25 protein-coding genes and 2 pseudogenes are annotated in these 50699 nt (G+C 73.5%); 17 read left to right on the top strand and 10 right to left on the bottom strand.

Annotation, left to right across the window (positions count from 1 at the left end; genetic code table 11):
- From AB0N76_RS25490 to AB0N76_RS25480, 3 genes are all read right to left on the bottom strand, one after another.
- Positions 1 to 2153, bottom strand: a 2153-nt coding sequence (locus AB0N76_RS25490) for a type I polyketide synthase (RefSeq protein ID WP_363560670.1), incomplete at its 3' end; no start/stop codon positions are given.
- Between the two features lie 53 nt (positions 2154 to 2206).
- Positions 2207 to 15979, bottom strand: a complete 13773-nt coding sequence (locus AB0N76_RS25485) for a type I polyketide synthase (RefSeq protein ID WP_363560668.1) — start codon at positions 15977 to 15979, stop codon at positions 2207 to 2209.
- 334 nt (positions 15980 to 16313) lie between these two features.
- On the bottom strand, positions 16314 to 17066 hold the full coding sequence (locus AB0N76_RS25480) for an alpha/beta fold hydrolase (protein ID WP_363560666.1): 753 nt from the start codon (positions 17064 to 17066) through the stop codon (positions 16314 to 16316).
- A gap of 867 nt (positions 17067 to 17933) precedes the next feature.
- Between AB0N76_RS25480 and AB0N76_RS25475 the strand changes: the two genes are divergently transcribed.
- The 5 genes and pseudogenes from AB0N76_RS25475 to AB0N76_RS25455 all read left to right on the top strand — a co-directional run bounded on the left by AB0N76_RS25475 (position 17934) and on the right by AB0N76_RS25455 (position 24038).
- The gene (locus AB0N76_RS25475) at positions 17934 to 19280 is read left to right on the top strand and encodes a DUF6271 family protein (RefSeq protein ID WP_363560664.1); all 1347 of its coding nucleotides are present in this window, start codon (positions 17934 to 17936) and stop codon (positions 19278 to 19280) included.
- Positions 19277 to 19780: a GNAT family N-acetyltransferase gene (locus AB0N76_RS25470; RefSeq protein WP_363560662.1), complete on the top strand. Its 504-nt coding sequence runs from the start codon at positions 19277 to 19279 to the stop codon at positions 19778 to 19780. The genes AB0N76_RS25475 and AB0N76_RS25470 overlap by 4 nt, the downstream gene beginning before the upstream one ends.
- A 423-nt stretch (positions 19781 to 20203) precedes the next feature.
- Positions 20204 to 20635: pseudogene (locus AB0N76_RS25465) on the top strand (MgtC/SapB family protein); the annotation flags it as partial.
- 208 nt (positions 20636 to 20843) lie between these two features.
- Entirely contained in the window at positions 20844 to 22610 is a 1767-nt protein-coding gene (locus tag AB0N76_RS25460) for an ABC transporter permease subunit (protein ID WP_363560660.1), read from the top strand.
- A 36-nt stretch (positions 22611 to 22646) separates the two neighbouring features.
- Positions 22647 to 24038: a nitrate/sulfonate/bicarbonate ABC transporter ATP-binding protein gene (locus AB0N76_RS25455; RefSeq protein WP_363560658.1), complete on the top strand. Its 1392-nt coding sequence runs from the start codon at positions 22647 to 22649 to the stop codon at positions 24036 to 24038.
- 226 nt (positions 24039 to 24264) lie between these two features.
- On the opposite strand, the gene AB0N76_RS25450 is transcribed toward AB0N76_RS25455, so the two are convergent.
- Complete coding sequence (locus AB0N76_RS25450; RefSeq protein WP_363560656.1) at positions 24265 to 24681, bottom strand: metalloregulator ArsR/SmtB family transcription factor; 417 nt, start codon at positions 24679 to 24681, stop codon at positions 24265 to 24267.
- A gap of 466 nt (positions 24682 to 25147) precedes the next feature.
- Here AB0N76_RS25450 and AB0N76_RS25445 point away from each other — a divergent pair, with 466 nt between their 5' ends.
- Positions 25148 to 25978 carry an IS5 family transposase gene (locus tag AB0N76_RS25445; protein WP_363560654.1) on the top strand — a complete coding sequence of 277 codons (831 nt, stop codon included), beginning with the start codon at positions 25148 to 25150 and terminating at the stop codon, positions 25976 to 25978.
- A gap of 23 nt (positions 25979 to 26001) precedes the next feature.
- On the opposite strand, the gene AB0N76_RS25440 is transcribed toward AB0N76_RS25445, so the two are convergent.
- Positions 26002 to 26289 carry a hypothetical protein gene (locus AB0N76_RS25440; protein WP_363560652.1) on the bottom strand — a complete coding sequence of 96 codons (288 nt, stop codon included), beginning with the start codon at positions 26287 to 26289 and terminating at the stop codon, positions 26002 to 26004.
- Positions 26290 to 26680: 391 nt separating this feature from the next.
- Between AB0N76_RS25440 and AB0N76_RS25435 the strand changes: the two genes are divergently transcribed.
- Positions 26681 to 26851 carry a hypothetical protein gene (locus tag AB0N76_RS25435; RefSeq protein ID WP_363560650.1) on the top strand — a complete coding sequence of 57 codons (171 nt, stop codon included), beginning with the start codon at positions 26681 to 26683 and terminating at the stop codon, positions 26849 to 26851.
- Between the two features lie 42 nt (positions 26852 to 26893).
- On the opposite strand, the gene AB0N76_RS25430 is transcribed toward AB0N76_RS25435, so the two are convergent.
- Positions 26894 to 27769 carry an NAD-dependent protein deacetylase gene (locus tag AB0N76_RS25430; RefSeq protein WP_363560648.1) on the bottom strand — a complete coding sequence of 292 codons (876 nt, stop codon included), beginning with the start codon at positions 27767 to 27769 and terminating at the stop codon, positions 26894 to 26896.
- A 43-nt stretch (positions 27770 to 27812) separates the two neighbouring features.
- Positions 27813 to 28373 (bottom strand): AAA family ATPase, encoded by a 561-nt coding sequence (locus tag AB0N76_RS25425; RefSeq protein WP_363560646.1) that lies wholly within the window; start codon positions 28371 to 28373, stop codon positions 27813 to 27815.
- 184 nt (positions 28374 to 28557) lie between these two features.
- Here AB0N76_RS25425 and AB0N76_RS25420 point away from each other — a divergent pair.
- Positions 28558 to 29310, top strand: a pseudogene (locus AB0N76_RS25420) (RNA-guided endonuclease TnpB family protein); the annotation flags it as partial.
- Positions 29311 to 29439: 129 nt separating this feature from the next.
- On the opposite strand, the gene AB0N76_RS25415 reads toward AB0N76_RS25420, so the two are convergent.
- Positions 29440 to 32535 (bottom strand): hypothetical protein, encoded by a 3096-nt coding sequence (locus AB0N76_RS25415; RefSeq protein WP_363560644.1) that lies wholly within the window; start codon positions 32533 to 32535, stop codon positions 29440 to 29442.
- A gap of 175 nt (positions 32536 to 32710) precedes the next feature.
- A complete protein-coding gene (locus tag AB0N76_RS25410; RefSeq protein ID WP_363560642.1) occupies positions 32711 to 33691 on the bottom strand; it encodes a helix-turn-helix transcriptional regulator in 981 nt (326 codons plus the stop codon).
- A 163-nt stretch (positions 33692 to 33854) separates the two neighbouring features.
- On the opposite strand from AB0N76_RS25410, the gene AB0N76_RS25405 reads away from it, so the two are divergent.
- Complete coding sequence (locus AB0N76_RS25405) at positions 33855 to 36230, top strand: tetratricopeptide repeat protein (protein ID WP_363560640.1); 2376 nt, start codon at positions 33855 to 33857, stop codon at positions 36228 to 36230.
- A 75-nt stretch (positions 36231 to 36305) separates the two neighbouring features.
- On the opposite strand, the gene AB0N76_RS25400 is transcribed toward AB0N76_RS25405, so the two are convergent.
- On the bottom strand, positions 36306 to 36677 hold the full coding sequence (locus AB0N76_RS25400) for a hypothetical protein (RefSeq protein ID WP_363560638.1): 372 nt from the start codon (positions 36675 to 36677) through the stop codon (positions 36306 to 36308).
- A 557-nt stretch (positions 36678 to 37234) separates the two neighbouring features.
- Between AB0N76_RS25400 and AB0N76_RS25395 the strand changes: the two genes are divergently transcribed.
- From AB0N76_RS25395 to AB0N76_RS25360, 8 genes are all read left to right on the top strand, one after another.
- On the top strand, positions 37235 to 38731 hold the full coding sequence (locus AB0N76_RS25395; protein ID WP_363560672.1) for a sugar transferase: 1497 nt from the start codon (positions 37235 to 37237) through the stop codon (positions 38729 to 38731).
- Between the two features lie 145 nt (positions 38732 to 38876).
- The gene (locus AB0N76_RS25390) at positions 38877 to 40193 is read left to right on the top strand and encodes a nucleotide sugar dehydrogenase (RefSeq protein WP_363560636.1); all 1317 of its coding nucleotides are present in this window, start codon (positions 38877 to 38879) and stop codon (positions 40191 to 40193) included.
- Positions 40183 to 41448: a glycosyltransferase family 4 protein gene (locus AB0N76_RS25385; RefSeq protein WP_363560634.1), complete on the top strand. Its 1266-nt coding sequence runs from the start codon at positions 40183 to 40185 to the stop codon at positions 41446 to 41448. The genes AB0N76_RS25390 and AB0N76_RS25385 overlap by 11 nt, the downstream gene beginning before the upstream one ends.
- Complete coding sequence (locus AB0N76_RS25380; RefSeq protein ID WP_363560632.1) at positions 41445 to 42809, top strand: Wzz/FepE/Etk N-terminal domain-containing protein; 1365 nt, start codon at positions 41445 to 41447, stop codon at positions 42807 to 42809. The genes AB0N76_RS25385 and AB0N76_RS25380 overlap by 4 nt, the downstream gene beginning before the upstream one ends.
- Positions 42806 to 44389, top strand: coding sequence for a Wzz/FepE/Etk N-terminal domain-containing protein (locus tag AB0N76_RS25375; protein ID WP_363560630.1), 1584 nt, complete (start codon positions 42806 to 42808; stop codon positions 44387 to 44389). The genes AB0N76_RS25380 and AB0N76_RS25375 overlap by 4 nt, the downstream gene beginning before the upstream one ends.
- A gap of 3 nt (positions 44390 to 44392) precedes the next feature.
- Positions 44393 to 46327, top strand: a complete 1935-nt coding sequence (asnB, locus tag AB0N76_RS25370; protein ID WP_363560628.1) for an asparagine synthase (glutamine-hydrolyzing) — start codon at positions 44393 to 44395, stop codon at positions 46325 to 46327.
- Positions 46328 to 46394: 67 nt separating this feature from the next.
- Positions 46395 to 48596, top strand: coding sequence for a bi-domain-containing oxidoreductase (locus AB0N76_RS25365; RefSeq protein WP_363560626.1), 2202 nt, complete (start codon positions 46395 to 46397; stop codon positions 48594 to 48596).
- Positions 48593 to 50545: an alginate lyase family protein gene (locus tag AB0N76_RS25360; protein ID WP_363560624.1), complete on the top strand. Its 1953-nt coding sequence runs from the start codon at positions 48593 to 48595 to the stop codon at positions 50543 to 50545. The genes AB0N76_RS25365 and AB0N76_RS25360 overlap by 4 nt, the downstream gene beginning before the upstream one ends.
- Positions 50546 to 50699 lie beyond the last annotated feature (154 nt).

Below are 50699 nucleotides of genomic sequence, written 5' to 3'. Positions count from 1 at the left end.
ACCGCAGCGACGGAGACACCGTCACCGGCCCACTCACCAAGCAGATCCCGCACACCGTCCACACCCACGGCAACGGAGACCATGCCGCCCGAACCCGCGAGCTCGCGCCCGATCGCCCGCGAACGCAGAACCACAACCCGGGCCCCGTCCTCCAGCGACAGACCACCGGCGACAACGGCAGCGGCGATCTCACCCTGCGAATGCCCCACCACAGCGGCCGGCTCAACGCCGAACGAACGCCACACCTCCGCCAGCGAGACCATCACCGCCCACAGCACCGGCTGCACGACATCGACCCGGCCCAGCCACCCCTCATCCTCCGACCGCACGACCTCGACGAGCGACCAGTCCACCAGACCCGCGAGCGCCCGCTCGCACTCCGCCATCCGCGACGCGAACACAGCCGACGAATCCAGCAGTTCGGCCGCCATCCCCAACCACTGCGACCCCTGCCCCGGGAACACGAACACCGCACCCTCGGCAGCACCAGCCGCAAGCCGACCGGACAGCACCCCACCCGAAGCCAACTCGGACAGGCCGTCGGCGAGTTCGCCCTCGCCACCCGCAACCACCACGGCCCGGTGCTCGAACACCGAACGCGACGTCGCCAGCGAGAACCCCGCGTCCAGCGCCCGGACCTCGCCGCCGCGCACCCGCTCCAGCAGGGCGGCGGCCTGCCCGCGCAGCGCCTCCTCCGACTTGCCCGACAGCACCACCGGCACCACCGGAAGCGTGACCGCAGCCTCCTCGACGACCGGCGCGGCCGCCTCCGGCTGCTCCAGGATCACGTGCGCGTTCGTCCCGCTCACACCGAACGACGACACCGCCGAACGGCGCGCCCGACCCGTCTCCGGCCACGCCCGCGCCTCGGTCAGCAGTTCCACCGCACCCGAGGCCCAGTCCACCTCACGCGACGGCTCGTCCACGTGCAGGGTCTGCGGCAGCACACCCTCCCGCATCGCCATCACCATCTTGATCACACCCGCCACACCCGCAGCCGCCTGCGCGTGGCCGATGTTGGACTTCAACGAGCCGAGCCACAGCGGCTGTTCGGCGTCCCGCTCGCGACCGTACGTCGCCAGCAGCGCCTGGGCCTCGATCGGGTCGCCCAGCCGGGTCCCCGTGCCGTGCGCCTCGACGACATCGACGTGCTGCGCGGGCAGCCCGGCGTCCACCAGGGCGTCGTGGATCAGCTGCTGCTGCGCCGGACCGTTCGGGGCGGTCAGACCGTTCGACGCACCGTCCTGGTTCACCGCCGAACCACGCACCACCGCAAGGACGTTGTGGCCCTTCGCCACCGCGTCCGACAGCCGCTCGACCAGCAGCATGCCCGCGCCCTCGGCCCAGCCGGTGCCGTCCGCCGCGTCCGCGAACGCCTTGCACCGGCCGTCGGCGGAGAGGCCGCGCTGACGGCTGAACTCGATGAACGTCCTGGGCGTGGACATCACCGTCACACCGCCGACCAGCGCCATCGCGCACTCGCCCCGGCGCAGGGCCTGGACCGCGAGGTGCAGTGCCACCAGCGAGGACGAGCACGCCGTGTCCACCGTCACCGCCGGCCCCTCCAGGCCGAACACGTACGACACCCGGCCCGACGCCACACTGCCCGCGCTGCCGCTGCTCAGGTAGGCCTCGATGTCCTCGGGCGAGGTCTCGAACCGGGACGCGTAGTCGTGGTACATCACACCGGCGAACACGCCCGTCCGGCTGCCTCGGACCGACGCCGGGTCGATGCCGGCGCGCTCGAAGGCCTCCCACGACGTCTCCAGCAGCAGTCGCTGCTGCGGGTCCATCGCCAGCGCCTCACGCGGCGAGATCCCGAAGAACGCCGGGTCGAACTCCGCGGCCTCGTGCAGGAACCCGCCCTCCCGGGCGTAGAAGGTGCCCGCGTGTCCGGGGTCCGCGTGGTACAGCCGTTCGAGGTCCCAGCCGCGGTCGGTGGGGAACCCGGAGATGGCGTCCACGCCGTTCGCGACGAGCTGCCAGAGGTCCTCGGGCGAGCGCACGCCGCCCGGATAGCGGCAGCTCATCCCCACGATCGCGATCGGCTCCCGCGCCCGCTCCTCCGTGACGCGCAGGCGGTGCTTGACCTCGCGCAGGTCGGTGGTGACCCGCTTGAGGTAGTCGCGGAGCTTCTCCTCGGTCGATTGCATGAAACTTCTCCAGCTCGCGGCGGTCAGTGGGGGTCGGTGGGCGGGCTACTGCGTCAGGAGAGCCCGAGCTCCTTGTCGATCAGCGCGAACATCTCGTCGTCCGTGGCCGTCGCCATCTCGATCTCGTCCTCGTCGTCGGCGCGGTTCGCCGCGGCCTTCCACTCGGCGAGCAGGGCTTCGAGGCGGGTGGTGATCTGCGCGCGCTCCGCCTCGCTCGCCTCCAGCGCGACGAGGTCGCCCTGGAGGCGGTCGAGCCGACCGAGGACGGGCGTCGACTCGGTCTCCTCGTCCAGCAGCTGCGCCCGCAGGTGGTCGGCGATCTCCCGAGGGGTCGGGTGGTCGAACACCAGCGTGGCCGGGAGGCGCAGCCCGGTCGCCCGGTTCAGCCGGTTGCGCAGTTCCACCGCCGTCAGGGAGTCGAAACCGAGGTCCTTGAACGCCTGGTCGGCCGCCACGGAGTCGGTCGGGGCGTACCCGAGGACGCCGGCGGCGTGGCGCCGGACCTCTTCCAGCACGATGCGCTCCTGCTCGTCGGCGGGGGCCGCGGCCAGGCGGTCCGCCAGCGACAGGCCGGCCGTCGTCTCCGCGGGCGCGCCCGTGGTCCGGGGCGCGGCGGGCGGTGCCAGGTCCCGGAGGACCGCCGGCAGCGCCTCCCGGTCCTCCGGGCGCAGCCGGAGCGCGGCGGTGTTCAGCCGCGCCGGGACCAGGACGGTCTCGTCCGCGGACAGCGCGGCGTCGAGGAGGGCGAGGCCCTCGTCGGCGGGCAGCGGGGCGACGCCGATCCGGCCGAGCCGCATCAGGTCGGACCGGTCCAGGTGGCCGGTCATGCCGCCCGGCTCCTCCCAGAGGCCCCAGGCCAGGGAGGTGGCGGCGAGGCCGCGGGCGCGCCGCTGCTGCGCCAGCGCGTCGAGGAAGGCGTTGGCGGCCGCGTAGTTGGCCTGGCCTGCCACCCCCGCGGTACCGACGAGGGAGGAGAACAGGACGAAGGCGGCGAGGTCGTGGTCCCGGGTCAGTTCGTCGAGGTGGAGCGCGGCGTCCACCTTGGGGCGGAACACCCGGTCGATCCGCTCGGGCGTCAGCGCGGCGATGATCCCGTCGTCCAGCAGCCCGGCGGCGTGCACGACGACGGTGAGCGGGTGCTCTGGGGGGATTCCCGCGAGCAGGTCCGCCACGGCCGTCCGGTCGGCCGCGTCGCAGGCGACCACGGCCACCGCCGCGCCCAGCCCTTCGAGTTCCTCGACCAGTTCGGCCGCTCCCGGGGTGTCCGGGCCACGGCGGCCGGTGAGCACGAGGTGGCGCGCGCCGTGCGCGGACACCAGGTGGCGGGCGACCAGGGCGCCGAGGGTGCCGACGCCACCGGTGACCAGCACCGTTCCGTCCCGGTCGAAGGCGAAGGGCCGGTTCTCGGCGGCGGGCTCGGACCGGACCAGGCGGGGAACGTGCGTTGCGCCGTGCCGGAGGGCGAGCTGGGGTTCGCCCGCGAGCAGCGCCGCCGAAAGGGCGTCGAGCGAGGCCGGGCTGTCGTCGAGGTCCAGCAGCGCGAACTGGCCCGGGTTCTCGCTCTGCGCGGAGCGGACCAGCCCCCAGACGGCGGCCCGGGTCGGGTCGGGTTCGGTGTCGTCGGGGCCGACCGTGACCGCTCCCCGGGTGACCAGGACCAGGGTGGAACCGGCCAGGCGCTCCTCGGCCGGCCAGGCCTGCACGAGGTCGAGGGCGCGGCGCACCGCGTCGCGGGTCTCGGCCGCCCGGTCCGCGCCGTTCGCGACCGTGCACAGCGCGAGGACGGTGGCGGGGACGGGTGCGCCCCGGTCGAGTCCGGCGCGCAGGTCCGCGAGGTCGGGGTGGCCCGTCACCGGGTGTCCGGCCGCGGCCAGCGCGGTCGCGATGCCGTGGTCGTCCGCGCCGAGCACCGCCCAGCCGCCGGACGCTCCCGGCCCGGCCTGCGGGTCGGCGACGACGGCCGTGGTGGGCCAGTCGAGTCGGAGGAGGGCGTCCCGGCCGTTCCGCCGGGCGCCGGCGAGCCGGGCTGCCGCGACCGGGCGGATCGCGAGCGACTCGGCCGCCGCCACCACCGTGCCGCTGCCGTCGGTCACCAGGACCGACACGTCCTCGGGGTGGTTCAGGCGCAGGCTGACGCGGAGTGCCGAGGCGCCGGCCGTTCCGAGCCGTACCCCGTTCCAGGAGAACGGCAGCCGGACGGAGGAGGCGTCCGCGATCAGGACGTCGGGCCCGAGGGCGTGCAGGGCCGCGTCCAGGAGCGCCGGGTGCAGGCCGTACGCGGGCGCGTCGGCCCGCAGCGCCTCGGGCAGCTCCACCTCGGCGAAGATCTCGTCGTCCCGGCGCCACACCGCGCGCAGCCCCCGGAACGACGGCCCGTACTCCAGGCCGTGGAGTCCCAGCCGGTGGTAGAGCTCGTCGACGTCGACGGGCGCGGCACCGGTCGGCGGCCACACCGCCGGGCCCTCGCCGAGCGTCCCGGCCCCGGCGGGAGCCAGCAGGCCGCTCGCGTGGCTGGTCCACGGTTCGGCGTCGCCCGCGCCGCCGTCCGGCCGGGAGTAGAGGCGGACGGTCCGCCGGCCGGTGTCGTCGGGCTCGCCGACCGACACCTGGAGGCGCGTTCCGTCGTTCTCCCCGAGGACGAGCGGCGCCGCGAGGGTGAGTTCGTCGAGCTCCGGGCAGCCGACCTGGCGCCCGGCGTGCATGGCGAGTTCCACGAGCGCGGTGCCCGGGACGATGCCGACGCCGAACACGGTGTGGTCCGCGAGCCAGGGCTGGGAGGACAGCGACAGCCGTCCGGTCAACAGCGCGCCGTCCCCGTCGGCCAGCTCGACCATGGCGCCGACCAGCGGGTGGTCGTCCGTGCGGAGGCCGAGGTCGGTCGCGTCGCTCGTCCGGCTGGGGGCGTCCAGCCAGTAGCGGCGGTGCTGGAAGGCGTAGGTGGGCAGGTCGACGCGACGGGCGCCGGTGCCTTCGAACAGGGTCGGCCAGGTGACGGGGGCGCCGTGGACGAAGGCCTGCCCGAGGGAGGCCGTCAGGCGGGCGAGGCCGCCCTCACCGCGGCGCAGGGTGCCGACGGCGGCGGCCTGGACGTCGGGGCCGTGTTCGCCGATGACCTCCTCGATCGCGGGGACGAGCACCGGGTGGGAGCTCACCTCCACGAACAGGCCGTGACCGGCCGTGAGGAGTCCTTCGACGCCGTCACGGAACTCCACCGTCTGGCGCAGGTTCGTGAACCAGTACCCGGCGTCGAGGGCGGAGGTGTCCAGGAAACCGCCCGTGACCGTCGACCAGAACGGGACGGTGCCCGTCACCGGCGTGATGCCGGCCAGGTCCTGGGCGAGGCCGTCGCGCAGGACCTCCACCATCGAGGAGTGGGAGGCGTAGTCCACCGGGATACGGCGGACCCGGACTTCGCGCGCCTCGCACCAGACGGTGAACGCCTCCAGCGGCTCCGCCGGACCCGACACGACGGTCGAGGCCGCGCCGTTCACCGCAGCGACGGAGACGCCCTCACCGGCCCACTCCAGGAGCAGATCCCGCACACCGTCCACGGAGACCGCGACGGACACCATCCCGCCCGAACCCGCGAGTTCACGTCCGATCGCCCGCGACCGCAGGACCACCACCCGGGCCCCGTCCTCCAGCGACAGACCACCCGCGACAACCGCAGCGGCGATCTCACCCTGCGAGTGGCCCAGCACGGCGGCCGGCTCGACGCCGAACGAGCGCCACACCTCCGCCAGGGAAACCATCACCGCCCACAGAACGGGCTGCACGACGTCGACCCGGCCCAGCCACGCCTCGTCCTCGGAACGCACGACCTCGGTCAGCGACCAGTCGACCAGACCCTCGAACGCCCGCTCGCACTCCCCCATCCGCGACGCGAACACCGCCGACGAATCCAGGAGTTCAGCCGCCATCCCCAGCCACTGCGACCCCTGCCCCGGGAACACGAACACCGCACCCGAACCCACCGAACCCGCGCCCGAGACAAGGCCGTTGGACGGCTCCTCACTCGAGGCCAGCCCGGTGAGACCGGCGAGGAGTCCGCCACGCTCCGCCGCCAGGACGACGGCCCGGTGCTCGAACACCGAACGCGAGGTCGCCAGCGAGAACCCGGCGTCCAGCAGGGCGAGTTCGTCGTCCGACCCGAGCCGCTCCAGCAGCGCGGCCGCCTGCGCTCGCACCGCTTCCCCGGACTTCCCGGAGACCACGACGGGGACGGTGGGGAGCCCGACGACCTCGCCGGGCGCCTCCTCGACCGGCTGGGCGGCCTGCTCCAGGATGACGTGCGCGTTGGTCCCGCTCACACCGAACGAGGACACCGCCGAACGACGCACCCGACCCGTCTCCGGCCACGCCCGCGCCGCGGTCAGCAGTTCCACCGCACCCGAGTCCCAGTCCACCTCATGCGACGGCTCCTCGACGTGCAGGGTCCGCGGCAGGACGCCCTCCCGCATCGCCATCACCATCTTGATCACGCCACCCACACCGGCGGCAGCCTGCGTGTGGCCGACGTTCGACTTCAACGAGCCGAGCCAGAGCGGCTGTTCGGCGTCCCGCTCGCGACCGTACGTCGCCAGCAGCGCCTGCGCCTCGATCGGGTCACCCAGCCGGGTCCCCGTCCCGTGCGCCTCGACCACGTCCACGTCCTCGGTCGTCAGCCGCGCGTTGGCCAGCGCCTGCCGGATCACCCGCTGCTGCGACGGACCGTTCGGCGCGGTCAGACCATTGGACGCGCCGTCCTGGTTCACCGCCGAACCACGCACCACGGCAAGGATGTTGTGCCCCTTCGCCACCGCGTCCGACAGCCGCTCGACCAGCAGCATGCCCGCGCCCTCGGCCCAGCCCGTGCCGTCCGCGGTGCTGGAGAAGGCCTTGCACCGGCCGTCCGCCGCCAGCGCGCGCTGCCGGGAGAACTCCACGAAGGTCGCCGGGGTCGACATCACCGTCACACCACCGGCCAGCGCCAGGTCGCACTCACCCGAGCGCAGCGCCTGCGCCGCCAGGTGCAGCGCCACCAGCGAGGACGAGCACGCCGTGTCCACCGTCACCGCCGGCCCCTCCAAGCCGAACACGTACGACACCCGGCCCGACGCCACACTGCCCGCGCTGCCGTTGCCGAGGTAGCCCTCGAAACCGTCCGGGATGTTCGCCAGCCGCGTCGCGTAGTCGTGGTACATCACGCCGGCGAACACGCCCGTCCGGCTGCCCCGCAGCGACTCCGGGTCGAGCCCGGCCCGCTCGAAGGCCTCCCACGACGTCTCCAGCAGCAGCCGCTGCTGCGGGTCCATCGCCAGCGCCTCACGCGGCGAGATCCCGAAGAACCCGGGGTCGAACTCCGCCGCCTCGTGCAGGAACCCACCCTCCCGCGCATACGACGTCCCCCGCGCATCCGGATCCGGGTCGTACAACGCCCCCAGATCCCACCCACGATCCACCGGGAACCCCGAAACCGCGTCCACACCCTCCGCAACCAGCCGCCACAACCCCTCCGGCGACCGCACCCCACCCGGGTAACGGCAACTCATCCCCACGATCGCGATCGGCTCCTCCACCCCACCCACGACCGAACCCACAACCGAGCCACCCACAACCACCGGCTCCACCGCGGGAGCGGCTTCGTCCAGGATCTCGCCGCACAGGAACGCGACCAGGTCACCGGGGGTCGGGTAGTCGAACAGCAGGGTGCTGGGCAGGCGCAGTTCGGTGGCCGCGCCGAGCCGGTTGCGCAGCTCGACGGCCGCCAGCGAATCGAACCCGAGGTCCTTGAACGCCCGGCCTTCGGTGACCGCGTTCTTGGACGCGTGGCCGAGGACCGCCGCGGCCTCCGTCCGGACCAGGTCCAGGACCAGGCGCTCGCGCTCGGCGGGGGCGGCGGCGTGCAGGCGCTCGGCCAGCGGAGCTGCTCCCCTCCGCCCGGCGGCGGGCGTCCGGCGGGCCGGGGCCGGCGCCAGGCCGCTGAGCAGGACGGGGACCGGGCTGCCGTCCGGTCGGGTGCGCAGGGCCGCGAGGTCGAGCCGGGCGGGCACCACCGCGGCGTCGGAGCCGCCGAGCGCCAGGTCGAACAGCGCCAGGCCCTCGGCGGCCTTCAGCGGGAGCAGGCCCGCACGGGCGAGCCGGTCGACGCCGGCCCGGTCGAGGCTGCCCGACATGCCGCCGTCCTGGTCCCAGAGGCCCCAGGCCAGCGAGGTGGCGGGGACGCCCCGGGCACGCAGCCGCTGGGCGAGCGCGTCCAGGCAGGCGTTGGCGGCGGCGTAGTTGCCCTGCCCCGCGTTCCCGATGACGCCCGCGATCGACGAGAAGAACACCACCGCCCGCAGGTCCAGGCCCGCGGTCAGCTCGTGCAGGTGCCAGGCCGCGTCGACCTTCGGGCGGAGGACCGCGTCGACGCGCTCGGGCGTGAGGGACTCCACCACCCCGTCGTCGAGGACACCGGCGGCGTGCACGACGCCCACGAGGGGGCGGTCGGCGGGGATCGCCGCGAGGACGGCGGCCAGCTCGGACCGGTCGGCCGCGTCGCAGGCCGCCACCTCCGCGGTCGCGCCGAGTGCGGCCAACTCGTCGACCAGCTCGGCCGCGCCCGGCGCGGCGGGCCCACGACGGCTGAGCAGGAGCAGGTGCCGCACCCCGTGCTCGGTGACCAGGTGGCGGGCCAGCAGCGCCCCGAGGGTTCCGGTCGCCCCGGTCAGCAGGACGGTGCCCGTCGGCCCGAAGGTCGCCGGGGCGCCGTCCCCGACGGGCACCCGGCCGAGCCGCGGTACGAGCAGCTCGCCCGCCCGGACGGCCAGTTGCGGTTCGCCGGAGGCCAGCGCGGCCGGAACCGCGGCGGCCGAGGAGTCCTCGTCGTCCAGGTCGAGCAGGACGATCCGGTTCGGGTGCTCGGTCTGGGCGGCCCGCACGAGCCCCCACACGGCGGCGTGCGGCAGGTCCGGCGTCTCGCCGCCGGTGGAGACCGCGTTCCGGGTCACCACGGCGATCGTGGCCGTGCCGAACCGCTCGTCGGCCAGGGCCTCCTGCAGCCCGGCCAGCAGGCTACGGACCGCACCGCGGACCGCCTCGGGGCTCTCACCCGCACCCGGTTCGGCACCCGCGTCGACGGTGAGCAGCAGCACCTCGGGGCCGGGCCGGCCGAGGTCGACGGCCCGCGCCAGGGCGGCGAGGTCGGTGAAGGCCTCGGCTCCGTCCGCCACGGGACGGCCGATCACGGCGTGCGCCGCCGCCGCGGGGGCGGGACTCGGCACCGCCGACCAGCCGACCCGGAAGAGCGACTCGTGGAAGGCCGTCCGGGCGGCCCGCAGGCGCTCGGCGCTGACCGGGCGCAGCACGAGGCCGTCGACCGAGGCGACGGGGTCGCCGGACTCGTCGGCGACGCGGAGGGAGACCGCCCCGCCGGCGGCGGGAGTGAACCGCACCCGCAGCGTGGAGGCGGAACCGGCGTGCAGGCGGACGCCGTTCCAGGAGAACGGCAGCGTGCCGTGGGACGGCAGGTCGGGCGAGCCGAACGCGACCGCGTGCAGGGCCGCGTCCAGCAGCGCGGGGTGCAGGCCGAAGACGGTGCCGGTGTGCTCGGTCGGCAGTTCGACCTCGGCGAAGGTGCGGTCGCCGTCCCGCCAGACCCGGCGGAGGCCCTGGAACGTCGGGCCATAGGTGAAGCCGAGTTCGGCGAGGCGGTCGTACAGCCCGTCGATCGCGACCTCGGTCGCGCCGACCGGGGGCCACTCGGTGAGGCCCTCCGGCGACTCGGCCTGCGGCCGGGCGAGCGTGCCCGCGGCGTTGAGCGTCCAGGGCAGCCCGTCGTCGCCGCGTTCGGGCCGGGAGTGGATCTCGACCGGGCGCAGACCGGCCCGGTCCGGCTTCCCGACGGAGACCTGGAGCAGCATGCCGCCGGTCGGGGGCAGCACCAGGGGGGTCTGGATGACGAGTTCCTCGACCGACGCGCAGTCGGCCTCCTCGCCCGCCCGGAGCGCCAGTTCCAGCAGGGCCGTGCCGGGAACGACGGCGTCGCCGAGCACGGTGTGGTCGGCCAGCCACGGGTGGGTGGCAAGGGAGAGGCGGCCGGTCAGCAGCACCTCACCGGAAGCGGCGAGCGTCACGGCGGCGCCCAGCAGCGGGTGGTCGGACGCCGCGAGACCCGCCGCACCCACCTCGCCTGCGGCTCCCGCCGCGTGCAGCCAGTAGCGGCGGCGCTGGAAGGCGTAGGTCGGCAGGTCGATCCGGCGAGCGCCGGTGCCCTGGAAGAGCGCGTCCCAGTCGACCGGGGTGCCGGCCGCATGCAAACGGGCCAGCGCCTCGACGGCGGAACGGGCCTGGTCACGGTCACGGCGCAGGGACGGGACCACGGCGCGCGCCGGGCCGTCCTGCGGAAGGCACTCGGCCACCATCCCGGACAGCACGGCGTCGGGGCCGACCTCCAGGAAGGTTCCGGTGCCCAGCTCCAGCATGGTGGTCACGGCGTCGGCGAAACGCACGCCCTCGCGGACCTGACGCACCCAGTAGGCGGGATCCGTCCACAGCTCCGTCTCCACCCGACCGGTCACGGTCGACACCAGGGGAACGGTCGGCTCCTCGAAGCGCAGGCCCGAGACGACGGTGTTGAACTCCTCCAGCATCGGATCCATCAGACCCGAGTGGAAGGCGTGGCTGACCGTCAGACGACGGGTCCGGAAGCCCCGCTCCGCCGCAGCGGCCGCCACGGCCAGGACCTGCTCCTCCTCGCCGGAGATGACCAGTGACGACGGGCCGTTCACGGCCGCCACCCACACACCCTCGGTGTCGGTGAGCAGTTCCCGAACGTCGGCCTCGGGAGCGCCGACGGCCACCATCGCGCCGCCCTCGGGCAGCGCCTGCATCAGCCGACCACGCGCCACCACCAGGGCGCACGCGTCCTTGAGCGAGAGCACACCGGCAACGTGCGCGGCCGCGATCTCACCCACCGAGTGACCCGCCAGAACACCGGCGGACACACCCCACGACTCGAACAACCGGAAGAGAGCGACCTCAAGCGCGAAGATCGCCGGCTGGGCGAACCCCGTGCGGTGGATGCCCTCATCCGACGGCAGCTCCACCCCCAGCTCCGCACACACCTCGGCATACGCCCGCGCGAAGACCGGGAAGCCGTTCAACTCCAGACCCATCCCCGGCCACTGCGAACCCTGACCCGAGAACACCATGCCAAGACGCCCGGCGCTCGGCGACGAAACAGCGACCGACCCCGAGACCAGCTCGCCAAGACGAGACAGCAGCTCCTCACGATCGGCCGCCACCACGGCCACCCGGTGCTCGAACGCCGAACGCGACGTCGCCAGCGAGAACGCCACGTCCAGCGCCCGCGCCTCACCCCCGCGCACCCGCTCCAACAGCGCCGCAGCCTGCTCCCGCACCGCCTCCTCGGACTTACCCGACAGCACCACCGGGACGACAGGGAGCCCGAAGGCCTCCTCGACGGTCTCCTCGACGGGCAGCGCGGCCTGCTCCAGGATCACGTGCGCGTTCGTCCCGCTGATCCCGAAGGACGACACCGCCGAACGCCGAGGACGGTCCACCTCCGGCCACGCCCGGCCCTCCGTCAGCAGCTCGACCGCACCCGCCGACCAGTCCACGTGCGGCGACGGCTCGTCCACGTGCAGCGTGCGCGGCAGCACACCCTCCCGCATCGCCATCACCATCTTGATCACACCGGCCACACCCGCGGCCGCCTGCGTGTGACCGACGTTCGACTTCAACGACCCCAGCCACAGCGGCTCGCCCGCCGAGCGGCCCCGGCCGTACGTCTCCAGCAGCGCCTGCGCCTCGATCGGGTCACCCAGCCGGGTTCCCGTCCCGTGGCCCTCGACCGCGTCCACGTCCGTCGCGGACAGCCCGGCACTCGCCAGCGCCTGGCCGATCACGCGCTGCTGCGACGGGCCGTTCGGCGCGGTCAGACCGTTGGACGCACCGTCCTGGTTGACCGCCGAACCGCGCACCACCGCCAGCACCTCGTGGCCGTTGGCCACCGCGTCCGACAGCCGCTCCACCAGCAGCACGCCGACGCCCTCGGCCCAGCCCGTGCCGTCCGCCGCGTCGGCGTACGCCTTGCACCGGCCGTCCGAGGAGAGCCCGCCCTGGCGGGAGAACTCGGCGAACATGCCCGGGTTGGCCATGACGGTCGCTCCGCCGGCGAGCGCCAGGTCGCACTCACCGGCGCGCAGCGCCTGCGCCGCCAGGTGCAGCGCGACCAGCGAGGACGAGCACGCCGTGTCCACCGTCACCGCCGGGCCTTCAAGCCCGAACACGTACGCCACGCGGCCGGAGAGGACGCTCGCGGTGTTGCCGGTCAGGACGTGGCCGGCGACCGCCTCGACCGGCTGGTTCAGCCGGGGGCCGTACTCCTGCGACATCGCTCCCACGAACACGCCGGTCCGGCTGCCGTGCAGGGTGTCCGGGTCGATGCCGGCCCGTTCGAAGGCCTCCCAGGAGGTCTCCAGCAGCAGGCGCTGCTGCGGGTCCATCGCCAGCGCCTCGCGCGGCGAGATCCCGAAGAAGTCCGCGTCGAACTCGCCGGCGTCGTGCAGGAAGCCGCCGCGCGGGGTGTAGTCGGTGTCCTGGCCGTCCTGCTCCCAGGCGCGGTCGCCCGGGAAGTCGGTGATGGCGTCCGTGCCGTCCGCCACCAGCCGCCAGAGGTCCTCGGGCGAGCGGACCCCACCGGGGAGGTGGCAGGCCATGCCCACGATGACGATCGCGTCGTCGGAGAGCCCCGTGGACACGTTCGGCGCGGTCGGCGCGGTCGGCGTGGTCGGCTCGACCACCGGGGCCGCCGCGTCGGCCAGCAGCCGCAGCAGGTGGCGGGCCAGGGCGGGGGGCGTCGGGTGGTCGAAGAGCAGGCCGGACGGGAGCCGGAGACCGGTGAGGGCCGTCAGCCGGGCCGTGAGGTCCATCGTCCCCAGGGAGTCCAGACCCAGTTCCTTGAAGGTGGTCCGGGCGTCCCGGCGGTCGGGGAGGGCCGTTCCCCGGATGGCCTCGATCTGCGCGAGGACCGCCGTGCTCAGCAGTTCCTCGTGCTCCGCCTCGGGCGCCTCGGAGAGCCGGCCGACGAGCGCGGGGACGCTCGTCCGCGCCTCGGTGCCGGGGGTCGCGGACTCGCCGATCCAGTGGCGCTCGCGCTGGAACGGGTACGGGGGGAGCGCGGTCCGTCGGGCGCCGCGGCCGGCGAGGACGGTGTGCCAGTCGACAGTGGTGCCGTTGGCGTGCGCCTCGGCGAGGGCGGTGAGGAAGCGGTCGTGGCCGCCCTCGTCGCGCCGCAGGGTGCCCGTGACCCGGACGTCCGCGCCCGCGGCCTCGGCGCTCTCTTGGATGCCGAGGGTGAGGACGGGGTGGGGGCTGATCTCGACGAGGGTGCGGTGGCCGGCGTCGAAGGCGGCGTCGAGCGCGTCCTGGAAGCGGACGACGTGCCGGAGCCCCTGGTACCAGTAGCCGGCGTCCAGCCGGGCGGTGTCCAGCGGTCCGCCGGTGAGGGTGGAGTAGAAGGGGATGTCGGTGCTGCGGGCGGTGATCGGTGCCAGCAGTTCGGCCAGCTGCTCCTCGATCTCCTCGACCTGGGCGGAGTGGGAGGCGTAGTCGACGGCGATGCGCTTGGCCCGGACGTCGTCGGCCAGGCAGACCGCGAGGAGGTGGTCGAGGGCGTCCGTGTCGCCCGCGACGACGGTCGAGCGGGGGCCGTTGACGGCCGCGACGGAGAGGCGGCCCGGGTAGGGGAGCAGCCGCTCGGCGACCTCGTCGGCCGGAAGCGGGACGGCCATCATGCCGCCCCGGCCGGCGAGGGCGACGAGGGCGCGGCTGCGGAGGGCGACGACGCGGGCGGCGTCGTCGAGGGAGAGCGCGCCGGCCACGCAGGCGGCGGCGATCTCGCCCTGGGAGTGGCCGATCAGTGCCGCCGGCCGCACGCCGTGGGAGCGCCAGAGTTCGGCGAGCGAGACCATCACGGCGAACAGGACCGGCTGGACGACGTCGGCGCGGTCGAGGGACGGGGCGTCCGGCTCGTCGCGCAGGACGGCGGTCAGGGAGTAGTCGACGTAGGGGGCGAGGGCTTCGGCGCACGCGTCGATCTGCCGGCGGAAGACGGGCGAGGTGTCGAGGAGCCGGGCGGCCATGCCGGTCCACTGGCTGCCCTGGCCGGGGAAGACGAAGACCGGCCCGTCGGTGCCGGCCGCGGTCGTGCCGGTGACCAGGTCCGGGGCGGGTTCGCCGGCGGCGAGCGCGTCGAGGCCGCGGCGGAACTGCTCGACGGTGGAGCCGAGCAGGACGGCCCGGTGCTCCAGGTGGGTCCGGGTGGTCGCCAGGGTGAGGGCGATGTCGGCCGGGTCGGCGTCGGGCCGGCCGTCGAGGTGGTCGGCGAGGCGTCGGGCCTGGGCGCGCAGGGCCGCCTGGTCGCGGCCGGACAGCGGCCAGGGCAGCGGTGCCGGGTGCGGTGCGGGCTGCCCGGGCTCCCCGGCCGTCGCGTCCCCGCCCGTCGCGTTCCCGGCCGTCGAGTCCTCGGCCGCGCCGGAGAGCACCAGGTGGCAGTTGGTGCCGCCGATGCCGAAGGAGCTGACGCCCGCCACCGGCGGCGTCCCGGTGCGCGGCAGCGGGGTGGCCGCCGTGTTGACCCGCAGGCCCAGTCGGTCGAGCGGGATCCGGGGGTTCGGCGTCTCGTGGTTCAGGCTGGGCGGGAGCTCCCGGTGGTGCAGGGCCAGCACCACCTTGATCAGACCGGCGATGCCGGCCGCGCCTTCGAGGTGTCCGATGTTGGTCTTCACCGAGCCGACCGGCAGTGCGTCGGCCGGCTCCCGGTCCGCGCCGAGGACGGCGCCGAGGGCGGCCGCCTCGACCGGGTCCCCGGTGGGGGTGCCGGTGCCGTGCAGTTCGACGTACCCGACCTCGGCCGGGGCGACGCCGGCGCGGGCGTAGGCGAGTCGCAGCACCTCTTCCTGGGCGCCGCCGTTCGGGGTGGTGAGGGTGTCGCCGCCGCCGTCGTTGTTGACCGCGCCGCCGCGGATGACCGCGTAGACGGTGTCGCCGTCGGCCTGCGCGCGGGAGAGGGTCTTGAGGAGGACCAGTCCCGCGCCTTCGCCGCGGACGTAGCCGTTGGCCCGGGCGTCGAAGGTGTAGCAGCGGCCGTCGGGGGACAGCGCGCCGGTGCGGGCGACGGTGGCGGTGGTGTCGGCGAGGAGGTTGAGGTTGACCCCGCCGGCGAGCGCGGTGTCGGTGTCGCCGCGCCAGAGGCTCTCGCAGGCGAGGTGGACGGCCACCAGGGCGGAGGACTGTCCGGTGTCCACGGCGATGCTGGGCCCGTTGAGGCCGAACCGGTAGGAGATCCGGTTGGCGATGATGCTGCGGTGCAGGCCCGTCAGGGCGTACGCGCCTGCCCGGTCGGGCTGACGTCGGGTCAGTGTGGCGTAGTCGTCGGCGATGGCGCCGACGAAGACCCCGGCGCCGGTGCCGTCGAGCCGTGCCGCCGGGATGCCGGCGTGCTCCAGCACCTCCCAGGCCAGCTCCAGCATCAGCCGCTGCTGCGGGTCCATGGCGGCGGCCTCGGCGGCGGGGATGCCGAAGAAGGCGGCGTCGAACCGGTCGACCTCGGCCAGGAAGCCGCCGCGCGGCCGGTCGGCGCCGCGGCCGGACGGCAGGCGCCCCTCGGGGGCTTCGGTGACGGCGTCCGTGCCGGTCCTGAGCAGCTGCCAGAACTCCTCCGGCGTACCGGCTCCCGGGAAGCGGCAGGCGATCCCGACGACGGCGACGGGTTCGCCCCGGTCGAGCGCGCGGGGGTCCACGCCGTTCGTCGGGTTCTTCGACAGCACGCTACCGGTCACCAGATCTCCATAGTTCAGGGAAAAACGCGCCCGTCTCGGGCACCGGTCGGCGCGGCGGCAGGGGCCGGCCCGGAATCGGCCGCCGGAGGGAGGCAGCCGGAATCGATTCCTCGGGCCGTTTCCGGGCACGCGAGGACAGCTCTGGCAGGAATCAGTTCAGCCTATTCCGCAATCGGGACAGGAATGTTTTCGGGATGGCGGCCTCATGAATTTCATCGAACAGCCGTCGGGAATCCGTCGCGAAAATGCCCCGGGGAACTCCGGAGTGGTGAATGGCGCGCGACCGGAGGGAATTCCGGCCGGTGCCGATGAAAGCGGTCGGGACCGCCGCGCGCTATCCGTTCAGATGCTCCGCGAGGACGTTCAGCACGTCGGCCGGGCGTTCGGTGAGGAAGAAGTGTCCGCCGGGGAACACCTCCAGCCGGAAGTCCCCCGAGGTGTGGTCCCGCCAGGCGCCGGCGTCGTCGACCGGGGTCCGGGGGTCGGCGTCGCCGGTCAGCGCGGTGATCGGGGAGGCCAGCGAGGCGCCGGGCTCGGCGCGGTACGTCTCGGCGGCGCGGTAGTCCGCCCGCAGGGCCGGGAGGACCATGCGCAGGATCTCCTCGCTGGCGAACACCGAGGGGTCGGTGCCGCTCAGCTCCTTCATCTCCGCCACGATGCCGTCGTCGTCGCGCAGGTGGACCTGCTCGTCGTGGCCGGGACGGGACGGCGCCCGCCGGCCGGAGACGAAGACCCGGTCCAGACGGTGCCCGTCCCGCTCCAGGCGGCGCGCGACCTCGAAGGCGACCGAGGCGCCCATGCTGTGGCCGAACAGGGTCAGCGGCAGGTCGGTCTGTTCACGCAGGACCTCGTGGAGGCGGTCGGCCAGCTCGTGGACGTCCTCGACGCACGGCTCGAGCCGCCGGTCCTGGCGGCCGGGGTACTGCACCGCCACCACGTCCGTGCGGCCGGCCAGCCTCGCCGACACCGGACGGAAGAAGGGAGCCGAGCCGCCCGCGTGCGGGAAACAGACCAGCCGCGAAACGGCCTGCGGTGCTGGATGGAAACGACGGCACCACAATCCGTCGTCGACTCGGACAGTACCCACGGCGCTCGGCTTCTTTCCGTTCGGCCGGCGGCCCCTCACGGAACCGTCGGCAGTCGTGGAAGCGACCGCGGGAGTACAGGAGTGCGGACACCCCTTTGACAGGGTCCGCCACCCCGAGCCCACACCACCGCACCCCCCGGCATTCCATCGGTCCGGCCGCTTCCTGGGCAGCGCGAACCGACCTCGCCGGCGAAAGGGTGCGACATTCGTGAGCTTCGATGTCGACACACCGATCGAGCACAACTACGTGCCCGATGAAGTCCTGATTTGATCCCCCGTGATCGTTTCTAACTTTCAGTCAGACCCTACCCCAAGGTAGTTGACCGGGCAACCCTCGACCGACCCCTCGATTCACCTCCATAAACACCGCTCCGACCTGGGCGAACGGTCTCCTCGTCCGATTTGTCCACCACATTCGGCCGCAGGCGATCGGTTCCGGCCAGTACGCCCAGGTCAGGGGCCGCCGCGAGGGTCCGTACCACCCCGGAGAGCCGGAAGTTCGCCGACGGTCGACCAATTCGGAAATCGCGACTCTCCGTAAAATCAACCGGAGATATGCCACCCTCCGTAGCCATGCCCATGGCAGGCAGGCCGACAGGTGACCGCGGTCCCGGCCGCCGCGCGAGGGCGGGGCAAGCGGCGCCTGCCCGTTCGGGCAGTGTCGGGGGGCGTCGGCCGTTCGCTCAAAGCATCTCGTTGACACCGAAGTTGGTCTAGTCCACCTTGGTGCCAACAAGGTCATCCCCACGAGTCCGGCGGTCCCCCGCGACCCGGTACCCGACACCGCCCGGGACTCATCGAAGCCCTCGACTCGACCACTTCACCGCGGCTTTGAGTGAGCCGTCCCAGACGGAGAACCCCACCACCATGCAACGAGTCTGCCTCGCCCTGCCCACCATGCGTCCCTGCCCCGGCACCATCGTGGACCTCGCCGAGGAGGCGGCCTACGCCGTCGCGACCTTCGGCGTCGAGGTGCACCTCCTCGTCCTCGACACCACCGACGACGCCGACTTCGCGAAGAACGCGGACGCCGTGGCCTCGCTGACCCCCACGCCCGGCGTGGTCGTGCACCACCTCGGCAACGCGCGGCAGCGGGAGTTCCTGCGCCGGGTGAGCGAGCGCGCCGGCGGCGCCGACCCCGAGCTGCTGCTGGAGCTGATGCTCCCGCCGGCCGTCGCGTACGGGTCCTGCGTCAACCGGCTGTTCCTGGGCGCGGCCGCGCTGGGCTGCACCTCGGCACACCTGCGCAACGACGACTTCGACTACCAGGTCGTCGACGGCGAGAAGATGTTCCCGATCCACCACGAGCTGCTCTCCATCGGCCGGCCCGCCGGCGAGGTGGCGGCCGACGTCTCCCGCTCCGAGCTCGACCCGGCCGACGCGGAGAAGCCGGTGATGCTGGTCAGCGGCTCCTTCATCGGCGAACTCAACGTGGACATCGGCGAGATCCTCGAACTGGACCCGGCCGTCTACCGCGAGATCGTGCGCCTGTGGACCCCGCCGGTGTGGCCGGACGAGGACCGGGACGCGATGGTGGACGTCTCCTTCAAGGGCGCCGGCCACGAGGCGTTCGACACCGACGACTCGGTGGTGGGCGTGCCCGACATCTGGGACGTCTACATGTGCAACATCGCCCTGGACCACCGGGCCTACGAGGTGCTGCCGCTGCTGCCCTCGACCGACACCATCGGCAGCGACTACGCCCTGCTGCACGCCCTGGTCCACTCCCGGCTGCCCGGCGTGATCCACAACCGCCACATCGTCAACTACTACACGCCCGAACGCCGCATCGGCGCCGGCTTCGTCAACTACCAGCTGCGGTTCGTGAAGTTCCTGCTCTCGATGCTGTACCTGTACCCCGTCTACGGCGGAATGATCGACCTCGGCCGCGGGATGCTGGACGAGAAGCACGGGCTGAAGGTCGAGCCGATCCTCGGCCTGGTGCGGGGCAGCGTCGACTGGGACCGGACCGGGAACGAGCACTGCCTGGACGTCCTGGACCGCTGCTACCGCCAACTGGGCGGCAAGTACACCGAGCTGGCGGACGTGGTGGCCGGGAAGCGCGAGCAGCTGCTGGACGAGGCGCGGGCGGACGCCGAGCGCTGGGCGGTGCTGGTGGGGGCCTGGGCGGGGATGGTGGCCGCCGCCCGCGCGGAGGGCCTGGACGGGGCCGCCGAGGACGGGGCGGCCGCGGTGGACGGGGCGGCCGAGTGAGCGAGGACGCCTTCCTGATCCGGCGGCTGACCGACGAGGACTGGGACGCCGTCGTCGCCCTGGAGCACGACGCCTACGCGGCCGACGGCCTCTCCGAGGGCCGGGAGGCGCTGCAGTCCCGCGCTCTCCACTCGCCGGGGACCTGCTTCGTGCTGGAGCAGCACGGCACCGTCCGCGGCTACCTGCTGAGCCTGCCGTACCCGCCGCTGCACTGCCCGGACCTCGACCGGGCGGAGGACGCCGCGTTCGAGTCGGGCAACCTGCACGTGCACGACCTGGTGATCGCCGAGGACCTGCGCGGCCGCAACGTCGCGCTGGAGTTCATGCGGTACTTCCGGGCGCGGGCGGAGGAGCTGGGCTTCGAGCGGATCTCGATGGTCGCGGTGCGCGGCGCGGACATCCTGCTGCGGATCATCGGCTACCGCGCACACAAGGAGGTGGCCGTCCCCGCCTCCTACGGGCGGCGCGCGGTGTACATGTCGATGCCGGTGCACGGCTGAGCACGTCCGCGACGCCCGCAGGGCCCGTCCGTCGAGGCCCGTCCGCCATCGTGCGGGCGGGCCTCTTGCCGCTCCAGAAGGTAAAGATTCTACCAAGTAGGCAAGTATGGCTCCGGCGGGGACCTATGCTGGTCGGAGTTCGAACGGACGCACCGCCGAGTGCGCAGGCCGGGAGGAGGCGAGAGACATGGATTGCAGCAGTCCGGGCCACAGTTGCCCCCACCCCTGCCCCCGCCTGCCCTCGTACGCCTCCGGCACGCGGTAACTCCCCTTCCTGAGAGCACACTTGCCGCTGCGGCGTGCCCTGGCGCGCCGTGCTGTGCCGTGTCGTGCGGGGGGGATCGCCGCCGGGTGTCCGAGGCCGGGCCCCACCCACTCCCGGCCGGATCGGCGCACCGATCCGGCCTCCGAGGAGGTGCCCTCGTGCACACCCTGACCACCGTCGAATTCCTGGTCCGGCTCGCCACCGGCGTCGCCTGCGGCGCGCTGATCGGCGTCGAGCGCCAATGGCGGGCCCGGCTGGCCGGCCTGCGCACCAACGCCCTGGTCGCCGCCGGTGCCACCCTGTTCGTCCTCTACAGCGAGGCCGTCGGCGACGCCGCCAGTCCCACCCGGGTCGCCTCGTACGTCGTCTCCGGCATCGGCTTCCTCGGCGGCGGCGTCATCCTGCGCGACGGCGCCGGCGTCCGCGGCCTCAACACCGCCGCCACGCTGTGGTGTTCGGCCGCCGTCGGGGTGCTGGCCGCGGCCGGCAAGCTGGAGTTCGCCGTCCTCGGCACCCTCATGGTGCTCGGCGTGCACCTGGTGCTGCGCCCGGCCGGACGGCTGCTCGACCGGGCGCCGCATCCCGGCGGCGAGCCGGACGCCGGCTGCCGCGCCGCCGCCCACCCGGAGTGCGGTCACGAGTCCGAGGCGTCCGCATCGCGCGTGTGACCCGCCGCGCGCCCCGTTCCGTCCTGTCCTGTCTTCGGGCCCGTGCCCGCTCACCCACGTGCGCCTCCCCCGCCCTTGGGCCGCCCTGTCGCGGCCCGGGCCGCCCGGCGCGCGCCGGAGGTACCTCGTCATGTCCTCGCTGAAGCCCACCCCGCCCGCCTCCCGGGCCTCGCTGCCCGCCCGGGTGGGCGACCGCCTGTCCCGCCTGTCCCGGCTGACCTGGGTGGACGCGGTCGTCGCCGCGGCCGTCCTGGTGCTGTTCTACCTCGCCCTGCGGGTCGGGCAGGGCACCACCGTCCGCTTCTCCACCGGACAGCACGCCGACGTCGACACCGATCCGCTGCGACTGCCGTACGACGCGGCGCGCTCGCTGCTGCGGATGTTCGCCGCGCTCGGCCTGTCGGTGGTCTTCACCTTCGGGTACGCCTACGCCGCGGCCAGGAGCCGCCGACTGGAACGCGTCCTGATCCCGGCCCTCGACATCCTCCAGTCCGTCCCGGTGCTGGCCTTCCTGACCGTCGCGGTGACCGGCTTCCTCGCCCTGTTCCCGGGCTCCGTGTTCGGCCTGGAGTGCGCGGCGGTCTTCGCCATCTTCACCTCCCAGGCCTGGAACATGACCTTCGGCTTCCACCAGTCGCTCACCTCGCTGCCGCGCGAACTCGACGAGCTCTCCCGCTCGTTCCGCTTCACCCGGTGGATGCGGTTCTGGAAGGTCGAGGTGCCCGCCGGCATGATCGGCCTGGTCTGGAACGGGATGATGAGCTTCGGCGGCGGCTGGTTCTTCCTGGTCGCCTCCGAGGCGATCAGCGTCAACAACGAGAAGTACGCGCTGCCCGGCGTCGGCTCCTACGCGGGCGCTGCCATCGCCGACGGCGACCTCGGCCGGGTCGGCTGGGCGATCGTCGCGATGGCCGTCATGGTGATCGCCGTCAACTTCCTGTTCTGGCGCCCGCTCACCGCGTGGGCGGAGCGGTTCAAGAACGAGCAGTCCGAGGCCACCGAGATCCAGCGCTCCGTCGTCCTGGACCTGCTGCGCCGCTCGCACTGGCCCGAGCTGCTCGGCCGCCTGCTGCGGCCGGCCGGGCGGGCGCTCTCCCGCGCCGGACGGCTGCTGGGCACCGACGACCGCCCGCTCACCGCGCACCCCGGCCGGCGGCGCGCCGGGGACCTCGCCTTCGGCCTGGTCGCGGGCGGCCTGATCCTCTGGGGCGTGGTCGACCTCGGCCGCTACCTGGACGACGAGACCGGCCTCGGCGTGCTCGGCGAACCGCTGCTGCTCGGCCTCGCCACCCTCGCCCGGGTCGTCGTCCTGGTGGCCGTGGCCACCCTGGTCTGGGTGCCGATCGGGGTGAAGATCGGCTTCTCCCCCGGGCTCACCCGCGTCGCCCAGCCGGTCGTCCAGGTCCTCGCCAGCTTCCCGGCCAACTTCCTGTTCCCGCTGGTCGTCTGGCTGCTGCTCAGGACCGGCCTGTCGATCGACGTCGGCGGCATCGTCCTGATGGCCCTCGGCGCCCAGTGGTACATCCTGTTCAACACCATCGCCGGGGCCATGGCCATCCCGACCGACCTGCGCGAGGCCATGGACGACCTCGGCGTACGAGGGTGGCAGCGCTGGCGCCGGCTGATCATCCCCGGCATCTTCCCCGCCTACGTCACCGGCGGCATCACCGCGTCCGGGGGCGCCTGGAACGCTTCGATCGTCTCCGAGGTGGTCACCTTCGGCGGCACCACGCTCACCGCGACCGGCCTCGGCGCGTACATCGCGGGGGCCACCGAGCGCGGGGACCACCCGCACCTGCTCGCCGGGGTCGCCGTGATGAGCCTGTACGTCGTCGTCCTCAACCGCCTGTTCTGGCGCCGCCTGCAGCGGCTGGCCGAGCGCCGCTACTCGCTCTGAACCCGCTCCTTCTCGAATCCGCCCGGAGGAACTCCCATGAGCTTCAAGACCCTGCTCGCCCGTCGCACTACCGCCGACGTCGCCCCTACCGCCGTACCCGCCGTGCCCGCCGGCCGTCCCGTCGACGGCGAGGTGCTGCTGGAGACCGTCGGCCTGACCAAGACCTACGCCGGTGCCGACGGTGAACTGCCCGTCCTGTCCGGCATCGACCTGGAGATCCGCGCCGGCGAGATCGTCGCCCTGCTCGGCAAGTCCGGCTCCGGCAAGTCCACCCTGCTGCGCTGCCTCGCCGGTCTCCTCCCGCCCAGCTCCGGCACCGTCTCCTACCGCGGCACCCCGCTGAACGGCGCCAACCCCGGCACCGCGATGGTCTTCCAGACCTTCGCCCTGCTGCCCTGGCTCACCGTCCGGCAGAACGTCGAACTCGGCCTGGAGGCCCGCGGTGTGAACCCCCGCGAACGCGCCGAGGCCGCCGGCCGGGCCATCGACCTGATCGGCCTCGACGGCTTCGAGTCCGCCTACCCCAAAGAGCTCTCCGGCGGCATGCGCCAGCGCGTCGGCTTCGCGCGTGCCCTCGTCGTCGAGCCGGACGTGCTGATGATGGACGAGCCGTTCTCCGCCCTCGACGTCCTCACCGCCGAGAACCTGCGCGGCGAGCTGATGGAGCTGTGGGAGTCCGGCCAGTTCCCCACCCGCGCCGTCGTCCTGGTCACCCACAACATCGAGGAGGCCGTCCTGATGGCGGACCGCATCGTCGTCCTCGGCTCCCGCCCGTACGGCACCATCCGCGAGACCGTCGAGGTCCGCCTCGACCGCCCGCGCGACCGCGACTCGCCCGCGTTCGACGAACTCGTCGACCGGGTCTACCGGATCATGACCGGCCGCCCCAAGGAGACCCGCCTGCCCGGCCGCGGCGAGGCCGTCCGGACGGACCGGCGGACCGTCGCCAACACCCCGCTGCCCACCGCCACCGTCGACGGCCTCTCCGGCCTCGCCGAGATGATCGCCCACCGCGGCGGCCGCTGCGACCTGGCCGACCTCACGGAGGAACTGGGCCTGGACATCGACGACATGCTCCCCCAGGTCGACGCCCTCGACCTGCTCGGCTTCGCCGGGATCAGCGGCGACGAACTGTTCCTCACCGACACCGGGACCGCCTTCGCCGACGCCGACGTCCAGCGGTCCAAGGCCATCTTCGCGACCGCCGCCCTGGAGGTGCCACTGGTCAGGCTGATCACCAACGGCCTGCGCGGCCGCGACGGCGCCGCCGTCCGGGCCGGCTTCTTCCGCGACCTGCTCGCCCACCACTACACGAGCGAGCAGGTCGACCGGCAGCTGGAGACCGCGACGGACTGGGGCCGCTACGCCGAGCTGTTCAGCTACGACGCCGGGCCCCAGGAGTACCGCCTCGACGAGGGCCCGCACTGAGGCGGCGGGTGCGGGGGGCGGCCCGCCCCGACAAGGGTCCGTACTGAGACCGCAAGCCCGACGACAGCCCTCCTCAACGGGACCGCGCCGAGATCGCGGGCGCGCGGACGATCCGCCCCGACGAGGGACCACACCGAGGCCGCCGGTGCGGCGACAGCCCGCCCCCACGAAGATCCACGCCGAGACCGCAGAGCCAGGCGACGCCCGGCCCCGGTCCCGGTCCGGGTCAGCCCGCCTGACCGGTGGCCGGGCGGCGGGCGCCCAGCCTGGCGGCGCGCGCCGGCTGCTCCTGGAGCGCGGCCGCCGGCGGCGTGCCGCCGCTGCCACCGCCCTCGCCGCGCTCCGGCAGGGCGTGTGCCATCAGCGCGGCCTCCGTCAGCAGCCCACGCACCTCGGCCGCCCGGTAGTAGATCCGCGTCCCCTCCCGGCGCGAGACCACCAGGCCCGCCGCCTTCAGCTTCGCCAGATGCTGCGAGGTCGCCGCCACGTGCGCGCCCAGCAGGGCGGCGAGGTCGCTGACCGGAAGCTCCCGCCCGCTCAGCGCCCACAGCAACCGGTACCGCGAGGGGTCGGCGACCGCCTTCAGCACCACGACCGCCCGCTCCGCCGCCTCCGCGTCCCACGGCTCTTGTTGCGCATCCATGCAAGAATCCTACCGACGCACCGCCCTCCCCCGTCAGCCGAATTCCGCCGCCCTGCCGCTCCCCTGCGGGACCCCCCAAGGGCCATCCAGCCGGGGCCGCGGCGTGGGCCTCAGCCCGCCCGGCACGACGGGCCACCCCAACGCCGCTCGGCCCGCCCTCGGGGGCGGACGACGCAGGGCTTTAAAAAAGGCCCTTGCAGATGTGATAGGGCTTCACCAACGGGAGAGGCCATGCCGGGGCTTCGGGCACCCCAGCGGACGGTGGCACGGTTCCATGTCCATGGTGCACGCCCGCTCCGGACGGCGCGGGCGGGTTCGCGCGATCGCCGGCGCGCCGAGGCCGGGGGCTCGGCGCGGGCCTCGGCTTGAACAGCACGACGGCCCCCACGGCGCCCAGCCAGCCCCGGGGCGGACGACGCCGAGTCCAAGAGGTCACCTCATTTGGGCGGCTGAGTAGCTTCCGGGCGTGTCGATTGTGGAGCATCCGATGCCGGACGAGTTGTGGGAGCTGTTCCAGCTGGTGGTGCCAGACGCTCCAATGCCTCCGCAGGATGGTGGTCGGCCGCGATACGGCGACCGGGAGGTGCTGGCGGCGATCGTGTTCGTCGTGACCTCCAGGTGTACCTGGGCCCAGTTGCCGCCCTGCTTCGGCCCCTCCGGGCCGACGGCAGATCGCCGCTTCACCGAGTGGAGCAAAGCCCCGGGTGTGGGCCAAGCTCCACCGCGTCGTCCTCGACGAACTCAGCTCGTGGGGCGAGCTGGACTGGTCGTGCTGCGCGGTCGACTCGGTGAACATGAGGGCCCTCGAAAGGGGGGAGCCGACAGGTCCGAATCCTGTCGATCGGGCAAGTACGGGCCGAAGATCCACCTACTCACCGAACACACCGGTTCACCCCTGTCGGTCGGGATCTCCAGAGCCAACGTCCACGACGGCCAGGCACTGATCCCGCTCGCCGACGGCATCCCGCCCATCAGCTCGCGGCGCGGCCCCCGACGACGCCGACCCGGCAAACTGCACGGCGACAAAGCCTACGACCACTGCTTCATCCGCTCCTACCTGCGACGACGGCAGACCCCGGCCCGCATCGGCCGCCGCAGGGTCGACTCGTCGGCCCGCCTTGCCAGGCATCGCTGGGTGATCGAGAGGACTGTCTCCGGACTCAACGGCTTTCGCCGGCTCCACCGCCGACACGAGCGCAAGGCCGATCACTTCGCGGCCTTCGCCGGCATCGCGGCCGCCCCGATCTGCCACCGCCGACTGGCCAAGGGCGAAGTGGTCCGAAGCTGTCAGCACTGATCGGTCACCGCTCGACGGCGCCTTCAGGAGGCCGCACCCTGAGCTGGGCACTGCCAGTCGGCCGCGTCGATCGCATGGCCCGCCATGTCAGCGAGGTGGAAGCAGTGGCCGTTGGCCCAGACCGTGACCGAATCACGTCGATGCATAACCTGGAAGGGCTCGTCCCCACGCGACGTCCCGGACCAGGAACCATCGGCCGCCGGCGAGTGGGTGACAACAACGAAGGTCTGCTGCCGCTGGATCCGGTAGGTGTCCGCCCAGGGCTCCACGGTCAGCTCCAGCGCCGCTTCATCGTCGTTCGTGATCAGCAACCGCGCAGTTCCCCCGGCGAACATATCCAGTACTTCCCCTTGCCCCTGGGCCTGACCTTGCAGGCACGCGCCCTCCTCGGGCGCACATGACCTGATCCTCACACACGGGATCGGATTCGCCCGCGCCATCCCCCTTGTCTGCCATCGCAGACCCTCCGAACAATATGACTTCCAAGGAGAAGCCTTTGCGGGCGCGATAGGGCGTAACAGGCGCAAGAGGCCGTACCGGGGCTTCGGGGGCCCGTCGGTCGGGGTGGCCGGTTCGCGTCGCGGCCGGATGTGATCGTCGGCGGTCGGGTCGAGTTGCGGGCGGGCGGGGCTCGGGCGGAGATGGGAGGGGGTGGGCAACAGCACCGGACTCGTCCACGGGCCGTCCGGCCGAGGAGGAACCATGTCGCACCACAAGTCGAACAAGGACGTCGAGGGCGATCCCGACACCGGCCACGGCCGCGGCCTGCCACGGCGCCCGGATGAGGCGGAGCTGGAGGAGCGCACCGAGGAGGACCGCGAGGAGGTGGGTCTGCCGCCGGACGGTGAAGCGGCCGACGAGGACGCCGGGTAGGCGACGGGGGCGCGGCCCGCCCGCGCGGGCGGGCCGCGCCGGTCAGGCGGTGTGCAGGAGGCGGGTGGCTTCGGTCATGGCCGGGCCGAGGGGGAGGTCGAGATGGAGGGCGGCGAGGTTGTCGGCGCGGGTGGGGCCCTGGTTGACGATGGCGACGGGCAGGTTCGCGCGGGCGGCGCGGCGGACGAAGCGCAGGCCCGAGAGGACCGTGAGGGAGGAGCCGAGGACCACCAATGAGCGTGCGGCATCCACCAGTTCGTAGCAGTGCTCGACCCGGGGGACGGGCACGTTCTCGCCGAAGAAGACCACGTCCGGCTTGAGCACGCCGCCGCAGTCCGCGCACGGCGCGACCCGGAACCCGGCGACCTGTTCCGGCGCGAGCTGCGCGTCGCCGTCCGGGCGCAGCTCGGCTTCGAGGTGGCGGAAACCCTGGTTCAACTCGTCCAGGCGTTGGTCGAGTTCGGCGCGCGAACTGGTGCGCCGGCAGTCCAGGCAGATCACCCGGTGGAGTCCGCCGTGCAGTTCGACGGCCTCCCGGGTGCCGGCCGCGCGGTGCAGTCCGTCCACGTTCTGGGTGATGACGGCGGTGACGTGCCCGGAGGTGCGCAGCCGTTCCACCGCCCGGTGGCCGGCGTTCGGCCGGGCCCGGGCGAAGGCGGGCCAGCCGGTGTGGCTGCGGGCCCAGTAGCGGCGCCGGGCGGCCTCGCTGCCGGTGAACTCCTGGTAGGTCATCGGGGTGCCCGCGCGGTGGCGGCCGGTGGCGCCGCGGTAGTCGGGGATGCCGGACTCGGTGGACAGGCCGGCGCCGCTGAGCACCACCGCGCCGCGCCGGTCCAGCAGCCGGACGAGCTCCGCGAGGCCCGCCGAGCTGAACGGGCTCTCCGGAGCCTCCGGGGCGGTGGTTTCCGACGCGTCCATACCGCCGAGGGTAACCCCGGGGCCGGAGCACGGCACCGACGGGCTAGGAGCCCGTCGCCGCGAACGCGGCGATCCGCGCCAGGGCCGGCCGCCAGCCCGCCGTGGTGTCCACGACCAGGCAGGGGACGTCCAGCGCGATCGGCTGCCAGGACTCGATCGGCCGCTCCCCCGCCGCGATCCGCCGCAGGTACTCGGCGTCCGCGTGCACGGCCCGGGAGGGCACGGCGGCGGCCCGGTCGGCGATCCGCCGGTGGGCGAGCCCGGGGTCGACGGCGCAGCGCACGATGCGGAGGTCGGCCACGGCCGCGAGCGGCTCCAGGCCCGGGCGCCACAGCCGGTCCTGGAAGGCGGCCTCCGCCACCAGGCTGGTTCCCGCCGCCAGGTGGTCACCGATGACGCGGAAGAACTCGTGCAGCGTCCACAGGTCCGGGTTCCCATCGGTGTGGGTGCCGGTGGCGGCCATCCGCTCCTTGAGCTCGTCCCGGCAGACCGCCGGCCAGCCGAGCGCCCCGGCCAGGGCGTGCGCCAGCGTGGTCTTGCCCGCCCCGGGCGGTCCACTGACGGCGACCAGCGTCGGACGGCCGGTCCTGCCTCGTGAGGTCATCTGATGCCTCCAAGGAAGCCCCGGCCTTGAGGCCGGGGAGGAATTGGATCACCCGCGTAGAGGTCAGGAGTGGCCGAGTCGCGGTCAAGGCGGTCCGGCGTCTCGTAAGGTGATCATCCGTCATGTTGTCACAAGCAGCGGTGTCAGTGTGTGATCCATGGCGACCACTCACGTGAAGCGGGCGTTCAAGTCCCGGAAGAAGTCCCGCCGGTCTGCCGAGTACACCAGTTCGGCGTTCCGGTTCCGGGGCGGCCGACTGACCTTGGCGAAGATGACCGATCCGCTGGACATCGTGTGGTCGCGTCCGATTCCGGAGGGCGTTTCCCCGTCCACGGTGACCGTCTCGCAGGACGCGGCCGGGCGCTGGTTCGTCTCGATGCTGTGCGAGGACCGGCCGACCGTGCCGGCGCCGGTCAATGCTGCCGTGGGTATCGACGCAGGGATCACCAGCCTGGTGACGCTCTCCATCGGAGAGAAGATCACCAACCCGAGGCATGAGGGCAAGGACCGGGAACGCCTCGCCAAGGCCCAGCGGGATCTTTCCCGCAAGGCCAAGGGTGACGGCGCCAACCGGGCCAAGGCCCGGCTCAAGGTCGGGAAGGTCCACGCGCGGATCGCCGACCGGCGCAGGGACTTCCTGCACAAGCTCACCACTCGACTCGTCCGCGAAAACCAAACGATCGTGATCGAGGATCTGACCGTCCGGAACATGCTCGGGAACCGGAAGCTCTCCCGAGCCCTCGCGGACGCGAGCTGGACCGAGCCGCGGTCCATGCTGGAGTACAAGGCCGACTGGTACGGGCGTGAGCTCGTGGTCATGGACCGCTGGTTCCCCTCGTCCAAGCTGTGCTCGGCCTGCGGCACCCTGCAAGGCAGGATGCCGCTCAACGTCCGCGAGTGGACGTGCGCCTGCGGAACGACCCACGAAAGGGAGGTGGCGGGCGGCGGCGGAACGGCGCGGAATCCCGTGGCTTGACATCCTCCCTGCCCTGAAGGGCCGGGGTAGCGGGGCACCGGTGTACGGGGCGGGCCCGGGTGGTGGCCCGGGCCCGCGTGGTGCCGGTGATCAGGACTTCGCCGGGGACCCGCCGTCGGCCGGCGCATCGGCCTTGCCGCCCTGGTTCAGCAGGCCGCCGAGGATGCTCGGGTTGGCGGCGCCGGCGGCCGCCCCGGCCGGTGTCCGTTTGGCGGCGGCCTCGGCTGCGATCTTGGCCATCTTCTCCAGGTGTTCGGTGGCGGTCTTCATGGCCTCCTGAGCACGTTCACCGGCCGCCTTGTCGTTGCCGGCGGCGGCTTCGATGCCCTTGGTGAGCACCTGGCTCATGCTGTTGAGGCCGCTCATGTCGCGGAACAGGTTCGCGGTGGCGATGGCCTGCGCCGCTTGCAGGCCGGTCGGGTCGGGCATCGCCGCCGGCGGCGTGAACCTCGCCTCGGAAGCACCCAGGCCGGCCACCGTGACGTCGAGGTTCTGGGCGCGCGTTCCGGTGGCGACCGGCGCGATGTCGGCCGGGGTGATCTGGATGGGCGAGTCCTTCCAGTTCCAGAACCGGGTGAGGTCGATCTTCTCGGCCGAGTTGGCCCGGCCCAGTACGGCCTCGGCGAAGACGCCGTTGGTGGCGATGGCGATCGTGTTGGTCACCGGCGTCCCGAAGGTGTTGTCGCCGGGCTGGCGGGCCTTGGTCCACGCGTCCCGTTCCTGCTCGCTGCCGAAGTTCCACCGGAAGCCGAGGTAGTTGCCGGTGGCGGCGATCGGCTTCGGGTCCAGCAGCGTGCCGAGCAGGACCGGCGCGGCGTTCGAACCCGCTGGCGTGTACGAGTAGTTGGCGAGGATGCGGCTGAGCGTCAACTCGTCGGCGTTGGCCCAGACGGCCTGGCTGTAGTGGCGGCGGTTGTCGTTCAGGTGGTCCAGGACCGGCTGCGGCACGTTCCCGCCGCGGACGTGGAAGCCGAGCGACGCGAGGTAGGTGCGGTTGCCGGACTTCACCGTCGAACCGAACAGCCCGCAGATGGCGGCGCCGCCGGCGTCCTCGCTCAGGTCCGGCGCGGCTGAGGTGGTCTCGGCGATCCCGAGGTTGACCACGCCCGAGGTCATCGTCAGGCGCAGCCCGGCGAGGCTGCCGCGGGCGGCCGTGCCGGACCAGGCGTCGACGGAGAGCAGCTTGTCGGCGGCTCCGAAGGTGTGGGACGCGCGCTGCTGCACGCCGGAGCCGCCGGTGTCGCCGCAGCGGAAGGTGTGGCCCGGGAAGACCACCTGGAGGCTGCGGATCCCGAACTCGTCGTACCAGACGTCGATCTTGGACGCGTAGGGGGAATCGGTCTTCGGCGGGACGTCGAACGGGATCGGCGTCTCCCGTGGCGCGGTGAACAGTCGGAGGAGGTGCCCGGTGTTCAGAAGGGCCCAGTACTCGCCGCCGACGGACGAGACGACATCCACGATCACGGGGACCCCGGCGAAGTACTTGGGGGCGGTCCACGTCGTCGCACCAGCCTCCACCACGAGGGCCTTCCCGTCGGCCGTGATGCCCCAGAGCACGCCGTCAGGCCCGGCGGACAGCCGCTGCACGTTCGGCGCCGGGGTCCGCTCCACCCAGGTGGTGCCGCTGCGCTCCCAGGTCCGCCCCTCCCGGCAGTACCACACCTTGTTCTTGCCGACGATGGCGACGTCGTCGGCAAGGGTGGTCGTGTCGTGCGATAGGCCGTTCGGGTCGCGGTAGTGGAGCGCATTGCCCGTGCCGATGAGGTAGAGCGTGCCGTCCGAGCCGCAGGCGAGGCTCCGCCCCACCCAGCCCTGCGGGTCGGGCCGCCAGGTCGTCCCGTCGAACTGCACGAGAAAGCCGTCGGCCCTGAGCGCCCACACGGTGTTCTTGCCCGGTGCGATGCGGATCAGCTCGCTGCCCAGTCCGTTGGTGGACAGCGGGTTCCACTGCCGGGTCACCGGATCGAACCGGACCGGGCTGCCGTCGGACCTGCGCACCCCGTACACGCCCATGGCCGAAGCGGCGATGTCGACCAGGTCCACCCCGTCGAACACCTGGGGAACCGACGGCGTCTCAGGGGCGGAGCACGCGTCGAGCTTGCGCACGGTGGTGTCGAACGGGTTGGCGGCCCGGATCTTCGCCGCCCACTCGGTCGGCGCCACCGACGCGAGCACCTCCTTGTACCGCTGCAGGGTGGTGGCGTTGAAGGTGAGCTCCTGCAGCGGGATGAACAGGCAGCGTTCCAGCTTGGTCGGCTTGGTCGTCACGCTGTAGACCTGAACGACCTCGTAGTACTGCACCGACATCGCGTGCATGTGGTTGTAGTTGGTGACGACCCGGGTGAGGACCTTCTCCTTCTCCGACTGCGTCGTCTCGCGCACGACCGTCATGTTCCGGCTGCGGGCCGCGGTCGCCAGCTGCTGGGTCCGCGCGCTGATCCGCTGCGTCGCGTCGTTCGCGACCGACATCACGCCGGTCGAGCGCGACACCGCCGTCGTGAAGCCCGAGTTCGACGACTCGCCCCAGTTGGCGCCGCCGCTGATCACGCCGAGCGAGGCTCCGAAGCTGCCGCCGGAGCTGGACGACTTGCTCGACTGGGACGTCCGGGACGTGCCGTACTGCTCCTCGCGGGCGATCGCGTTGGCGACTTCGCTGATCGACCGGCTCTGGTCGGTGGTGCCGGACAGCGTGTCGTTCTCGGACGTCGCCTCGGTGCCGGTGGCCTTGGTGCTGCGCTGCCAGTCGACGACCGCGACCTTGGTGCTCTCGCCGGGCGCGAGTGCCAGGCTGTGCAGCAGCCGGCCGAGTGTGACTCCCTGGGCCGACCAGGTCTGCTCGGTCGTGACGATCATGCCCTCGGCCGGGCGGTCGTAGAACGGGAGGTTCTCCTCGCCGAGGTCGATGGCGCCGGTCAGCTTGCGCGCCGGCTTCGCTCCGGGGATGTCGGTGAGCACCACCGAGCGGTACCGGACGATCTCCGTCGGGTAGTTGCCGGTGGTCGGCAGCAGGTCCTTCGGCGTCGCGCCGTCGAGCATCGCCTTGTCGACTTCGAACTTGGGTGACGTACTCGCCGGGGTCGCCGGGGCCGTCGTACTCACCGGCGTCGTCGTGGTGGTCGTGGTCGTCGTGCTCGTGACCGGTGTGGTGGCAGGTGTTCCGGTGCTCGGGGTACTCGGGGTGGTCATCACGATTCCCGTCTGCGCAAGAGGCGAGGGGGATTCCGACATGGTCGCCAGGACTTGGAGCGCCCGGCCCATGGGCGAATGACGCCTTCCGGATCACTTGAAAGTACACAGCCCGTTCACAACAGCCGCACACTTTGCCGAAGTTGGCCAGAACCCGTGCCCGGCTCCGCAGCTCTCACACAGTGCGGCTCCGGAACCCGTCGACCACGGTGCAGTCGTGCCTCGAACTCGGCCAGCGGAAGGTGATCTGGTCCTGGATGTCCAGGGGCCTGGCGTCGTACAGCGCGAAGACGGTCAACCGGGTGCCGTCCGTGGTCTCGTCGCGGATGGGCCGGTACCGGTTCCCGGCCGTGTCCCGGACGGTGATGGGGCCGGGGCCGGCATCCGCGAGCACCAGGGTGACGATCAGCGTGTCCCCCTCGGCGACCGGACTGCCGACCGGCAACGACTCGCCGGTGCTGGTGGCCCCGCCGGGCGGGGCGGCGGCCACCCGGTCACCGCCCCGGCCGAGCGAGCCGCACGCGCCCGGCGTCCGGGCACCGGCCGGGAAGGCCTGCCGGTCCCCGACGGCGGTGTCCGGCCCGCCGGGGACCGGGGTGGCGGCCAGGGGCAGGTCCAGCAGGACGGCGAGCAGACAGCCGACCGACAGAACAGGCCACCGGAGGCGCCGCCGGGTGGAGCGGCACGCGAATCGACGGGTGGAGCGGCGGACGGACAGGTGCGGCCCCGTCCGGTCCGGCTCCCAGGACTCCTGTGGTGCCGCCACCCGCGGTGCCACGTCCGGCGCGGGCGGCTCGGCGGCGGCGTGCGGCACCGGCGCGGACGCCGCCGGCGGCACCGGTGGTTCGGGCGACTGCTGGCACACCTGGATGCGCTGCCAGGCGGATCGCCAGCGCGCGACTCCGTCGGCGGGCACGCCGAAGGCGGCGGCGAGGGCCAACACCCGTTCCAGGGGCGGGAGACGGCTCCGCTGCGGGTTGAGGTCCCCGGAGAGGGTGCTGCGCGGCAGACCGGTCCGGCGTTCGAGTTCGCGCAGTGACGGATCGCCGGACCACGCCTTGACGGCCCGGACCAGGCACACGAACTCCTGCGGTGTGGCCGCTTCGCCCGGATCGGGCATCGTCGCCGGCTCCCCGGCCCTGTCCCGCTCGGTCATCCGCCCCCCTTGAGTGATCGGTTCGATCGGTTGATCGTGGCGTCTGCGCCGCGGACCATCCTGGCCAACCCCGACTGATCACTCCATGGCGTCCGCTTGGCGTTCTAGGATGATCTGTTGTCAGGAGCCCGTCAGGGTTCTGCTTCGGGGGGCGGAGACGATCGTGTCGGGGGACTTCGGAGAGCTGCTGCGCCGCCATCGCTACGCGACCGGGTGGACCCAGGAGGAACTCGCGGAACGGTCGGGCGTCTCGACGCACGCGATCAGCGTGCTGGAATCGGGCCGGCGGCGGCCCCGACTGTCCTCGGTGGCGCGGCTGGCCACGGCCCTGGGGCTGGACCCGGCCGACCGCGACCGGCTGCTCTCCGCCGCACGCGGCGAGCCGGCGGCGGAGCCGGAGCGCCCGGACGGACACGTGGTGCCGCGGCTGCTGCCGTACGCCGTCCCGGACTTCACCGGACGGCGCGGCGAAGTGGAGCGGCTGCTGGCCCTGGCCGCCGGAGCGGGCGGCGGCCGGGCGCGTCCGCTGGTGATCTCGGCCATCGACGGCATGGCCGGAGTCGGCAAGACCGCGCTGGCCGTCCACGTCGGGCACGCGCTCGCCGACCGCTTCCCGGACGGACAGCTCTTCGTGGACCTGCGCGGTTTCACCCCGGGCCAGCGGCCGCTGGAACCGGGCGCGGCGCTGGCGAGCCTGCTCCGGGCGGTCGGTGTCAGCGAGAACGCGCTGCCGTCGCGCACCGAGGAGCGCACCCGGTTGTGGCGCAGCCGGGCGGCGGGAAGGCGGTACCTGGTGGTGCTGGACAACGCCGTCGACGCCGAGCAGGTCCGCCCGCTGATCCCCGGCGGCCCGCGCTGCCTGGTGCTGGTGACGTCCCGGCGACGGATGCCCGCGCTGGACGGGGCGGTCAACGTCTCCCTGGACGTACTGGACCACGAGGAGGCCGTGGCGCTGTTCGCCCGAGTGGCCGGCCCGGACCGGGTCGCGGGACACGGCGCCGCCGTGGACGAGATCGTCGCGCGGTGCGGCAGACTGCCGCTGGCGCTGCGGATCGCCGCCGCCCGGCTGGCCCACCATCCCGCCTGGACGCCGGTGGAGTTGCTGCAGCGGATCCGGCGGCCCCAGCGGCTGCTGACCGAGCTCTCCGACCACGACCGGAGCGTCGCGGCGGCCTTCGTGGAGTCCTACCACTCCCTCTCCGGCACCCAGCGGCGCGCGTTCGGGCTGGCCGCGCTCCATCCCGGCGAGGACGTCACGCCGCACGCCCTGGCCGCTCTGGTCGAGGCTACGCCGGACGAGGCCGAGGGGCTCCTGGAGTCGCTCCACGACCACCACCTGCTGATCGAGCACACGGCCTTCCGGTACACCTTCCACGACCTGCTGCGCACCTTCGCCGGTGAACTGATCGCCCGGGAGGCGTCCGAACCCGTCCGGCGGGCCGCGCTGATCCGGCTGTTCGACCACTACCGTCACACCGCCGCCTCGGCGATGGACCGGCTGGCTCCGCTGGAGCGGCACCACCGACCGGGGCCGGGCGCGCCCGGCGGCACCCCCGTGGTGTTCGCCGACCGGGCGGACGCGACGGACTGGCTGGTCCGGGAGCAGGACAACCTGCTGGCCGTCGTCCGGCACGCCGCCGACGCCGACCTGCCGGAGTACGCGACGGACCTGCCGGCGATCCTCTGGCGCCACCTCAAGCGCCACCTGCCCGCCCGGGAGGCGCTCGGGCTGGGGCTCGGCGCCCTGCGGGCCGCCCGGCAGCTCGGCAGCGCGGCCGGTGAGGCGGCCGCCCTGCGGCAGCTCGGGCTGGTCCGGTACCAGCTCGGCGAGTTCGCACAGGCACTCGACCTGCTCCACCGGGCCCTGGAGATCCAGCAGCGCACCGGCAACCGCCCCGGCGAGGCCCACGTCCTGGCCAACCTGGGCCTCACCCTGACCCGGATGGGCCGCCTGGAGGAGGCCCTCGACCACCACCGGCGGGCGCTGCGGCTCAGCCGGGAGATCCCCGAGCCGGCGGTCGAGTCGATCGCCCTGACCAATCTGGGGCCCACGCTGACCAGGCTCGGCCGGCTGCCGGAGGCCCTGGAGCACCACCGGGAGGCGCTGGAGTTCCACCGGCGCGCCGGAAACCGGCTCGGCGAGGCCATCGCGCTCAATCAGCTCGGCGAGCACCAGCAGCGGCTGCGCCGCCATCCGGAGGCCCTCGACCTCTACCAGGAGGCCCTGGAGCTGCACCGCGACCTCGGTGACACCTTCGGCCAGGCCGAGTCGCACACCCTGCTCGGCGAGGCCCTGCTGGCGCTGGACGCTCCGGCGAGCGCCCTCCGGCACTTCCGGGCCGCGATCGAGCACCTGCCGCACACCGGTGAGCGGTACAACCTCGGCCGCGTCCACGTCGGGCTGGCGCGCACCCACCGGCGCCTGGGCGAGCCCGGCACCGCCCGGATCCACGCCGAACAGGCCGTCGAGATCCACACCGCGCTGGACATCCCGGAGGCGGCCGAGGCCCGGGCCCTGCTCGACTCGCTGCCGGAGTGACCCGCCCGGCCGGGGTACCGGGCGGGCGGGAGCGGCTCCCCCGACGCCGCTCCCGCCGCATTCACGCCGACCCGGTCAGTTGATCAGGCCGCACGCCCAGGTGTTGTTGTGGGCGGTATCGATCAGGCACGCCTGCAGGCTCTGGCCCGGTCCGTCGTAGTACCACGCCGACGGGTCGCTGCTGGGGGTCGCGCCGGCGGCGCCCAGCCACTTCCAGGCGTTCCGGTCGAAGACCCCGAACAGGCAGTGACCGGGGTTGGCCGTCGGGATGATCCGCATGTATTCGTGGTGGTCGCCCCCGAGTTGGATGTCCTCGACTGCCTCACAGCCGCCGGTGCCGAACCAGTTCTGCGGAGTCGCGCTCGCGGTCCCGATCCCGAACACGCCGAGCGCCGCGGTCGCGACAGCGGCGGCGGCGACGCGCTGCACGGTCCTGGTGATTCGCATGGTGCTCCTTCGAAGAGTCGATTCCGCCCCGGGAACGGTGCCGGGGCCACTCGAACCTCAGCAGTCCGCCGGGCAGCCGAACAAGCGGTCGAACGGCACCTCGGACGGTCCCGGACGGTCCCGGACACCCTCGGACGTCGTCGGACGTCCCCGGACACCCTCCGGACGGCCCCGAGAAACTCCAGTAACACCAGCCACAATGACCACCTGAAATCCCAGGAATCCCACCCGGCACCGGGCGGAAGATCGCTCTTCAGATATCGAGCACCCGTTTCAGACATCGCCCCCTCTGGATGGCCCCGATGCTCTAGATTGATTTTCGCTTCGCACCGCCGGGCGTGGAGCGGCCAATGACCATCTACAGCAGCGGCGCCGTGGACAGTGTTCACGTGACGCCGTGCCAGGCGGCATGCCATTCGGGGGGAGGCGGGGCCTCCCGGTGGTGGAACAGCGCGGCACGGGAGGCGGGGCCTCCCAAGGGGAGGAACAGGGCGGGAGGCGAGAGCCTTCCGGGGGGAGGAACCGTGTGGAGCGAACACGTCGAACCCACTGCCGACCTGGAGCGGGCCGTTAAGCAGGGGGAGGGAGAATTAGTCAACCCGTTTCTCCCGACGCGGGGGCGTCGGATCAACGGGAGAATCGGTCGACCGTCGACCGATTGGGAGCAACAGTACCGCCGTGCGGTTATCATCACCGATACTGCGGCCACCGCCTTTGTGGTGGCGGCGATAGGAAGCTTCTTCGGGGTTAGGGACGCCGCCAACTGGCACGAGAAATGGGGAATTCTCGCCTTCGGCACCGAGCTGTTGGTGCTCGGTTCCCTGGCGACCACCCGGTCGTGGGCCGCGGCCGTGCTCGGCCAGGGCGCGGAGGAGTTCCGCCGGCTCGGACGCTCGCTGTTCGCGGCGGCCGTCGTGCTGGCGCTCGGCGGGATCGCCCTGAGCTCGCACAACATCAAGCTCTGGATCTTCGTCGCGATCCCCGCGATCACGCTGGTCACCATGACCGAGCGTTATCTGCTGCGCCTGTGGCTGCACAAGCAGCGCAAGGAGGGGCGGTGCCTGCGCCCGGTGCTCGCGGCCGGGAGCCCGGCCACCATGCGTGACCTGATCGCGCGGACCCGCAAGTTCCCGCACCTGGGCTGGCGGATCGAGGCGGTGTGCACGCCGTACGGCCTCGGTCACCTCCAGGACCGGCTGGACGGGGTGCCGGTGGTCGGGCGGCTGACGGACGTGGCCAACCACGTCCGCCGGGACGGCTACCGGGTGGTCGCGGTCACCCCGGACCCGCACTGGTCCCCGGACCGGCTGCAGCGGCTGGCCTGGAACCTGGAGGGCGGCGACGCCGAGATGGTGGTGGCGCCCGTGCTGATGGAGGTGGCCGGCCCGCGGCTGCACGTCGACGCGGTGCTCGGGATCCCGATGCTGCGGGTCAGCATGCCGACCTTCACCGGCGGCCCACGGGCGGTCAAGGAGGTCGTCGACCGGCTGGGCGCCGCCGTCCTGCTGGTGCTGTTCTCGCCGCTGATGCTGCTGGTCGGGCTGCTGGTGCTGATGGACAGCCGGGGCGGCGCGTTCTACCGGCAGCACCGGGTCGGCAAGGACGGCCGGCAGTTCACCCTGGTCAAGTTCCGCACCATGGTCGCCGGGGCGGACCGGGCCCGGGCCGAGCTGGCGGACCGCAACGAGGGCGCCGGCCTGCTGTTCAAGCTGCGCCGCGACCCCCGGGTGACCAGGGTGGGCGGGGTGCTGCGCCGGTACTCGATCGACGAGCTGCCGCAGCTGCTGAACGTGCTCACCGGCTCGATGTCGCTGGTCGGTCCGCGGCCGCCGCTGCCGGAGGAGTCGGCCGCGTACGGCCCGGACATCCGGCGGCGACTGCTCGTCAAGCCCGGGCTCACCGGCCTGTGGCAGATCAGCGGACGCAGCGACCTCCCGTGGGAGGAGGCGGTCCGGCTCGACCTGCGGTACGTGGAGGACTGGTCGCTCGCCCTGGACGCGGTGATCCTCTGGAAGACCCTGCGCGCGGTCATCCACGGGCAGGGGGCCTATTGATGCACGGGGCCGATTGATGCGCGGGGCCAAGTGATGCGCGGGGGGCGCTGACGCCCCGCAGGGGGCACTGATGCCCGGCGGGGCATCGACCGAACGAGGCGTGGACGGCAGGTCACAAGGGCCTGTCCGAGGGGAGGAACGGTTCATGAGGGTCAGTGTCCTGGGGCTCGGTTACGTGGGCTGCGTGTCGGCCGCGTGCCTGGCCAGCCTGGGTCACGAGGTCATCGGGGTGGACGTCAGCCAGGTGAAGGTCGACCTGGTCAACGACGGCAAGGCCCCGGTGGTCGAGGAGCGGATCGGCGAGCTCATCGCCGAGGTCGTGCGGACCGGAGCGCTGCGCGCCACCACCGACGTCCGCGAGGCGATCGCGGGCAGCGAGGTGTCGCTGATCTGCGTGGGCACGCCGTCGGAGCCGAACGGCAGCCTGTGCACCACCTACCTGGAGCGGGTGACCGAGCAGATCGGCGCCGCGGTGGCCGAGCGGGGCGGGCGGCAGACCGTCGTGTTCCGCAGCACCATGCTCCCGGGCACCTGCCTCGACCTGCTGGTGCCGATCCTGGAGAAGTTCGCGGACGCCGACGCCGGCGTGGAGTTCGGGGTCGCGGTCAACCCCGAGTTCCTGCGCGAGGGCACCAGCGTGCGGGACTTCTTCGACCCGCCGAAGACCGTCATCGGCCAGCTCGACGCGGCCAGCGGCGACGTCGTCGCGGCGCTGTACGAGGGGCTGCCCGGCGAGGTGTTCCGGGTGCCGGTCCCGGTGGCCGAGGCGATCAAGTACGCGGACAACGCCTTCCACGGCCTCAAGATCGGCTTCGCGAACGAGCTCGGCGCGGTCTGCCGGGCGCTCGGGGTGGACTCGCACCAGGTGATCGACGTCTTCCTGGCCGACCACAAGCTGAACATCAGCCCCGCCTACCTGCGGCCCGGCTTCGCCTTCGGCGGTTCCTGCCTGCCCAAGGACCTGCGGGGTCTGGTCCACGCGGCGCGGCAGGCCGACGTCGCGGTGCCGATCCTCTCGCATGTGCTGCCCTCCAACGCCGAACACCTCCAGCGCGCGGTGGAGTTGGTCGAGCGCACCGGCAAGCGGCGGGTCGGCCTGTTCGGCCTCTCCTTCAAGCCGGGCACCGACGACCTGCGCGAGAGCCCGCTCGTCGAGCTGGCCGAGCGGCTCTTCGGCAAGGGCTACGACCTGCGGATCCACGACCCCAACGTGAACCTCTCGCGGCTGCTCGGCGCGAACCGCGAGTACATCGAGAACCGGCTGCCGCACCTCGCGCAGCTGCTCACCGACTCCGTGGACGAGGTGCTCGGCCACGCCGAGGTGTGCGTGGTCGGGACCAAGGACCCGGCCGTGCTGGCGGCGCTGCCGCACGACGGCAGCCGGGTGATCGTCGACCTCGTCCACCTGCCCGACGCCGCCGCGCGCCGGACCGAGCCGGGGTACGTGGGCCTTGCCTGGTGACGCTGCGGCGGGCGACGGCCGGGGCCGTCGTGCGCTGATCCTGGTGGAGAACCTGTCGGTGCCGTTCGACCGGCGGGTGTGGCAGGAGTGCACCACGCTGCGCGACGCGGGCTGGACGGTGGACGTCATCTGCCCGCGGGGGACCAAGCGGGACACCGAGCCGGAGGCGGTGATCGACGGGGTCCGGATCCACCGGTACCCGTTGCGCGCCGCCACCGGCGGCCCGGCCGGCTACCTGCAGGAGTACGGCTCGGCGCTGTGGCACACCGCCCGGCTGGCCCGCCGGGTCGGCCCGGTCGACGTGGTGCACGCCTGCAACCCGCCGGACCTGCTGTTCCTGCCCGCGCTGTGGCTGAAGCGGCAGGGCGCCCGGTTCGTCTTCGACCAGCACGACCTGGTGCCCGAGCTGTACCTCTCCCGGTTCGACCGCGGCGAGGACCTGCTCTACCGCGGCGTGTGCGCGCTGGAGCGGTGGACCTACCGGGCGGCGGACATCGTGCTCGCCACCAACGAGAGCTATCGGGACGTCGCGGTGCGCCGCGGCGGCCGCCGCCCGGAGGACGTCTTCGTGGTGCGCAGCGCGCCGGACACCGAGCGGTTCCGGCCGGTGCCGCCCGAGCCGGAGCTCAAGCGCGGCAAGCCCCATCTGCTGTGCTACCTGGGCGTGATGGGGCCGCAGGACGGCGTCGACTACGCGCTGCGGGCGCTGGCGAAGCTGCGTGACGAGGTCGGGCGGACCGACTGGCACGCGGTGTTCGTGGGCGGCGGCGACACCTTCGACGCGATGGTGGCGCTGTCCCGGCGGCTCGGGCTCGCCGACCAGGTGGAGTTCACCGGTCGGGTCCCGGACGCCGACCTGGTGCGGTACCTGTCCTCCGCGGACGTGTGCCTCTCCCCCGACCCGCGCAATCCGCTCAACGACGTGTCGACCATGAACAAGGTCCTGGAGTACATGGTGATGGGCCGGCCGATCGTCTCCTTCGACCTGCGCGAGGCGCGGGTGTCGGCCGGGGACGCCGCCGTCTACGCGCCCGCGAACGACGAGAGCCGGTTCGCGGAGCTCGTAGCGGAGCTGCTGGACGATCCGGAGAAGCGGGCCCTGATGGGCAAGGCCGGCCAGGAGCGGATCAACGGGCCGCTCGCCTGGCGGAACTCCCAGCGCGCGCTGCTCGACGCCTACGCCGCCGCCTGCGCCGGCCGCGCGCCGGTGTCGGTCGGCCGCCCGGGCCGGGCCGGGAAGAGGCCGCGCCGTTGAGCGACGAAGCAATACGCCTGGTCACGATCGGCCGGATCCTGCGTCGGCGCTGGCGGCTGCTGGCCGTCCTCGCCGTGGCGGGGGCGCTGGTCGGTTACGGCGCCTCCCTGCTGCTGCCGCCGAAGTACACCACCTCGGCCTCGGTGCTGCTGCCGGGGGCGTGGCAGGAGCGCGAGCTGATGACCCAGGCGCAGATCGTGACGAGTTCGGTGGTCCTCGACCGGGTGGCCGCCGAGCTCGCCAAGACCGGGGCCGTCGGGGGTGACCTGCGGGACCGGGTCACCGCCACGGCCGCGGACGGCAACATCATCAAGATCTCGGGGACGGGCGACACCCCGGAGCAGGCGCAGCGGATCGCCGACCAGGCGGCCCAGCAGTTCGTCGCGTTCGCCGCCCGGATCGCGAGCGACGCCGCCGATCCGCAGGCCTCGCAGCCCGAGGCGGTGCGCCAGTTGGTGGCGCAGGCCAGCAAGCGCATCACCGATCTGGCGGACTCGGCGAATCCGGGCCAGACCGTGGAGAGCGTGCAGGCCCGTACCGAGCTGGCGAAGCTGCGCACCGCATTGCAGGAGGCGGTCGCCAAGCTGGACCAGGCCGATCCGGCGGCCGGCAAGGCCCGGATGGTGGTGATGGGGGCGGCGGCCCGGCCGACCGCCGAGGCGCCGCCGACGAAGGTGCAGCTGGTCGCGGGCGGGGCGCTGTCGGCGGTGCTGGCCGCAGTCATCGGCCACCTCTCCGCGGCGCGGGTGAGCCGCCGGCTGCGCGGTGGGCCGGAGATCGCCGCGGCGCTGGGTTCGGTGCCGCTGGGCACCGTCGACGTGCCGGCCGAGCGGCGCGGGTTCCGGCCGCAGGGTCGCGGGCCGCGGGCGCTGCTACGCCGGCTGCTGGGCCTCGACGTCCGGTGGGACCTGCCGGCCCCGCACGCCTCGGGTGACGAGGCCGACCGGCAGGTCCGCCACCAGCGGGTGTGCGCCCGGCTGCGCGAGCGACTGCCGGCCCCCCGGGGGCTGCTGGTCCTGGTGCCGGACGGCGACGGGGCGGCCGGGCGGGCCGCCGAGCTGCTGGCGGCCGAGGCGGGGGACGACCTGCCGCTGCGGGTGGTGGGGGTGTCGACGGCGCGGCCGCTGGTGCCGGACCGCGCGGAGGAGTCCGGTGCGGTGGTCGTGCTGAGCGCGGGCACCTGGACCGACGGGGAGCTGGCCGGCATCGCCGAGGCGTGTGCGGAGGCCGGGCACGAGGTGGTCGGCACGGTGATCGCCGCCACCGTCCGGGCCTCGCCCGGGCGGGCGGCCGGCCGCCGCAAGGAGAGCCCCGAGCCGGTGCTCGCGGTCGGCCACGAGACGGGGAGAGGCACGGAGTGACGACGAGTACGACGCCGGAGCCGCCGGCCACCGCTCCGCTGGTGGACCTGCGGGCGCTGGTGGTCGCGGTGCGCAGGCGGCGACGCTTCTGGTGTTGCCTGGCCCTGATCGGTCTGCTGGCCGGGACGGCGGCGGCGGTGCTGCTGCCGGCGCCGCCGAGCGCGGTGACCACCGTGCTGGTCGCGCACCAGGCGGACCAGCCGAACGATCCTGGGACGCTTATCCGCACCGACGCCGCCCTGCTGCAGACGGTGGGGATCGCGGGCGCGGCGCTGAAGTCCCTCGGGTCCGCGGAGAAGCCGGCGGACCTGCTGCCGGACTACACGGCCCTCGGCCTGACCAACAACCTGCTGCAGATCACCGTGAAGGGCAGCACCGAGGCGGAGGCGGTGGCCCGGGCCAAGGCGCTGGCCGAGGCCTTCGTCGCGGACCACGTGCGGCGGATCAACGAGACCGCGGACGCCGAGGCGAAGTCCCTGCTCGACCAGCGGGACCGGATGCAGGCGGAGCTCAACCAGGTCAACAAGGATATCGGGGACACGCCGCAGCAGAGCGGGGCGAAGACCTCCGCGCAGCTGGAGGCGCTGTACGCCAGCCGGGCCGAACTCACCTCGCGGATCGCCGACTTCGGCCGGCGGGCCGGGGAGGCGCACCTCGGCACGCCGCGGCTGATCGCCGGCACCCAGATCGTGGACGCCCCGCACGCGGTGAAGGTGTCCCGGAAGAAGACCGCCGCCACCGACGCGGCGATCGGGGCGGTGCTCGGTCTGGTCGTCGGGCTCACGGTGGCCGCGGTGGGCGCGGTGGTGGCGGACCGCCCGGTGCTGCGCCGGGACGTCGCGGAGAACCTCGGCGCCTCGGTCCTCGCGGAACTGCGGCCGGTCCCCCGCCGGACGGTCGGCCGCTGGCAGCGCGCCCGGACCCGGGCGGCCCGGGAGCGGCTCACCACCACCCTGGCGCGCACCGTGCGCGGCTCGGCGGAGCCGGTGTCGCTGCTGGACCTGGGCAGTGCGCGGACCACGGTCGCGGTCGCCCTGGACCTCGCCGCGGCGCTGAAGGAGCAGGGACCGGTGGTCGTCGTCGACGGTCTGCCGGGCCGGCAGCTGGCCAAGCTCCGCCCGGGGCCGGAGGGCCCGACCGTGGTCCGCGGCGACCAGGCCGCGGACAGGCCGGACGGGCCAGTCGGGCCGGACGAACCAGCCGGGTCGGACGGGCCGGACGGTTCGGACGGGACGCGCCGGATCGGCGTCGGCTCGGTGGCCCCCGGGACGGCCTGGACCGACCTGCGCCACCTCGGCACCCGGACGGTGCTGGTGGTGCGGGCCGGGCGGAGCAGCGCGGCCTGGCTGCACACCGTGGCGCGGCAACTCGCCGACCAGCGCATCCCGGTGATCGGCGTGGTGCTGGTCGACCCGGACCCGCGCGACCGGACCGACGGCACGCTCTGGGACGGGCCGCACCCGGTGACCCGCGGCCGGTTCGAGTGGCCGTCCCGGCGCAGCGGCCCGGGCCGGCGGCGGACGGGACTGACGACGACGTGGACCGCGAGGGTCCCCGACAGCGACCAGGAGGTGCGGTAGCACATGTGTGGCATCGCGGGTACGTACCGATGGCCGGACGGGAAGGCCGTCACCGACCTGCTCACCGAGACCCTCGCCCACCGCGGCCCGGACGGGTCGGGCCGGTACAGCCACCCCGTCGGCGACGGGGAGGTGCACCTGGGGCACCGGCGGCTGGCGATCGTCGACCTGTCGCCGACCGGCGCCCAGCCGATGGTGTCGGACGGCCTCGTCCTGACGTACAACGGCGAGCTGTACAACGCTCCCGAGCTGCGGGCCGAGCTGGTGGCCGCCGGGGTGCGCTTCCGCGGCACCTCCGACACCGAGGTGCTGCTGGAGGCCTGGCGGCGCTGGGGCACGGACTGCCTGCCCCGGCTGCGCGGGATGTTCGCGTTCGGGGTGTTCGACGAGCGGACCGGCGAGCTGACGCTGGTCCGCGACCAGCTCGGGATCAAGCCGCTGTTCCTGGTCCGGCGCGGCGAGGGCCTGGTGTTCGCGTCCGAGCTGAAGGCGCTGGCCGCCGCCACCGGCGGCTCGCTGGAGGTGGATCCCGGGGCGCTGGTGGCCTCGCTGCTGTACTACTGGGTGCCGGACTCGCGGTGCGCGTTCCGCGAGGCGGAGAAGCTGCCGCCGGGCAGCTGGCTGCGGGTGCGGCCGGACGGCCGGGTGGACCGCGGCCGGTTCTGGCACCTGCGGGAGGTCGCCGCCGAGGGCCGGGAGCGGGCCCGGGCCGGCGAGCGGCCGGACCTCGCGGCGATCGTCGAGGAGTCGACCCGGCGGCACCTGCTGTCGGACGTGCCGGTGGCGACCTTCCTGTCCGGCGGGCTGGACTCCAGCTACCTGACCGCGCTGGCGGCCCGCGAGCGGCCCGGGATCTCCGCCTACACGATCGGGTTCCGCGCCGAGGACGCCAGGTTCGAGGCGATGCCGGACGACCTGCGCTACGCCCGGCAGGTGGCCGCGCGGTTCGGCGTCGACCTGCACGAGATCGAGATCGCCCCGGACGTGCTCGACCTGCTGCCGCGGATGACGTACCACCTGGACGAGCCGATCGGCGACCCGGCCGCGATCAACACCTTCCTGATCTGCACGGCCGCCCGGGAGGCCGGGGTCAAGGTGATGCTGTCGGGGATGGGCGCCGACGAGCTGTTCGCCGGCTACCGCAAGCACCTGGCGAACCAGCTGGCGGTGCGCTACCAGCGGGTGCCGCGGCCGCTGCGGCGCGGCCTGTCGGCGGCCGTGAACCGGCTGCCGGTCGCCACCGCCAACCGGGGGTTCCGCTCGGTGCGGTTCGCGAAGCGGTTCCTGTCCTTCGCCGACCTGCCGGAGGAGACCGCGTTCCGGCGCAGCTACACCATGTACGACCGGGGCGAGCTGCTGGACCTGCTCGATCCGGACCTGGCCGGCACCGTCGACGACGTGCTGACCGAGCACGCGGACACCTACCGGGACAACGACCTCGACGACTTCGTCAACCGGATGTGCCTGGGGGACGCCCGGATGTTCCTGCCGGGCCTGAACCTCGCGTACACCGACCGGTCGAGCATGGCCGCGTCGACCGAGGTGCGGGTGCCGTACGTGGACGTCGAGGTGGTCCGGGCGGCGTTCGCGGTGCCCGGCGACCGCAAGATCGTCGGACGGCAGGGGAAGGCCGTGCTCAAGGAGGCGGCCACCTCGGTGCTGCCCCGGGAGATCGTGTACCGGCCGAAGGGGCTGTTCAGCGCCCCGCTGCGGGCCTGGATGAGCCGGGACCTGGCGCCGCTGGTGCGCGAGGTGGTGAACGACGGCGTGCTGGTCAACTCCGGGCTGCTGCGCCGCGACGCGCTGGCGCGGATGGTCGCCGAGGACGCCGCCGGGCAGCAGGACTACTCCAAGCACCTGTGGCACGTGCTGACCCTGGAGTACTGGTACCGCGGCGCGACCGCCGGCTCCGACCGGGGCGCCCGGGCGACGGCGTAGCACCCGCTCGACGGCCTGACGGCCTCACCGCATGACGGCTTGACGCATAGACACAAGGGGACTTCCGGTGAAACAGGTTGTGCAGAACTACAAGAGCGGTGAGCTGGCGGTGCTCGACGTGCCGGAGCCGGGGTGCAAGCCCGGCGGGGTGCTGGTGCGCAGCGCGTTCTCGCTGATATCCACCGGGACCGAGCTCATGAAGGTGTCCGAGGCCGGCATGTCGATGCTGGGCAAGGCCCGGTCCCGTCCGGACCAGGTGGCCAAGGTGATGCAGAGCGTGGCCACCAACGGGCTGCCCGCCACCTACCGCAAGGTGATGGGCAAGCTGGACTCCTACACGCCGCTGGGCTACTCGCTGTGCGGGGTGGTCGAGCAGGTCGGCGCCGGGATCGACGACGTGAAGGTCGGCGACCTGGTGGCCTGCGCGGGCAACGAGCACGCGCTGCACGCCGAGCTGAACTGGGTGCCGAAGAACCTCTACACCCCGGTGCCGGACGGCCTGGCGCCCCGGCACGCGGCCTTCGGCACCGTCGGGTCGATCGCGCTGCAGGGCGTGCGGCAGGGCGAGCCGCAGCTCGGCGAGGTGGCGCTCGTGATCGGCCTCGGACTGATCGGCCAGCTGGTGGTGCAGCTGCTCACCGCGGCGGGCGTGCGGGTGGTCGGCGCCGACCCCGACCCCTCGCGCTGCGAGCTCGCCGAGCGGCTGGGCGCCGCGGCCGCGGGCGATCCCGGGTCCGCGGCGGTGGAGGCCGCCGTCGCCGAGCTGACCGACGGTCACGGCGTGGACCAGGTGTACCTGGCGGCCGGCGGCGGCAGCAACCAGCCGGTGGAGCTGGCCGCGCACCTGGCCCGGGACCGCGGCCGGGTGATCGACATCGGCAAGTGCCGGCTGGACCTGCCGTGGAACGCGTACTACGAGAAGGAGCTGGACGTCCGGTTCTCCCGCTCCTACGGCCCCGGGCGCTACGACCCGGAGTACGAGCTCGACGGGCGGGACTACCCGATCGGCTACGTGCGCTGGACCGAGCGCCGCAACCTCGCCTGCTTCCTCGACCTGCTCGCCCGCGGCCGGGTCGACGTGGACCCGCTGATCTCGCACATCGCCGACTTCGAGGACGCCGTCGAGACGTACCGGCGGCTGAAGGACGGCGAACTGAAGGCCGTCGCCGTGCTGTTCCGCTACCCCGAGGCCGAGGACCGGGGCGAGGCGCCGGCCCCGACGCTGGCGGTGCCCGCCGTGCGGCGCGCCGAGCGGCCGTCCGCGCCGGCCCGGCCCGCCGGGTCGCCGGTGCGGCTGGCGTTCGTCGGCGCGGGCAACTACGCGACCTCGATGCTGCTGCCGCACCTGGCCGGGCGCGACGGCGTCGAGCTGTCCACGGTCGTCACCACCACCGCGCTGTCCGGGGCCAACGCGCAGCGGAAGTTCGGCTTCGGCCGGGCGACCACCGATCTCGACGCGGTGCTCGGCGACGACTCGGTCGACGCGGTGTTCGTGGTCACCCGGCACAGCTCGCACGCCGAGCTGACCCGCCGGGCGCTGCTGGCCGGCAAGACGGTGTTCGTGGAGAAGCCGCTGGCCCTCACCGAGGAGGAGCTGGCCGGGGTGCTCGCGGCGGTGGAGGAGTCCGGCAACGACCGCCTCCAGGTGGGCTTCAACCGCCGGTTCGCGCCGCTGCTGCGGGAGGCCCGGGAGAAGTTCGGCGTCCGGACCGGTCCGGCGAACCTGCGCTACCTGGTCAACGCGGGCCGGCTGCAGCACGGCAGCTGGTACCTCCAGCAGGACGCCGAGGGCTCCCGGTTCGCCGGCGAGGGCGGCCACTTCGTCGACACCGCGAGCTGGCTGCTGGACGCCGACCCGGTGTCGGTGTACGCGGTCGCCCCGGCCGGCAACGAGGACCTCCAGGTGGTGCTGCGCTACCCGGACGGCTCCACCGCCACCATCAGCTACCTGACCACCGGCGCGTCCGGCTTCCCCAAGGAGACGCTGGACCTCGTCGCGGACGGCAAGGTGCTGAAGCTGGACGACTTCGTCCGCGCCTCGGCGTATTTCGAAAGCACAGCCGGGAAGAAGAAGTGGGTCAGCTCGCGGCTGCCGAAGGCCCGGGACAAGGGGCAGGAGGCCGAACTGGCCGCGTTCGTCCGGGCGGTGCGGACCGGCGGGCCGATGCCGGTGCCGCTGGAGTCGCTGGTCGCCACCACGGCGGCCACCCTCGCGGTGCAGAGCGCCCTGGTCGGCGGCGCGCCGGTGACCCTGGCGAGGGCGCGATGACGATGAGTCCGGGCTGGTACCTGCGGCGGCTATCCCGGATGGGGCCGCAGGAGGTCGGCGGCCGGGTGGGCGACGCGCTGCGCCGGCGCCGGTGGCGGTCGGCGCCGCCGGCGGACTGCCCGCCGGTGCCGGACCCCCGGTTCACCGCCGTGCTGCCCGCCGGGGCACTCGCCGCGGTGCCCGCGGACGCCGCGAAGCGGCTGGTCGCCGAGGCGGACCGGCTGCTGGACGGGCACGCCGAGTTCTTCGGGGTGGCCCGGGACGACCTGGTCGACCCCGACTGGTGGCTCGACCCGAAGACCGGGCGGCGGGCGCCGGCCGGCTACGCCTTCGACGTGCCGTACCGCAGCGAGGACGCGGTCGGCGACATCAAGCAGATCTGGGAGCCGTCCCGGCACCAGTACCTGACGGTGCTCGCCGCCGCCTACGCGCTCACCGGGGACGACCGGTACGCCGAGCGGGTGGCCGGGCACCTGCGGTCCTGGTGGGCGGCCAACCCGCCGCTGCGCGGCGTGCACTGGATCAGCGGCATCGAGCTGGGCATCCGGCTGCTGTCCTGGGTGTGGGTGCGCCGGCTGCTGGACGGCTGGCCGGGCGCGGCCGAGCTGTTCGAGCGCAACCCGGTGGCGCTGAACCAGATCTGGCACCACCAGCGCTGGCTGGCCGCGTTCCCCAGCCGGGGGTCCTCGGCGAACAACCACGTGATCGCCGAGACCGCCGGGCAGTTCGGCGCGGCCTGCGCGTTCGACTGGTTCCCGGAGTCGGCGCGCTGGAGGTCCGTCGCGCTGCGCTCGCTGGAGCGGCAGCTGCGCGCCAACACCTTCCCGTCCGGCCTCAACCGCGAACTGGCCACCGAGTACCACGGGCTGGTCCTGGAGCTCGGCCTGGCCGCGGTCGCCGAGGCGGACGCGGCGGCCCTGCCCGTCCCGCCGACCGTCCGGCTGGTCCTGCTGCGGATGACCGACGCGCTGGCGGCCGTCGTCGACAACCGGCTGCGGCCCCCGCGCCAGGGGGACGCGGACGACGGGCACGGCCTGGTCCTGGACGGCGCGGGCACCGACCGCTGGGGCTCGCTGCTGGCCACCGGGGACGCCGTGTTCGGCCGCCTCCCCTGGTGGCCCGAGGTGCCCGGCACCGACGTCCGCACCCCGCTGCTGGCCGCGCTGGTCCGGCCGTACGGGAAGGGCGGCACGGTGACCCGCCCGGCCGCCCGGCCGGCCCACTTCGCCGACGCCGGCCTGACCGTGCTGCGCGGCCCGGAGGAGATCTGGGTCCGCTGCGACGGCGGCCCGCACGGGTTCCTGTCGATCGCCGCGCACGCCCACGCGGACGCGCTGGCCGTGGAGGTCCGGCACGACGGGGTCGACGTGCTGGCCGACCCGGGGACGTTCTGCTACCACGGGCAGCCCGAGTGGCGGCGGTACTTCCGCTCCACCCTGGGCCACAACACCCTGGAGCTGGACGGCGTCGACCAGTCCCTCTCCGGCGGCCCGTTCCTGTGGATCCGGCACGCCCGCAGCCGCGTCCTGGCCGCGGACACCGCCGCCCCGGGGGTGGCCCGCTGGAGCGCCGAGCACGACGGCTACCAGGAGTCGACGCACCGCCGCCGGGTGGAGCTGACCGCCGCGACCCGGGAGCTGCGGATCGTCGACGAGGTGCGCGGACCGCGCCGGGCCGTCCGGCTGGCCTTCCACCTCGGCCCGGCGGTCACCGCCGAGCTGACCGGCAGCCGGGCGGTGCTGACCTGGACCCGGGACGGCGAGCCCCGGTCCGCGGTGCTCGACCTGCCCGGGGAGCTGTCCTGGTCGGCCCACCGTGCCGAGAACGACCCGCCGCTGGGCTGGTACTCGGCCGGCTTCGGCCGCAAGGAGCCCGCCACCACGCTGGTCGGCACCGGCTCCACCGACGGCGCGCAGGGCTTCACCACCGTGCTCGGATTCCAGGAATAGGGGGGCGGGAGCGGGTGGGGATCAGGAGAGGACACCGGGGGGTGGCGGCAGCGGCGCTGGCCCTGCTGCTGGCGGCCGGCTGCACCGGCACGCCGGACACCCCGGCGGAGCCGACCGCCGCACCGCCGTCCGGGCCGCCGTCCGGGCCGCCGGC

The sequence above is a fragment of the Kitasatospora sp. NPDC093806 genome, assembly GCF_040683335.1.
Classification (GTDB): Bacteria; Actinomycetota; Actinomycetes; order Streptomycetales; family Streptomycetaceae; genus Kitasatospora.
This window is presented reverse-complemented; position numbering and strand designations above follow the sequence as displayed.

What these genes read in the sequence shown, in the direction of transcription:
- AB0N76_RS25425 (WP_363560646.1), bottom strand. Translation starts at nt 28,373, where the DNA reads ATGACCTCACGAGGCAGGACCGGCCGTCCGACGCTGGTCGCCGTCAGT.
- AB0N76_RS25455 (WP_363560658.1), top strand. Translation starts at nt 22,647, where the DNA reads ATGAGCTTCAAGACCCTGCTCGCCCGTCGCACTACCGCCGACGTCGCC.
- AB0N76_RS25410 (WP_363560642.1), bottom strand. Translation starts at nt 33,691, where the DNA reads ATGACCGAGCGGGACAGGGCCGGGGAGCCGGCGACGATGCCCGATCCG.
- AB0N76_RS25430 (WP_363560648.1), bottom strand. Translation starts at nt 27,769, where the DNA reads ATGGACGCGTCGGAAACCACCGCCCCGGAGGCTCCGGAGAGCCCGTTC.
- AB0N76_RS25360 (WP_363560624.1), top strand. Translation starts at nt 48,593, where the DNA reads ATGACGATGAGTCCGGGCTGGTACCTGCGGCGGCTATCCCGGATGGGG.
- AB0N76_RS25415 (WP_363560644.1), bottom strand. Translation starts at nt 32,535, where the DNA reads ATGACCACCCCGAGTACCCCGAGCACCGGAACACCTGCCACCACACCG.
- AB0N76_RS25450 (WP_363560656.1), bottom strand. Translation starts at nt 24,681, where the DNA reads ATGGATGCGCAACAAGAGCCGTGGGACGCGGAGGCGGCGGAGCGGGCG.
- asnB (WP_363560628.1), top strand. Translation starts at nt 44,393, where the DNA reads ATGTGTGGCATCGCGGGTACGTACCGATGGCCGGACGGGAAGGCCGTC.
- AB0N76_RS25475 (WP_363560664.1), top strand. Translation starts at nt 17,934, where the DNA reads ATGCAACGAGTCTGCCTCGCCCTGCCCACCATGCGTCCCTGCCCCGGC.
- AB0N76_RS25460 (WP_363560660.1), top strand. Translation starts at nt 20,844, where the DNA reads ATGTCCTCGCTGAAGCCCACCCCGCCCGCCTCCCGGGCCTCGCTGCCC.
- AB0N76_RS25435 (WP_363560650.1), top strand. Translation starts at nt 26,681, where the DNA reads ATGTCGCACCACAAGTCGAACAAGGACGTCGAGGGCGATCCCGACACC.
- AB0N76_RS25400 (WP_363560638.1), bottom strand. Translation starts at nt 36,677, where the DNA reads ATGCGAATCACCAGGACCGTGCAGCGCGTCGCCGCCGCCGCTGTCGCG.
- AB0N76_RS25390 (WP_363560636.1), top strand. Translation starts at nt 38,877, where the DNA reads ATGAGGGTCAGTGTCCTGGGGCTCGGTTACGTGGGCTGCGTGTCGGCC.